Origin of the sequence: uncultured Allobosea sp., from assembly GCF_945957345.1 — a bacterium.
Classification (GTDB): Bacteria; Pseudomonadota; Alphaproteobacteria; order Rhizobiales; family Beijerinckiaceae; genus Allobosea.
The window spans coordinates 1-47500 of the sequence record NZ_CAMFKW010000040.1 but is presented as its reverse complement, the minus strand read 5'-3'; the positions used below and the strand labels follow the sequence as shown (position 1 = coordinate 47500).

At 63.6% G+C, this 47500-nt stretch carries 47 protein-coding genes (1 of these 47 cut by a window edge); 12 read left to right on the top strand and 35 right to left on the bottom strand.

All coding sequences use genetic code 11. The features are described from left to right. The 18 genes from Q0Q36_RS18515 to mobC form a co-directional block, all read right to left on the bottom strand. On the bottom strand, nucleotides 1-70 hold the start of the coding sequence (locus Q0Q36_RS18515; protein ID WP_293800190.1) for a recombinase family protein. 1628 nt of this gene lie to the left of the window's left edge; only the first 70 of its 1698 coding nucleotides appear in the window; its start codon is at nucleotides 68-70; its stop codon lies off the left edge, out of view. Nucleotides 71-438: 368 nt separating this feature from the next. After that, nucleotides 439-999: a hypothetical protein gene (locus Q0Q36_RS18510; protein ID WP_293800188.1), complete on the bottom strand. Its 561-nt coding sequence runs from the start codon at nucleotides 997-999 to the stop codon at nucleotides 439-441. Between the two features lie 28 nt (nucleotides 1000-1027). Then, nucleotides 1028-2953: a hypothetical protein gene (locus tag Q0Q36_RS18505; RefSeq protein WP_293800186.1), complete on the bottom strand. Its 1926-nt coding sequence runs from the start codon at nucleotides 2951-2953 to the stop codon at nucleotides 1028-1030. A gap of 149 nt (nucleotides 2954-3102) precedes the next feature. Next, complete coding sequence (locus tag Q0Q36_RS18500) at nucleotides 3103-3606, bottom strand: hypothetical protein (RefSeq protein WP_293800184.1); 504 nt, start codon at nucleotides 3604-3606, stop codon at nucleotides 3103-3105. A gap of 119 nt (nucleotides 3607-3725) precedes the next feature. After that, complete coding sequence (locus Q0Q36_RS18495) at nucleotides 3726-4583, bottom strand: hypothetical protein (RefSeq protein WP_293800182.1); 858 nt, start codon at nucleotides 4581-4583, stop codon at nucleotides 3726-3728. Between the two features lie 55 nt (nucleotides 4584-4638). Then, entirely contained in the window at nucleotides 4639-5844 is a 1206-nt protein-coding gene (locus tag Q0Q36_RS18490; RefSeq protein WP_293800180.1) for an AAA family ATPase, read from the bottom strand. An 8-nt stretch (nucleotides 5845-5852) separates the two neighbouring features. Continuing rightward, entirely contained in the window at nucleotides 5853-6824 is a 972-nt protein-coding gene (locus Q0Q36_RS18485) for a hypothetical protein (protein WP_293800178.1), read from the bottom strand. A 96-nt stretch (nucleotides 6825-6920) separates the two neighbouring features. After that, nucleotides 6921-7868, bottom strand: a complete 948-nt coding sequence (locus Q0Q36_RS18480) for a hypothetical protein (protein ID WP_293800176.1) — start codon at nucleotides 7866-7868, stop codon at nucleotides 6921-6923. A gap of 176 nt (nucleotides 7869-8044) precedes the next feature. After that, the gene (locus Q0Q36_RS18475; protein ID WP_293800174.1) at nucleotides 8045-8263 is read right to left on the bottom strand and encodes a helix-turn-helix domain-containing protein; all 219 of its coding nucleotides are present in this window, start codon (nucleotides 8261-8263) and stop codon (nucleotides 8045-8047) included. 334 nt (nucleotides 8264-8597) lie between these two features. Further along, nucleotides 8598-9494 carry a hypothetical protein gene (locus Q0Q36_RS18470; protein ID WP_293800172.1) on the bottom strand — a complete coding sequence of 299 codons (897 nt, stop codon included), beginning with the start codon at nucleotides 9492-9494 and terminating at the stop codon, nucleotides 8598-8600. Between the two features lie 151 nt (nucleotides 9495-9645). Next, nucleotides 9646-10644 carry a hypothetical protein gene (locus Q0Q36_RS18465; protein ID WP_293800170.1) on the bottom strand — a complete coding sequence of 333 codons (999 nt, stop codon included), beginning with the start codon at nucleotides 10642-10644 and terminating at the stop codon, nucleotides 9646-9648. A 124-nt stretch (nucleotides 10645-10768) separates the two neighbouring features. After that, nucleotides 10769-11689, bottom strand: a complete 921-nt coding sequence (locus tag Q0Q36_RS18460) for a hypothetical protein (protein WP_293800169.1) — start codon at nucleotides 11687-11689, stop codon at nucleotides 10769-10771. A 122-nt stretch (nucleotides 11690-11811) separates the two neighbouring features. Continuing rightward, on the bottom strand, nucleotides 11812-12813 hold the full coding sequence (locus Q0Q36_RS18455) for a hypothetical protein (RefSeq protein WP_293800167.1): 1002 nt from the start codon (nucleotides 12811-12813) through the stop codon (nucleotides 11812-11814). Between the two features lie 239 nt (nucleotides 12814-13052). Continuing rightward, nucleotides 13053-14459 carry a hypothetical protein gene (locus Q0Q36_RS18450; protein WP_293800165.1) on the bottom strand — a complete coding sequence of 469 codons (1407 nt, stop codon included), beginning with the start codon at nucleotides 14457-14459 and terminating at the stop codon, nucleotides 13053-13055. Nucleotides 14460-14469: 10 nt separating this feature from the next. Beyond that, a complete protein-coding gene (locus tag Q0Q36_RS18445; protein ID WP_293800163.1) occupies nucleotides 14470-14928 on the bottom strand; it encodes a hypothetical protein in 459 nt (152 codons plus the stop codon). 11 nt (nucleotides 14929-14939) lie between these two features. After that, nucleotides 14940-15281 carry a phage integrase N-terminal SAM-like domain-containing protein gene (locus tag Q0Q36_RS18440; RefSeq protein WP_293800161.1) on the bottom strand — a complete coding sequence of 114 codons (342 nt, stop codon included), beginning with the start codon at nucleotides 15279-15281 and terminating at the stop codon, nucleotides 14940-14942. 371 nt (nucleotides 15282-15652) lie between these two features. Continuing rightward, nucleotides 15653-17326 carry a hypothetical protein gene (locus Q0Q36_RS18435; RefSeq protein ID WP_293800159.1) on the bottom strand — a complete coding sequence of 558 codons (1674 nt, stop codon included), beginning with the start codon at nucleotides 17324-17326 and terminating at the stop codon, nucleotides 15653-15655. Then, entirely contained in the window at nucleotides 17326-17697 is a 372-nt protein-coding gene (mobC, locus tag Q0Q36_RS18430) for a plasmid mobilization relaxosome protein MobC (protein ID WP_293800158.1), read from the bottom strand. The genes Q0Q36_RS18435 and mobC overlap by 1 nt, the downstream gene beginning before the upstream one ends. A gap of 323 nt (nucleotides 17698-18020) precedes the next feature. Between mobC and Q0Q36_RS18425 the strand changes: the two genes are divergently transcribed. From Q0Q36_RS18425 to Q0Q36_RS18410, 4 genes are all read left to right on the top strand, one after another. After that, the gene (locus Q0Q36_RS18425; protein ID WP_293800156.1) at nucleotides 18021-18542 is read left to right on the top strand and encodes a hypothetical protein; all 522 of its coding nucleotides are present in this window, start codon (nucleotides 18021-18023) and stop codon (nucleotides 18540-18542) included. A 41-nt stretch (nucleotides 18543-18583) separates the two neighbouring features. Further along, complete coding sequence (locus tag Q0Q36_RS18420) at nucleotides 18584-19450, top strand: hypothetical protein (protein ID WP_293800154.1); 867 nt, start codon at nucleotides 18584-18586, stop codon at nucleotides 19448-19450. Nucleotide 19451: 1 nt separating this feature from the next. Further along, complete coding sequence (locus Q0Q36_RS18415; RefSeq protein WP_293800152.1) at nucleotides 19452-20336, top strand: hypothetical protein; 885 nt, start codon at nucleotides 19452-19454, stop codon at nucleotides 20334-20336. 121 nt (nucleotides 20337-20457) lie between these two features. Continuing rightward, nucleotides 20458-21987, top strand: coding sequence for a hypothetical protein (locus Q0Q36_RS18410; protein WP_293800150.1), 1530 nt, complete (start codon nucleotides 20458-20460; stop codon nucleotides 21985-21987). A gap of 161 nt (nucleotides 21988-22148) precedes the next feature. Here the strand turns inward: Q0Q36_RS18410 and hutH are convergent, their stop codons facing one another. The 9 genes from hutH to Q0Q36_RS18365 all read right to left on the bottom strand — a co-directional run bounded on the left by hutH (nucleotide 22149) and on the right by Q0Q36_RS18365 (nucleotide 31343). Further along, nucleotides 22149-23687 carry a histidine ammonia-lyase gene (gene hutH / locus Q0Q36_RS18405; protein WP_293800148.1) on the bottom strand — a complete coding sequence of 513 codons (1539 nt, stop codon included), beginning with the start codon at nucleotides 23685-23687 and terminating at the stop codon, nucleotides 22149-22151. Between the two features lie 182 nt (nucleotides 23688-23869). Continuing rightward, nucleotides 23870-24514: a UbiX family flavin prenyltransferase gene (locus tag Q0Q36_RS18400; protein WP_293800146.1), complete on the bottom strand. Its 645-nt coding sequence runs from the start codon at nucleotides 24512-24514 to the stop codon at nucleotides 23870-23872. 15 nt (nucleotides 24515-24529) lie between these two features. After that, nucleotides 24530-25537, bottom strand: a complete 1008-nt coding sequence (locus tag Q0Q36_RS18395; RefSeq protein ID WP_293800144.1) for an ABC transporter substrate-binding protein — start codon at nucleotides 25535-25537, stop codon at nucleotides 24530-24532. A 16-nt stretch (nucleotides 25538-25553) separates the two neighbouring features. Beyond that, nucleotides 25554-26342 (bottom strand): ABC transporter ATP-binding protein, encoded by a 789-nt coding sequence (locus Q0Q36_RS18390; RefSeq protein ID WP_293800142.1) that lies wholly within the window; start codon nucleotides 26340-26342, stop codon nucleotides 25554-25556. Continuing rightward, nucleotides 26339-27157 (bottom strand): ABC transporter permease, encoded by an 819-nt coding sequence (locus tag Q0Q36_RS18385; protein ID WP_293800140.1) that lies wholly within the window; start codon nucleotides 27155-27157, stop codon nucleotides 26339-26341. The genes Q0Q36_RS18390 and Q0Q36_RS18385 overlap by 4 nt, the downstream gene beginning before the upstream one ends. Continuing rightward, nucleotides 27154-28254 carry a histidinol-phosphate transaminase gene (locus Q0Q36_RS18380; protein ID WP_293800138.1) on the bottom strand — a complete coding sequence of 367 codons (1101 nt, stop codon included), beginning with the start codon at nucleotides 28252-28254 and terminating at the stop codon, nucleotides 27154-27156. The genes Q0Q36_RS18385 and Q0Q36_RS18380 overlap by 4 nt, the downstream gene beginning before the upstream one ends. Beyond that, nucleotides 28251-28931 carry an aspartate/glutamate racemase family protein gene (locus Q0Q36_RS18375; protein ID WP_293800136.1) on the bottom strand — a complete coding sequence of 227 codons (681 nt, stop codon included), beginning with the start codon at nucleotides 28929-28931 and terminating at the stop codon, nucleotides 28251-28253. The genes Q0Q36_RS18380 and Q0Q36_RS18375 overlap by 4 nt, the downstream gene beginning before the upstream one ends. A 38-nt stretch (nucleotides 28932-28969) precedes the next feature. Continuing rightward, nucleotides 28970-30007: a DUF4392 domain-containing protein gene (locus Q0Q36_RS18370; RefSeq protein ID WP_293800135.1), complete on the bottom strand. Its 1038-nt coding sequence runs from the start codon at nucleotides 30005-30007 to the stop codon at nucleotides 28970-28972. Then, a complete protein-coding gene (locus Q0Q36_RS18365; RefSeq protein WP_293800133.1) occupies nucleotides 29988-31343 on the bottom strand; it encodes a UbiD family decarboxylase in 1356 nt (451 codons plus the stop codon). Before Q0Q36_RS18365 ends, Q0Q36_RS18370 begins: the two co-directional genes overlap by 20 nt. A gap of 109 nt (nucleotides 31344-31452) precedes the next feature. Between Q0Q36_RS18365 and Q0Q36_RS18360 the strand changes: the two genes are divergently transcribed. After that, on the top strand, nucleotides 31453-32238 hold the full coding sequence (locus tag Q0Q36_RS18360; RefSeq protein ID WP_293800131.1) for an IclR family transcriptional regulator: 786 nt from the start codon (nucleotides 31453-31455) through the stop codon (nucleotides 32236-32238). A 105-nt stretch (nucleotides 32239-32343) separates the two neighbouring features. Here Q0Q36_RS18360 and Q0Q36_RS18355 read toward each other — a convergent pair whose 3' ends face one another. Continuing rightward, on the bottom strand, nucleotides 32344-33213 hold the full coding sequence (locus tag Q0Q36_RS18355) for an IclR family transcriptional regulator (RefSeq protein ID WP_293800129.1): 870 nt from the start codon (nucleotides 33211-33213) through the stop codon (nucleotides 32344-32346). Between the two features lie 162 nt (nucleotides 33214-33375). Here Q0Q36_RS18355 and Q0Q36_RS18350 point away from each other — a divergent pair, with 162 nt between their 5' ends. The 6 genes from Q0Q36_RS18350 to Q0Q36_RS18325 all read left to right on the top strand — a co-directional run bounded on the left by Q0Q36_RS18350 (nucleotide 33376) and on the right by Q0Q36_RS18325 (nucleotide 38666). After that, entirely contained in the window at nucleotides 33376-34371 is a 996-nt protein-coding gene (locus Q0Q36_RS18350) for an ABC transporter substrate-binding protein (protein ID WP_293800127.1), read from the top strand. 75 nt (nucleotides 34372-34446) lie between these two features. Continuing rightward, nucleotides 34447-35205 carry an ABC transporter ATP-binding protein gene (locus Q0Q36_RS18345; protein WP_293800125.1) on the top strand — a complete coding sequence of 253 codons (759 nt, stop codon included), beginning with the start codon at nucleotides 34447-34449 and terminating at the stop codon, nucleotides 35203-35205. Between the two features lie 2 nt (nucleotides 35206-35207). Continuing rightward, nucleotides 35208-35978, top strand: a complete 771-nt coding sequence (locus Q0Q36_RS18340) for an ABC transporter permease (protein ID WP_293800123.1) — start codon at nucleotides 35208-35210, stop codon at nucleotides 35976-35978. 69 nt (nucleotides 35979-36047) lie between these two features. Then, a complete protein-coding gene (locus Q0Q36_RS18335) occupies nucleotides 36048-37370 on the top strand; it encodes a UbiD family decarboxylase (protein ID WP_293800121.1) in 1323 nt (440 codons plus the stop codon). A gap of 15 nt (nucleotides 37371-37385) precedes the next feature. After that, nucleotides 37386-37997 (top strand): UbiX family flavin prenyltransferase, encoded by a 612-nt coding sequence (locus Q0Q36_RS18330; protein WP_293800120.1) that lies wholly within the window; start codon nucleotides 37386-37388, stop codon nucleotides 37995-37997. A 114-nt stretch (nucleotides 37998-38111) separates the two neighbouring features. Then, on the top strand, nucleotides 38112-38666 hold the full coding sequence (locus Q0Q36_RS18325; RefSeq protein ID WP_293800118.1) for a TIGR02444 family protein: 555 nt from the start codon (nucleotides 38112-38114) through the stop codon (nucleotides 38664-38666). Between the two features lie 229 nt (nucleotides 38667-38895). Here the strand turns inward: Q0Q36_RS18325 and Q0Q36_RS18320 are convergent, their stop codons facing one another. From Q0Q36_RS18320 to Q0Q36_RS18295, 6 genes are all read right to left on the bottom strand, one after another. Then, nucleotides 38896-39882, bottom strand: a complete 987-nt coding sequence (locus Q0Q36_RS18320; RefSeq protein ID WP_293800116.1) for a succinylglutamate desuccinylase/aspartoacylase family protein — start codon at nucleotides 39880-39882, stop codon at nucleotides 38896-38898. Nucleotides 39883-39893: 11 nt separating this feature from the next. Beyond that, entirely contained in the window at nucleotides 39894-41060 is a 1167-nt protein-coding gene (locus Q0Q36_RS18315) for an amidohydrolase family protein (protein WP_293800115.1), read from the bottom strand. A 50-nt stretch (nucleotides 41061-41110) separates the two neighbouring features. Continuing rightward, nucleotides 41111-42622, bottom strand: a complete 1512-nt coding sequence (locus tag Q0Q36_RS18310; RefSeq protein WP_293800114.1) for an ABC transporter substrate-binding protein — start codon at nucleotides 42620-42622, stop codon at nucleotides 41111-41113. Between the two features lie 62 nt (nucleotides 42623-42684). Next, nucleotides 42685-43596 carry a succinylglutamate desuccinylase/aspartoacylase family protein gene (locus tag Q0Q36_RS18305; RefSeq protein WP_293800112.1) on the bottom strand — a complete coding sequence of 304 codons (912 nt, stop codon included), beginning with the start codon at nucleotides 43594-43596 and terminating at the stop codon, nucleotides 42685-42687. Between the two features lie 84 nt (nucleotides 43597-43680). Beyond that, entirely contained in the window at nucleotides 43681-44643 is a 963-nt protein-coding gene (locus Q0Q36_RS18300; RefSeq protein ID WP_293800110.1) for an ABC transporter permease, read from the bottom strand. Nucleotides 44644-44651: 8 nt separating this feature from the next. Next, nucleotides 44652-45572 carry an ABC transporter permease gene (locus tag Q0Q36_RS18295; protein ID WP_293800108.1) on the bottom strand — a complete coding sequence of 307 codons (921 nt, stop codon included), beginning with the start codon at nucleotides 45570-45572 and terminating at the stop codon, nucleotides 44652-44654. 325 nt (nucleotides 45573-45897) lie between these two features. Here Q0Q36_RS18295 and Q0Q36_RS18290 point away from each other — a divergent pair, with 325 nt between their 5' ends. Continuing rightward, nucleotides 45898-46515 (top strand): XRE family transcriptional regulator, encoded by a 618-nt coding sequence (locus Q0Q36_RS18290; RefSeq protein WP_293800106.1) that lies wholly within the window; start codon nucleotides 45898-45900, stop codon nucleotides 46513-46515. Between the two features lie 364 nt (nucleotides 46516-46879). Here Q0Q36_RS18290 and Q0Q36_RS18285 read toward each other — a convergent pair whose 3' ends face one another. Further along, entirely contained in the window at nucleotides 46880-47005 is a 126-nt protein-coding gene (locus Q0Q36_RS18285; RefSeq protein WP_293800105.1) for an acyl-CoA dehydrogenase, read from the bottom strand. Between the last annotated feature and the right edge of the window lie 495 nt (nucleotides 47006-47500).

The window sequence follows — 47500 nt, the reverse complement described above, 5'->3', positions numbered from 1 at the left end:
ACTGGTCCTCGATCGAAGCCGCACGCTGAAGATCGGACGAGTAACGGGCGTAGATCGCGACGCGGGTCATTGGGACGCCTCCTGAACGGGGCCCATCATCACAGGCTCTCGGGGGTCGGGTGCTCAGAGTATCGATATCGTCTGCGTCGCCTTCAAGCCTTCTTTCCCTTCGGCCGCGAGCCGGTCCGTGAACCCTCTTTGCCTCTGTATCGCTCTCGCGCGATCTGACGGCCGACCAGCCGGGCCAGGCGGTGCACGGCGTCTTCTCCGATTTGCGAGGGCGCGGGCGAATGGCTGGTATCGGCCTTGTGAGACGACACAATGCCGCCCCCGGCAGGCTGGCCAGGGGCGGCATCGTCTTTTCCTGGTCTCGGCTTCCTGGCCATGGCCGCCTCCGGTGGGAGAGGCTGACCAATCTGACCACATTAAAGCTGATGGCTACCGGATTAATTCGGGGCGGGAAGAAATAGGCGCCTTTGCCGGGACGACCGGGTTGGCCGCAGGCTCGCCGGTCACCGGCAAGGCCGGACGCTTCGTGACGAAGCCCCAAGCGCGCCACATCGCCATGACGGCGGCGGTCTCTTGCTCTGGCGCGATCTGGAGCTTCAGCTCGCCGCCCTGCTGGGGAAAGATCCGCTGGGGGGCAAAGCCGATGACACGCCAGCCGGTCGCCGCGCGACGCAGCGTAACGATGCTGCCGTTCACGGAATAGCCGTAGGCGCGAGCGACCGGCCCCTTGAAGATATGGGTCGCGATGATGCCCTTGCGCATGCTGTTGGGCATCCGGATCCTGTCCAGCCTCTTCTCCGCCTCCTCGGCGAGGTTCCTGATCTCGGACGCCGTATGGGTCCACTTGCCAATGAGAGTGAGCGTCAGCTTCAGCAGGGCCTCGTCGTTGGATACCGCGACATTCGGGGTCTTCGTGGTCATGATCGTCTCTCCTCGCTTGTTTGGCTGCGGTGAGATCATCTGTGGAATGGTGCCGCGCCCGAACGCCACCGTAACAACTCGGGTGCGGCAAGTTTCGTCAGAACAGGAGGTTGGGAACTTCAGCAGCGGTGCTCGTGGCTTCATCGAGAGGCGCGCCTACGAGGTTCGACCGGCCGTCGCGGGAGTGCGACACGATCATTCCGCAGCTGTTGACCATCGCTTCCTCGCAGATCAGGCGGAGTTCGCGGCGAGCGTCCTCCAGGCTGCACCGGTCCTTGCACGCGATCGAGAGGGCAGTTTCGAAGACCAGCCAGCCGGCGTCGAGCGCGCGCCCGGCAACGCGGTCGATCTCCACGAGAACGAATTCCTGGGCCATCAGGCAGGTCACGATCATCTTGCCGGTCCGGACGAAATCTCCGATCGCGACCAGCCACTGGTACTCCAGCGTCCGTTCTCCCTCGTCGTGCCGGATTTTCGCGCCGTTGACGCGCCCGAGAACCGCGAGCATCAGCAGATCGAACGCCTCGATCTGGTACACCTCGCCAATCTGCCGGTCCCGGATACCATCGACGGACGTGTTGATGATCTCACGCCAATCGGCCTTGGCCGGGCGGTCCTTCGGCGAGTCGTTGATCCTGTTGAGCTTGCGCAGGTTGGAGGTCTGGCGCTTCGCCAGCTCGAGCGCCTTGAAGGCCACCTTGATCAAGTCGTAGAGGTAGGTATCGAGCTGCGTGGAAGAGGCTTCCTCGACGTTGTATCGCAACGCCGCGCAAGCGCGGAAAAGCGCGTCCGGGATCGCTGCCGTCCAGAAGCTGTTACGACAAAGCCAGAAAGCCCAGTGCCCATCGACCCACTCTTTAAGATCAGCGGGCATGCCCGGCCAATTGGTGCCATTCTTCTCCTGGAAGAGCGTGTATCCCGCCTGATGGGTGGTGTTGCCGCTCGCCGTGTCTTTGACGCGGTAGAACAGGTGGCGGATGAACATGCACAGCGAGAGCTCGTACAAGCTCATGCCTGACCGTCCCGTCATGAGCGGCGAATGTTCGATGATGATGTCGATGCCCTGTCCGCGCGCTTTCTCCAGCATGGCCTTCGCCGCGGGCGTAGCGCTGCTCGCGTGGGCACGCACGACCACCTCACCATCCACCACTCTTGCGTCATGGATTGCCTGCGCCTGCAGTTGATGACCGACGGGGATCAGAGCGGGTTTGACCTTCATCTGAGAGATTGCGGGCCTTCCATCTCCGATCTCCGCAGGTGGCACATCGTCCTTCTCTAGCGGTTGTTCGGTCTTGTCATGACCGGGGACGTTCTGCTTAGGCGGTACCGCGGGAGGCGTCGTCTGGACGAGGGTAACTTGGCCGTGTCGGGGAAGGACAAAGCCATCGATGAACATCCGCCCCACGACAATCGCGGTTGCGTAGGGGATGACCATGCATTCGAGCTCGGTAGCACCCGAATTCTTCGCCGCATCGACGAGCTCACCCCCGGCGAGGAGGACGTACTGCCCTTGTTCAGAGGGATGCTTGATCAGGATCGGGTACGGCCTCGGCCTGCGCGCGCCGACGGTGTTGGGTGCCAGGCCCAGATACTTGCTGCCGGAACGATCCGCCGCGGAAACCTCCGTCATCCGCAGCTTGACCAGCTCCTCCGCCATGATCCTGACGCCGGTCGCTACACCCTGATTGAGTGCGCAGTCGATCGCGTATTTGCTGACGAGCTTGGAATTGAGAACGCCGACCTCGCCGAAGACAGCGGGGTTGAGGTGAGCCTTGTTGAAGACCGCCAGCTCGCCAGTCCTGTGCATCTTCTTGCTGATGGTCTTCGGGCCGACCGAGGCGGTCGGCCCGAAGATGGCCGGGTTGAGCCTCGTGGCGTCCAGGATCGCCAGGGGCTGGGTCTTGAGCGTCTTGCGGTTGGCGAGGCCGGGCCGCGCCAAGATGGGCTTGTCGGAGATGGCCCGGTTGAACTTGGCGGTGTTGAAGGGCGGCAGCGTGCCGACCTTGGAGACTTTGTGCGACATTGCTATATTCCTTTCGGTTTCGACGTTCGATTGGTTCCGTCTGACCAAAAGGCTGCCTGAGTCGCGCTCTGCTGCCACCCCTATCGGACACGTTTTGTTCGGCTATTGATCTATTTCTGTTCCGACTCGTTAACAAATCGTTAACGCGATTACTTGATTGGGTTCCTACCCTGATAGATTTCACGGTCGACCATGACGGCACCGTCGGTGTCGCCGACGATGTATTGCTCACGCGTGATCCAGCCGCACTCGCTGTCGACGGCGGTAGCCGTCGCTGTCCCCTCTTTCGCGGGAATCAGCCGCGGCGTCGTCCCACGAGCCATAATCGGGATCTCTTCTGCCTGTAGATTGGCGACCTGGGCAACAAGCCCGATCACGATGACTGCGCGAGCGCCGCCGGTACAAGCACTCGCAGCCTCCGTTGCGCCGAAGACAGCGTAGTTGCCGTGATGCGTCCCGTCGATCACGACAACGAGGTCTTTGGAATCGCGCTTGAGGATGATATTGAGTTCTTGCCGCCCGCCCTCGGGCCTGAGCGGTAGAACGAGACCCTCGAAGCGATGGTGGGTATTGTAGTGGCCCACGCTCGATAGAAACCGAGCGTGCATTCCGAATTTGTCGCAAATGGAATAGGTCCGCGGAGCGGGCATCATGACCTCCTCTAAATGGCTATCCGGCGCGACTGCCGCGCCGGTCCTGCCGTGAAGGCCAAGGGATTGATCGCATCTCCTCCGGAAAGGCGACCGGAAGAACTCGGGTCGCGCGAAGAATATTATGGGACCGGGTATGTGAGCTGCCCGTAGCCCTGCCCACGTGATTTCCAGCTTTTGGCGGCCACGCGTCGAGGATTGACCACATGATCGTGGACGATCAGCTCGGCGATGCGCAGCAGGCGTTCGGCGTCCCGGCTTTTCGGGCGGAAGAAGTAGAACTCCTGCGCCTCGCTGGCACGCACCATCTCGCCGAATCCATACGCGGTTGCGCGCCTCAGCTCCTGAGGCGCGATCCCGAGCAGGTCGCAGTGTGCTCGACCGGCCGGACTCCGAAGCCAGGGATTGAGCGCGGCGTTGCGCATGCGGTGGTGCAAGCACTTGTCGAACTCGCGAACCGAGAGATCGGCCGGCAACCGGACCGCCAGGCAGCGCTCGGCGAGCATGACCGGCGAGCCGGGGAGCGGCTTGCCCTTCGGCAGGATGTGCTGCGCCATCCAGTTGTCGTAGCCGAGATCGGAGCACGGATAGCCGTCAGCGCTGGTGGTGAGCGAGCCATAGCGGTCGCTATTGAGCTCTCGGAAGCGGTCGCGCAGGTTGACCTGTGCGGTGACTGAGACCTTGTGCACCGCCATCTTCAGGCGGCGGGCGAGGCCGAGCAGGCCGGTCGCGATGGTCGGCATCCTGTGGTCCTCGCCGCAGCCGGCGGCGTAGATGAACACGAGCTTGCCCTGCTGGTAGGCCGTGCGAAAGCGCTCATTGGTGAAGGCGGTGTCGGCGAGCGGCAGGAGCGTCTTGCCGCCGATCCTCGGCCACTGCGTCGGGAACCATTGGGTAACGGCGCCGGCCGAGCCGGGCGGAAGGAGCGGGCTGCCGATCGGGCGCTTCGTGCGGGTGACGGGCGCTGTCTTGGTCTTCATGGCGTCTTGCCTTTCTGTCGTGTCGGGTTTCCCGGGGGCATTCCCGTTCTCACCCTCACTCCCGCTCCCCCTCGCCCTTTCGCTTCGGCCGCACGAACCCGATTGGCCTCCTCGCGCCCTCCATGCCGCCGAGCAGGATCGCCTCGGCGGCTCCGATATCAGCAGTGACGAGATAGCGGCGTCCGGCCTCGGCGGCGAAGCCGAGCGCCAGGGTGACGAGTCGGCGGATTCCGCGCGGATTGGTGGTCGCGAGCCGGGCCACGACCGCATCGTCAGGCGAAGCGAACGCATCGCCATGCACGGCGATGATCTCGGCGGCGATGCGGCTGGCGATCGCGCGCAGCATCGCGCCATCCGGCGGCGCGATCGTCACGACCAGGAATCTGTCCTGGATGTAGGACGGCAGGGCGTCGAGATCATTGGCAGTCGCGATGATCAGGCAGCGCGAGAGGTCGAACGGGATGCGCAGATACTCATCGACGAGAGCGCAGGCATTTTCCGGCTCGAGTACGGCGAGAAGGCTGTTGTAGGGCTTCTCGGTCGAATGGGTGACGAACTTGTCGATCTCGTCGAGGACGATCAGGGGATTGCCGGTCTCCCCTCCCAGCATCGCCTCGGTCACCACGCCCATGCGCGCGCCGCGCCAAGTCGGCGGGTGGCCGACGAAGAGCGCTTGGGCGTCGGAGTTGGTGGCGCAGGAATGGGCATGCTGCTCGACGCCGAGTGCGACGGCGAGCCTGCGGCTGAAATGGGTCTTGCCCAGGCCTGGCGGCCCGACAAGCAGGAGCGGCGGGATGGCGATGCCGGTGCCGGCCATGGCGGAGAGTGCCGCGGCCCGCTCGACCAGGGCGATCACCTCGACGAAGCCCGGGCATTCTTCGCGCAGCCGGGTGAGGCGATCGCGCGTGCCGTCATCGGCAACGACGAGACGGCGCAGCGGCTCCTCGTGGAGGAGCGCCCGAAGACGCTCGACCCGTCCCTGCTCGTCACTGGAGGCGGAGCTGGAAGGTCCGCTTTCATCGACCTCGTCACCGAGGCCGACAAGCCTGAGCTGCTTGAGAACGGAGGCTCGGTGGAAGACCGCGACCGTGGGCCCCGGCGCAGGAGCGGTCGCGGGCGGCTCATCGCGAGCCGGGGCGACCCGTTCTTCGAGGGCTTCGCTATCGGGACGCTGATCGCGCAGATGGCCGAGCAGCCTCTGCCGGTCCAGGTCGCGCAAGGTCGCGACGGCCTCGGCATCGTAGGCGGGAATCGTGGTCATCGCGCGCCTCACAGCTCGACGCCGCCGAGAACGGTCACGAAACGTCCGCCCTGTCGGGCAATGCGGCGGCCGACGCCGATCGCAATCTCGACCAGCGCACGCATCGCGTCGGGATCGGCAGCGCGTTCGGAGATGAGCCGCTCCACCTCCATCTTGGCGATCAGGTCGCCGGAGCTGCGCGCCGGCCAGAGTCCAATGCGGCAGAGACGGGCGTAGGCCAGGATGAGTGCGCCGCGCCGGGCGCCGTACCAGAAGGGAGAGGGTGGCTCGGCCTGCGACCAAGCCTCGATGCTCGAGAGCAGGGTCCTCGCCTCGTCGAGCAGGAGAGCGAGATCAGGCGGATCGTCGAACCAGGTTTCCAGCCCCAGTCCATGTTCGAGATGATAGACGTCGGGGCCGCTGCCATCGTCGGCGTCCGGCTGCGGCAGCACGGCGCCGCTGAAGCGCTGAGCAGCCTGTTCCATGCCGCGTGGCACGTGCGCGCCGATGACGAGGCGCGGATGGCTGTCGGCGAAGGAGCGCCGCAGAGCGCGCGCCATCAGCACCGGATCGTGAACGCCGTTGCCGGCGCGATATTGCTGGTCGCGTTCTTTCACGAGCATGGCCCGGGCGAAGTGGTCCTCGGCCGAGCCGGGCGGCACCAGCAGCATCGCGATCGCGCCGGCATGGGCGAGGACGGCGAGCGCATTGCCGATGTCGACCATGTGCTCCAGCGCCGCGGGATCGGCCTCGGCGAGGGTGAGGAAGCGCTCATATTGCTGCGCATGCACCAGCGCCCGTCCGCGCAGGTCGAGGATCGGCGGGAGCCGCTCGAGCAGCGCGGCATGGCGTTCGAGCTCGTCCGGCAGCTCCGGCAGGAGCCTGTCGAGCGCGGCGAGCTCGTCGATGACGGGCACGCTATCGGTTGTGAAGACGAGGTCGCGCAGGGACGGTGCGATATAGTCGGTCATGATCTGGATTGTCCTGAGGGGTCGGCTCATCCGCCCTTTCACCGTCTCCTCCTCGCCATGACGAAAGGCGCGCCCTTGTGAGGCGCACCCCTCCGATGACCTGGGATGGCTGCCGCAATCCGGCCGTCAGCCGATCTCGTCGATATTGAGGAACCGGTTGCTCTGGCCGGCCACCGTCTCGCCCTGACCGAAGGCGATTTCCCAGAGCGCGCCGAGCCGATCCGGGTCGGCGTCGCGGGCACGGACGAGATCGCGGGCCGCGATCTTGGTGGCGACATCCGCCGCGTTGCGGGCGGGCCAGAGCGCGATGCGGATCAACCTGGCATAGGCCAGGACGAGCCCGCCCTCGATCGTGGCGTCTTCCATCCCGGTCGGCCGGTCACCACGACGCAGATCGTCGATCAGCGCGAGGAGGTGATGGACGCCGTCGAGAAGATCAGCGAGATCGGGGGCAGCGGCGAAATACGCCTTCAGGCTGTCGGCCTGCTCGAGCGCCCAGGCGCGGGGGGCGCCGGGCTCGATCTCATCCCCCGGCTTCGGCTGGAGCGCCCCGACCCGTCGCGCCATGGTCTCGATCATCTCAGCGACCGCCTCAGTGGTGGTCGGCAGCGTCAGAGGCGCGGGGCGCCGCGGGAGATCGCCGACAGCACGACGCGCCAGCGCGATGTCCTCGCCATCGCCGTTCCGGCGGGCATGGCGCAGCAGGTCGCGACCGAACTGCTCGCGCGCCCAGGCATCGTCCTCGGAACGAGCAGGCAGCAGGAGCAGGGCGAGGTTCGAGGCATTGGTCAGGATCGACAGCGCGTTGGCGACATCGATCCAGCGCTCGACCTGCCCCTTCTCAAGGGCGAGGAGCAGGATCAGGCGCCGGACCTGTTCGGTATGAGCCTGCCCGCGACCACGGAGCGCGAGCAAGCCGGGCAACTGGTTGCGGAAGATGGCGAGGCTTTCGGTCGCGCTCGGCGCGATGGGGACGAGCCGCTCCAGGCCGGCGAGGTCGTCGATGACGTGATGCAGGGTCGTGTCGAGCGCGATGGTGCTGAGCAGCTCATCGCGGCGGATAGCGGTGTTCATGGTGTTTCCTTCGATTCACTTGGGGTGACGGCTTCCTTCCGTCGAATTCCTCCTCTCTCCTGATCTCGGTCTGCTCCCTGCCGGCCTTGGAACGCGAACAGGCAGCACCTGCGAAGGTGCTGCCTGTCATGGCCTGCGGGGGGCGGGCGTCTGTGGGGCGCCCCGGCCAGGCCGGCTTATTCCGTCGCGAACAATGCTGCGATGCGCACGCCGAGCCCGAGCGCGATGAGGCCTACCTCGTCGAGATGAGCATCGGCCGCTGTCGCCTCGATCGCCCCAATGCGACGTGCTGCAATGCCGGTCAGGCGGGCGAGGTCGTCGATCGACAGGCCACGTTCTTCGCGCAACCGCCGCAGGTTGCGGGCGAGCAGTTCCCTGGCTGACAATGGCTTCATGGGGTTTCCTTTCCGGTTGGATCGGAAGTTCCCTTTTCCTGCCGCCTCTCTCGGACTGATGGCATGCCGCCGATCAGCTCTTCGGCTTGCAGCCGGCGCGCGGAGATCATGGCCCAAGAGATGTTGAAGCAGATTCAGGCGACGACACCGGCTCGGCGAAGGCGAGGAACCTGATCCCGGCCAGCACCAGAGCCATGAACGTTGCGGTCATGGTCTTGAACCTGTCCTTGGGGGTCGGCCTGTCCGCCCTTTCACCTCCTTCCCGACGTCATGTTGAAAGGCGCGCTGGGTGGGCCCGCCCCTGCCATTGAGGATTGGGATTGGCTTGTGCCGATCAGGGGAGATCGGTGACCGTCCTGCCGAGGTCGACGGCCCATTCGACCGTCGCTCGCATGTGGTCGGGATCACGGCCGCGCGGCGCGATCAGGTCGAGGGCGGCCTGCTTGACGGCGAGGTCGCCCTCGTCGAGGGCCCGCCACACGCCGATGCGGGCGAGACGGCCATAGGCGAGAAGCTCTGCGCCCCTGATCGGATCGTCCAGGCGCGAAGGATCCGCGATCTTGCCCTGGAGACGCCGCCAGACATCGACTTGAGCCAGCAGCGTGCGCGCGCCGTCGAAGAGATCGGCGAGGTCGACCGGCGTCGCGAGCCAGAGCTGCAGCGACCGGGCCATCGCGACCGGATAGGCCGCGGGTTCGCTTGCCGTGGCGCTGAGGCAGTGCTGGGCCAAGACCTTCGGCAGCCTGGCCGGCCGCATGCCGTCCTCGCTGAGTGCGACGAAGTCACCGCCGCACATCCGGCTGACGCGATAGGCGATGTGAGGTTCGCCCGAACGGCGGGCCTGACGACGCAGGGCGCGGCGCAGATCGGCGCGTGCGCGATAATCCCCATCGCTGCGCGGCGCGATCAGCATCGTCGCAACATTGCCCGCATTGATCAGCATCGCCGAGGCCCCGACAGCATCGGATTTGAGGTCGTCGACCTTGACGATGCCGTCGCCGAGGGCCGTCAGCAGGCCTTCGATCTGCGCGGCATGGAAACGGGCTCGTGACCGGACCGGCAAGAGCGAGGGACGGTCGCGCCAGACCGAGGCACACCGCCGCAGACCGGATTGATCCTTGTCGCCGAGGAACTCGAGAGCCTCCAGCTCGTCGATAATGCCGACGAGCGGCGTTTTTGTTGCGCCCAGGCTCCAGGCCGTTGCGATGTCGGCTTCAATGGTGGACTTCACGAGATGCTCTTTCATGAGGGGTGATCTGCTCTCCGCAGCGCCCTTTCTCCTGTCCCTCTTCCCCATTTGCGCCGACCGAACGCGAAAGAGCGGCACCTCGCGGCACCGCCCCTTCCTTGGAACTCCTATGGCGAGGTCGCCTCGAGCTGGCCTAGACGATAGGGATCCAGTCCGGCTCGCGCACGACCGTCGCGGTGGGGCGCCAGCCATGGGCCGGCCAGGCGGCTTCCGTGAAGAGATGCCGGATGGCCGCCTGCATGTGCGAGGGATCGCCGCGGCTGGCGCGCGCGTTGATGACGGTGACGAGCCGCTCCTTCGCCTGCGCTTCCGGCGAATGCTTCAGCGCCGGCCAGGTCGCGATCTGCGCCGCTGCCAGATAGGCGAGGATGAGCGCGCCCTCGCAGGCCCAGCGCAGATCACGCACGCCATCCTCGGCCTGCCGTGCCAGGACCCGCAGCCTATCGGCGATCGCGAACATCTGCTCGACGCGAGCGAGACATGCCTCGAAGGACGGCTCCGCCTTCAGGAACAGGCCCCAGCGTGCGATCTCACGGGGAGTGAGCAGGACCTCCCCCGCCGCGGGCGGGGTGAGATCGACCAGATCGAAGTGCCTGATCGGCCAGCGCGCCAGACCCCGATCATCCTGGGACGGGGCTGCGGGTCCCGGCGGCACGATCAGCGGATCGATCGCATAGGCGGCGCGCTGCAGCCGGATGCGGATCGCGGTCGTGGCGTCGAGCATCGGCGCCTGGCCGCGCTCCGCATCGTCCCCATGGAGCACGTCGGCTTCCGCCAGCGCCATCTTGGCATGGGCGTCGTGAACGGTGTCGCAGGGCCAGATCGCGACGATCGCGCTGCACGAGAGCCCCGCGATGGCGAGCGCGACCCAGGCCCGGTTTTGCGGATCGGGGTGATGGCTGCCGATCAGCAACCTGCGGGCCTCATCGCCACAGCGCTTTGCGTCGATGGCGACAGCCTGAAGGTCAGGCGCGCTGCGCCGGAATGCGATCAGCTCCGACACCGAGGGGTCGTCGCCGATGCTTTCGGTGATCGCCATCAGAGGGTCGCGGATGGGCTCGGCCGGTCCGTCCTGGTCACCATTTGCATTGTCGTGCGGCGCAAGGGGGCCGCGTGAATCGTTCCTGGTCATGTCTTGCTCACTCATGTGGGTCGAAGCCCTGTCGGCTACGCCCTCGTCCGGCCCTTGGAATCGCGAAAGGGCACCGCGATCCGCGGCGCCCTCTCGGTATGTTCGGAGTCTGCTCCGGTCCGGATCAGAGTGGCTTGAACCGACCGGCCGTCTCCTGTTGCATGCGACGAAGCTCGCCGAGGCGATCGGCCATCGCACCGGCGAACATCACGATGTTCCGCAGGCGTGGTTCGACCAGGCGCTGGGCCAGTTCCTCGATCCGAGGCCGCGGGGTGACCTCACCGATCGTGACCGCGTCGATCAGGCAGGCCCGCGCGAGATCGGCCGCTGCCAGCAGGTTCGCGCCGTTGGAAGCGCGCTGCAGCCGATCGAGACGCTCGCGATCGAGATCGGCATCCTGCTCGATGGTTCTGGCGAAGCGATCGGCGTCGTCGAGCTGCAAGGCTGCACGCTCGACCAGGATCGCAGGTGAGGTTTGGTCGCGCAGAAAGGCCATGAGGCTGAGCCCCTGTTCCAGGCCGAGTGCGGTCGGGCGACCATCACGCGCGTCATCGGGCGCGGGCACGGTCGCCGCGTGAAACACGGTCTCGACCACGGCGGGTTCGCCGACGTCGCCATGCGCGAATGCCTTTCGTGCAGCCGCGATGAAGTCGGCATCGCTTCCGGCGGCCGTGATGATGTCGCTCAGCACGCGCCGACGCGCTGCGACGTCGCGCGGGAGACGCGGCGGCGCGAGCGCGACGGTGATCATCGCGGCATGGTTGAGCAGCAGGAGCGCGACCAGCATGTCGAAGAAGTACGCGACCTGTGCTCGTTCGGAGGTGCCGGCGAGAGCGAGGAAGCGGGTGATCTCGACGCCATGGCCGATGGAGCGCTCGGTCATCTCGCCGACTGGATGAGCCTCGGCGGCGAAGCTGGCGTAGCCCTTCTCCGCGCCCGCCGACAGCGACAGGCGCTCAGTGAAGGCGGCGAGGTCGTCGGTGACGCGTCGTAGCGGCAGCTCGAGCTCGATGTCGGCGAGCGAAGGCGTGGGAATGGTCTTCATGGTCAATCGTCCCGGTTCATAGGGGTGACAGCCACGTGGCTGCGTTGTCCTCTGGCCTCCCGGAATCGAGAGAGGCGCCCGATCCCGGACGCCTCCCTCATGCTCTTGTCGTCGGCCTCCGGTCAGACGAGCTCGTTCCAGTCGAAGACGAGCCGGTCGCGGGCATCGACCGGCAGCGTCTTGATCCACGCCGCCTCGGCCGTGACATGGCGGACAGCCGACTGCATGGCGGGAGGATCGCCGGCTTCGCCGCGCAGATTGACCAGCGCGACCACCTGCTTCTTGATCTCGAGCGCTTTCCGGTTGTGGACCGGCCAGATCATCACCTGGCAGGCGGCGAGATAGCCCATCAGGCGCGCGCCCTCGGCGGCGGTCATGAGTTCGCTGGCGTTGCCGGACCCGCGCTCGGCGAGCGTGAGCAGCCGGTCGCAGGTCTCGAACATCCGGCGCGCCCGCAGCAGCAGATGCTCGAGGTTGGGAGCGGCCCTGGCGAAGCCGGCCCATTCCACGATCTGGTGGTCGGCGAAGGCGGGCGGCCCGCCGCGCTTCGGCAGATGCGCGACGAGGTCGAAGCGTTCGAGCGGCCAGTTCGCCAGCCCGCGATCGTCGGCCTTCGGCGCCGCCGGCGCCGGGGGCAACATCAGCTCGGGCACGGCGAAGGCGCCGCGCTTCCAGCGGATCCGGCGGGCATGCTGCGGGTCGATCTGACTGTCGAAGTCCGCTTCGCGCTTGTGGAAGAGCGCGCCGGTCTTTTCCGCGAGGGCGAGCTTCGCCTCCGCCTGGTCGAGATCGTCGGCCGGGCAGAGCGCGACGAGCGCGACGAAGCTGAGGCTCATGATCTCGAGCCCGCCGCACACGGCTTCGTAGAGATCATCGCCCGATTCCCGCGCCAGCCAGACCCGGAACTCTTCACTGTCCAGGTTCTTGGCATTCCGCGCGGCATTCTTGAGATCGAGCGGCTGGCGCCTGAACGCCGTGAGCTCGGCGACGCTGGGATCGTCGCTGCCCGCGATCTCCATCGCCACCACGATCGGGTCGCGCAGCGCGTTGCCGGTCTGCTCATCCACCGTCCGGTTGGCACGCGGGGCGAGCGAGCGCCCTTCGTCCTGGTTCTTGTTGGTCATGTCCTGGAACTTTCAGTTGGGGTTACGACCATCTGGCCGCGTTTCCCCTCCGTTCCCCGGAATCCAGAAAGGGCCCCGTGCGGGAGCCCCTTATTCAGGCACGGCTGCCGACGATTTGGGCAGGTCAATCCTTCACACTGACGATGTTGCGCCGCAATATACGACCATGCCCGTTGGGCGTTTCCTCCCAGACTTCACCCCGCCGGGTTCGTCCCGGCGGGGTCTTTCGTTTGGATGCCCTACGCGGCCCGAGGCAGCCTCAGGCCGCGCCCCTGGAGCCAGCGCTCGATCGCGTCGAGCTGGCGGTGCCGATCCTGCTCGGCCAAGCTGAGTCCGGCCCGGAGCATGGTGATGCGCCGCAGCGCCGCCGGCCGCGTCAGCCACGGCACCTCCTCCCCGGGCTCGAGGCGATGGCCCTGCCAGGCTGCACCCTTCTCGCGTTCGGACGCCGAGAGAACCTCGGGAGCCTCGAGCCAGGCCCAGCGGTTGGCGAAGGCCTTGAGCCGGACATCGCCGAGACAGTCCCGGCCGAGCCGAACGCGCTGGTCCCAGGCGACCTCGTGCCAGCGCCGCGAGGTCATCGCGTCCTCGCGGCTGATGAAGCCGCCGCTATACAGGTTGGCGTCCGGCCAGGGGCTGGGCTCCTTGCCGGAGAAGCGGCCTGCGAGAGCGACCGCGAGGTTGTCGCGGAAGCGCGCATGGCCCCGGATCCGTGCCAGGCGCACATGGCACTGCGCCACTGATGGTATCTCGCCACGAGCGGCGTGGGCCACCATCTCCCAGGGCAACAGGATCGGCTGCGCATTGGTCTTGACCAGCCGGATCGGGCGCTCGCCTTTGGCGAACAGGAGCTCGCCGAGCTGTTCCGGCGTGGCATCGAGATAGCCCGGATCGATCGAGAGATCAGCGACGGCCCAGGACGCGCCGTTGCCCGGCACCTGCATGACGCCGCCGGCCGGGATCATGCCGCCGAAGAGCCCGAGGCCGATGGGCTCGGGTCGAGCGAGCAGCCCGGCCGGGCCGCTCTTGTGGGCATTGGCCAACATCGCCGCGACGATGGCCGGCGCGCGCTCGCGCAGCACTCTGAACAGCGCGATGGTGGCCTGGACGTCATTCAGCGCGTCATGCGCATCGGCCTCGTCGAGGACGATGCCGTTGGCGCGGCAGACCGGCCCCAGCCGCAGCGTCGGCTTGCCCTCCGGAGTTATGGGTATGGTGACGACGTCGGGCGCGAGCATCGTGAGGGCGCGCAGCATGATCAGCACGTCGGCGCGCTGATAGCCCGGCATCGAGGTCGGATAGGGCGGGAGCAACGTCTGGAAAAACCCGTGCCGCAGCACCTCCTCGTCATAGGCGATGGTGTTGAAGCCGAGGATCGTCGCGGGCGACGCCTCCGCGATGACACCGGCGATCGCCCGCATCAGTTCGAGCTGCGACAGTGGTTCGGCCTCGATCCTGTCGGGATCGAGGCCGGTGACGACGAGCGCGTCCGGGCTTGGCACCACATGGGCGGGAAGCCGCGCCCGCAGCACGGTCTCGCGCGAGGGCACGAGATCGTCACCGGTCGCCACGAAGGCCGCCTGCAGCGGCACGTTCCAGGCCGGGGCCAGGCCGGAGGTTTCCAGGTCGTAGAACAGGAAGCTCATCGCCGCGCCCTCAGTGCCGGCCCGGGGAGCCAGGCTCCAGCGGCACCTTGATCAGGCTGATGCCGAGCTCGCGCGCGTCCTGCTGCATCGCGGCTTCGATCATCGCGGACGTGCGAGACCGCCGGATCTCGTCCCCGTCGAGAACCATGGCCTCATAGACCATGATCTTGCGCTCGAAATGCGCCTCCTCGCGCGCCGGCGCCTCGGCCAGCATGAAGGCGAAGAAGCGCGCGGCCGCTCGCGCCCCTTCCGCCAGCTGCAATCCGGTCAGGCCGTCCTGCTCCGGATAGGTCCGCTCCGGCTGCTGTTCCAGCAGGAGGGCATGCGTCATGGCCTCCTGCCACAGGAGGTAGAACCTCGCGGGCTCGTCCGCGCTCATCCGGTAGCTGCGCTGGTAGCGCTTGAGATCCGCGTCCGTCGGGCGCGCCTCGTCCCGGGCGGTGTCATCCGCCCCATTCTTCCTCGTCATCGAAAATCCGCTCAGGCTCGCATGACCCGGAACGGCTCTCTCGGCTCAATTCCCGGGGGTTCCCGAAACTGGGTTCCGGGACTCGGCTGTCTTTTATCTAGTTCATCTACGCAGGTGGGTGGCGCTCGTCGAAGGCGTAAATTGGCCCCTATGCTCGCGCCGAGCGAAGCCAGACGCAGCTGGTAGCGGCGCAGATCCTCCGGGCCGGCCCGATCCGGCGGCACGCCGAGGAAGGCCGTGAACTCACGGACCTGCCGGATATAATCGCGCTGCGTGTGCTCGCCGAACTGGCGGATGGTCATGTCCTCGATCATCCGCTGACGCCGCGGAGTGACGGTGACGGAATCGATCATGGAAACCTCCGAAGATCAGGAGGAAACGACCCCGAAATCCTCGGATGCTGCGCCTCACAGTCTAAATCTCAGCGATGACCGCGCCGCAGCGCACTCCCGCGAGAACGGGTTAGTCCCGTGGCGCACCGATCCCGTCGCCTTCACAACGAGGACTCTGACCAGCTTGGACTGAGCCTGATGTCCTCGCGCTGATTTATAAGGGAAATTTCCGCCATACTGTCTTAAGTCGGGTGGACGACCCGCACGCGGAAAATAGGAGGAAGATATCAGCCTGATATTCAACGGATGCGATCCGGATGATCTGGCTGATACAAAAAGACAATACAGACGACGGGCGCCGCGATCAAGCGGCGAGGGCGGTTGGCAGCTGCCTACCGCTCGATATCTCGGCCCCGTGGTCTCTGTCGCGCGGTAGGTCGAGCCCGTGGATGTTGCCCGGTGCCGATCGGACCCTGTCCTCCGGGGCTATGTGGGAGCCTGTTCAGGGCGGCGCGCCGTCGGGCCTGATCCTCCTGTTGCGCCTGCTGGCGCAGCCGCTGGAAGTTCTGCTGCTGAAGCAAGAGGTCGGCCTGCGCCCGGCGTTGAAGGTTGGCTTGCTCGGCTCGCATGCGTGCCTTCCTCGCGAGATCCTGTTGCTCGGCGATCCGCCTGGCGACGGCACGCTCGCGGAAGAAGCGCTGGCTCTCCTCCCGAACCGCCTGGGCCATCTCGGACCGCTCCACGATCGCTGCCTGATCGGCGGCGATGCGCAGGCGCTTCGCGCTCGCGTAGCTTGGGATGGTAGCCACGGCGATGCCGGCCGCGGCGAGCGCGGGGATCAGGCCGGCGCCGGTCGCGAGCACGCCAACCGCGACCATGTAGAATACGGCCTTCCGGATCTCGCGGCCTGCGAAGAGTTTTGCGGCGATGAACCCGCGGTTGACGCGGGCCCTCCGGATGCGATCGCGCTGGCGGTACCGGCCTCGAACCTTCATCTGACGAGCCCGCAAGTCATCACGTTCTTCCGCCGACAGACGGGCAGCGAGGCGGGCTCGTCCCTTCCCGGCCTTGATTGCCTCCTCACGTTCGCCATCGGCCTCCATCTCGGCGACCAGCCTGTCGTATTCTGTGAGCACGGCTTCGGCGCTGCGCTGCGGAGCGTCGTTTCGAAGCCGCGCCTTCACGTCGTCCATGGCGGGCAGTTCACCCATGCTCGCGCCGACCGCAACCTCCCGGATGCGCGGCCCGTCGCCGTTCACCCGCAGGCGATTGAGATAGCGCGTCAGGCTGGTCGATTTCAGTGTCTCGCTGTCGATGAGCTGAACGATCGGTACGCCGGCGATACGCTTGTCTCCGGCCGCGAGGCGGAACCCGGCACCTTCGAGTTCCTCGCGCAGAAGCGCGAGATCGCCCCCAGCCTGTCGCCAGGCATACAGGACGCGCGCATTGATCAGTTCGGAATCGACGCCGAGCCGCTTATCCTGCCGGACTTCGGCCTTCGACTGGCGCAGGCCCTTCTCGGCCACAGGTCCCTGAGCCGCAAGCTCGGCGAGGTCATCCCGCCCACGCTCGCGCAGCAACTCGACGGTCCGATCCACCCTCGTGCTCGGCTGAAGCGCTTCGCCGAGCTCGATTTCGAGACGGCGGGCGAGCATCTCGTCGCGATCTCCGGACCGCCAGAAGCGCAGAGCCTTGCCGTCAACTTCCGAAGCCATCGAGAAGGCGACGTGGAAGTGGTGTGCGCGGTCACCCTTCTGGTGTTCTACGACCAGACGGGCGCTGCCTTCGGGGATACCGTATTCGGCCTCGATCGTGCGGAGAACCTGCTCGATCTCGTCGGAGCTGAGTCTTCGCTCCGGCGAGACTACGATGTGCACGATGTCCCGCTTCATGCGGCGAATCCGGCGGGCAGGGGCGGCCAGCACGCGCAGCGCCAGCGTCACGTCCTCGGGAACATCCCTACTGAGGTCCGAACGCACGAGGACGCATTCGTTCGAGCCTCGTCCGGTATCCGTCAGATGCCGGCCGAGCCCGCCGAGCCGGCGCGGTATCGTCTCGATATACATCAGGCATCGTCCTCGATGTGCAGCAGGTCCAGGATGCGCGTGATCAGCGCCTCCAGTGCCGCCCGCATCATCGCGACATCCGCCGCGATCTGCGCGGTGCTAGGATTGCCGTTCGCGGCTCGCGCGATCTGGTTGAGGTTGCGGCCCTGGGCCTTGAGTTCCTCCAGGATGGCGTCGAGCTGGACGGCGTTCGCCGCAGCGCGCCGAACCTTCGGTGCCCGCATCTGCGAATCCACGGCCTTCAGCACCAAGGCCCGGACCCAGATGCCGACCGGCATGCCGACGACCTCGGCCACGGTCGTCAGCTTGGTGTGCGTGGGCTCATCGACCCGGAACGCGACCAGGTGGGGGAAGCGGTTCTTCTCGCTCATCTCGATCTCCGATCTCGGCGAAGCCGGCGCCGAAGGGCGCACCCGGCTCTGCTGGGTTAGGGGTTCCACAGGGGGCGGTGCCCCCTTGGCAAGGAAGTCGTGTTGCTGGTTTCCAGTTAACACGGGCCGGACTTGCCCCTTTTATGAAATCAAATCAGATCATGATCAAATTGTAATTCAAGTATATGCGATAGTATCGCGATACGTATCAGGTCGTATCTTGGTATTAACAGATACGTATCTGTTCAATGCAATTACATGAGAATTACAATTACCAATGAATACGAATCTATGAGAACGTTAAAAGGCTGAAAGAGGGCATCATGTCTGACGAGAACGACGCGCCTGAGCCTCGAACCATGGATGCGATCCGGGCCGCCTTGGCCAAGGAGGCGCGTGCCGTGGCCGACAGCCGGACCTTTAAGCCGGCTTATGTCTGGCAGGTCGTCGCTTCGGCGCTGCAGGAGATCGAGGTGCTCGTCGTGGCGAGCAAGGGGCGCGGGAAGGGCGCGACCAAGGCTGCCTATGACGACATCGCCGTGAAGCTGCGAGCAGCGTCCTGCTTCGACGAGCTTTCGGGGGAGTCGGTCCGGCAGTACCGGTCGCGCCTCTTAAGCGGCAAGTACGACGTCAGGCTGGCCGCTCTCGGCTTCCGTCGGGTCGGCAGCCGCATCGTGGCCATTACGGACCTGCCGAAGGCCGGCGACGCGGCCCAGAACAATGTGCCGGTGGCGAGCGGCGAGCCGCTCGCGCCCCTCATCGGGCGGACGGTGCCGGAGCGAACCGTTTCGCGCTCTCAGCCTGACGACACCTCGGATGACGCAGCGCCGAAGCGGCTGCGGTGACGTCTCCTTCTCTCATCAACCAGCCGCCGAGGAGAACCTTCATGTCGAGCAATACCAGCAAGAAGCCGCCGCTGCCGGCGGTCGATCAAGAGACGGCCCGCGTGCCCTCCAATCAGGAGCTTCTCCAGCAGAGCCGCGGCACGGTCTTCGCCAAGGTCGTCGCGCTCGTGTTGGAAAACAAGGGCGGAGTCGGCAAGAGCCGGATCGCCGAGATCCTCTACTATACCCTGACCGACGGCGAGGACGCGTCGAAGAAGGTCCTGGTCGGGGAGACCGACAGCGCCAACCGCACCATGAAAATGGTTGGGGCCTCCGAGTTCATCGATCTCAACCAGGTCGAGTGGACCGGCCAGCTCGAATATATCGGCGAGCGGATCGCGACGGGCGAGTTCGATCACGCGGTGATCGATTGCGGTGCACGCGACGAGACCGCGATGCGGGCCTTCCTGCCCGAGTACGCCCGCGTCCTCGCCGGAATGGGCATCCGGCTCGTCGTGGTCCGGCCGCTCACGCTGTCGACCTTCGTGCAGAACAACGCCTACCGCTTCGTGACGAAGGTCAAGACCGACGACATGGCGGTGATCGCGGTCCGGAATGCCGGTCAGGGCCGCACGGGCCAGTTCGGGCATTGGCTCGCGAAGCGGGCGCGAGCCGAGATGCTGTCCTGCGGCGTGATCGAGATCGAGATGCAGGACGCTGGCCCGCGCTGGTCGGACGAGGCGGTCGGTTATGGCCTGACCTTCGCCGACATCGCGTTCGGGCGCTTCGGCAAGATCGTGGATGAAGAGGATCGGCAGGACGCCGTCGGCGTGTTCGAGCGCCCGATTCAGCTGTTCATCGCCCGATGGCTGCGGGCTCAGGCCCAGTCCTTCGGTGACGCGCTGAACGCCGCGACCGGGAGGGCGTGACGTGGCCAAAGAGGACCTCGATCGGCGGATCCGCGAACTCGAGGAGAGCGTTCCCGCCTGGGATCGTATCTCCGAGCCGGACGATGCCGATCGCGGCCGCCTTGAAAGGCTGGCCTTGCGCCTCTGGCGCGCGGGGCTGCCGCATGTGCTGCTGGGGGCAACGCTGGCGGTGGGAGCCATCGGCCTCTTGCCGGTGGCCGGCTACAATCTCGTCAATGCCGCTGATGCGCGGCTGGCGCGGGTGGTTCGAGCGCATTTGCCCGATGCGGACCGGATGGCTCAGGATGACTTGCTCGCCGGCGCCGCCGTCGGTGCGCAGGCGCTGAGCCTCGTCGCCGAGGTGGTGCGCAATCCCGTTCCGGACAACACGCTGTCGTGGCTGGGCCGGCTCAGCTTCGACACTCCCGCTCTGGTTCGGGGCGACCGCGTCGCGGCGCTGAAGGACATGGTCCGCCTGCTGGGCGATCTGCCGGCGGCTGAGCGCCTGGCGCGCCTCGACTGGCTGGTCACGCTGGCGGCTGAGACAACGAATCCGCATTCGGGCCTGGCCCATGGTCTGGAGGCCTTGTCGCGTCTGCCGCTCGATCTGCGCAAGCAGCTCCTCGCCAGCGATGCCGCGACGCTGAACTCCATCATCGGTGCGCTGCGGGATCGCGGCGCGGCCGGTCTGACGCTGGCGAGCCTCGCCAAGGCTCTCGCCGCCGAGAAGGACGATCTCGATCGCGAGGTCGCGCGCCGGCGTGCGGTGCTCGACGCCGTCAAGGCACGCCATGCCGCGGTCGCGGCGATCGGCGCGACCTGTGCCGACCCCTGGCGACGCTTCGAGACCTGTACCGCGGCTGTGCTGCCGGCGCCGGCCGCTCGATTGGACAAACCCCGGCCATGACCGCGCCGGGCCTCTCACTCTCTCATAGGAAAGGACAGACCATGGACATCGATACCTTCCCCGCCATCTGGCGCGCCATCTACGGCGCTTCCGACCCCGTCCATCAGGGGAGGGCCGTGTCGTGAGTTCGGATGACAGCATCGCGCTGACCGACGCCGATCTCCTCGTCGCCATCGCCGAGGAGCATTGCGATCTCTGCCGGAGTGGGGCGAGGGGCTATGCGACGATCGCCGCCGGCATCGGCAAGCGGACGCTCACCCTGCGCAGCAGCACCTTCCTGTCGACGCTGCGGCTGATGTTCCGCCAGCTCCAGGGTCGCGTGCCGCCCGCCAGCGCGGTGAAGAATGCCATCACCGCGCTGGAGGACCAGGCGTCGGAGCGGCGCGAGGAGCGCGTCTTCCTGCGGACCGGGCGGTACGAGAGCAGTGTCTATATCGATCTCGGCGACGACAGCTACCAGGCCGTCAAGGTCGATCCGACCGGCTGGAGCATCGTCGGCGACCTGCCGGTCCGCTTCACGCGCGGGGCGACCATGATGTCGCTGCCGCGGCCCCAGTCCGGCGGGACCGTCTCGCTCCTGCGGCCGTTCTTCAACCTCGCGAGCCCCGGCGAGTTCCAGCTGCTGGTGACCTGGTGCGTCGCAGCGCTGATGCCGGACGGGCCGTATCCGGTGATCGCCCTTGCGGGCGAGCAGGGGACCGGCAAGACCTCGTTCGCCCGGGCCGTGCACGATCTGGTCGATCCGAGCCGCTTGCCGCTGCGGGCGCTGCCGCGCAGCGAGCGCGATCTCTACATCTCGACCGCGAACACGCATGTCCTGAGCTTCGACAACATCTCCGTGATCTCCGACTGGCTCTCGGACGCCTTCTGCAAGATCGCGACCGGGGGCGGGTTCAGCACCCGCGCACTCTTCACGGACGAGGGCGAGGTCGTGTTCGAGGCGGTCCGGCCGCTGCTGCTGAATGGCATCGAGGAGGTCGTGCAGCGGCCTGATCTCGCCGACCGTGCCATCGTGTTCAACCTACCGGTGATCGACCCTGCCTCTCGGGTCGACCCCCAGCAGCTCGACGAGCAGTTCCGCCTCCAGCGGCCGGTGATGTTCGGTGTCCTGCTCGATCTGCTGGCCTTGGCGCTCGCGCGCCTGCCCGAGGTCAAGCCCGAACGCTTGCCGCGGATGGCGGGGTTCGCCCGCATCGGCATCGCGATCGAGAGCGTGTTCGGCCCGCCCGGCTGCTTCACGCAAGCCTACGACGCCAACCGGGCCGCGAGCTCGGATCTCCTGCTGCATGGCGATCCGATCGCCGCCGCCATCGTGAAGCTGATGAGCAATCGCCTGGCCTGGCAGGGGACCGCGACCGACCTCGCCAAACTCCTCGGGACCCGCATGGTCCCGCCGAAGGTTCTCGACCCCGCCGCCCTTGCTGGAAAGCTGCGCCGCCTCGCGCCGGTCCTGCGCGCCCGCGGCATCGACATCGCCTTCGATCGTGCCTCCGCCAAGGGGCGCACCCGGACTATCGCCATGACCCGCGTGGTCCAGGCTGTCGGCGCCCCGCTCGCCCCGTCCGCTCTGTCCGTACTGTCCGATGCGACCTCTTCTGCGGACGGCACGGACAGCGCGGACGGCAACGGCGGAAGGAGGTCGAGCTGTTGATCGGCTCCGATAAGCGATCCTCGGAAATCGGCTTCGCTGCATGGCTCGGCCCGGCTGCAGTCCGGCACTTGACCATTAGCTACACTAGCCCGGTCGAGTTAGAAAAGAGGTGGGATTGACCTAACGGACTGTCCTCAGAACCTGCAGCAGGCCACAAAGAGCTAAACGGCCGCCAGTGTGGGCAACAGACCCGTTGATACACTTGTGGTGAGCGTTCCCCCCGCCACGAGCTGAGCGGCGGCGGCAAGATCGGAAGCCATATAGCGGTCGTCTTCCAACGCGGGAACAACACTGCGCAGGCAGGAGACCGCTTTCTGCAACTCGGGGCTGGTGGTCAGGGGGCTTCGCAGTTCCACGCCCTGTGCGCCGGCCAACGCCTCGATACCGATGATATAGAATAGATTCTCGGTCATCTGCAGCAAACGTCGCGCAGCATGACAAGCCATGGATACGTGATCTTCCTGGTTGGCCGAGGTGGGCGTTGAGTCGACCGATGCGGGATGCGACATCTGCTTGTTCTCGCTCATCAGCGCCGCTGAGGTCACTTCGGCGATCATCAAGCCCGAATTCAGGCCCGGATTGCGAGCGAGGAACGGCGGCAGGCCGTAGGATAGAGCAGGATCAACCAGGAGCGCGATGCGGCGCTGAGCGATTGCCCCGATCTCGCAGACGGCGATCGCGATCTGATCGCTGGCGAAGGCGACAGGCTCGGCATGGAAATTGCCGCCAGATACGACGCTGCCGTCGGACAGAGCCAGCGGATTGTCGGTGACGGCGTTCGCCTCGATTTCCAGTGTGCGGCCGACTTGGCGCAAAAGGTCGAGGCAAGCCCCGCCCACCTGCGGCTGACAACGAATGCAATAGGGATCCTGCACCCGCTCGTCGCCATCGATATGGCTCTGCCGAATGACGGAGCCCTCAAGCAGGCCACGGAGCGTGGCGGCCGTGTCGATCTGCCCCTTATGGCCGCGGAGCGTGTGGATTTCTTCGGTGAAGGGAGCGGACGAGCCCATGGCGGCATCGGTGGACAGCGCACCGGTAATCAAAGCCGCCTGTGCGGCGCGGTGGGCTCGAAAAAGGCCAGCCAGTGCGAGTGCCGTCGAAGCCTGGGTCCCGTTGATGAGCGCCAGCCCTTCCTTCGCGGCAAGCACCAGCGGGGTCAGTCCGGCGCGTTGCAGCGCTTCACGGCCGGATAGGCATTCGCCTTGGAGAAAGGCCTGGCCCTCTCCCATCATCACGGCGGCAAGATGGGCGAGCGGCGCCAGATCCCCCGATGCGCCGACCGAGCCTTTCTCGGGGATCAGGGGCGTAACGCCCTTTTCAAGCATGGCCTCGATCAGGCGAACGACTTCCACGCGGGTGCCGGAAGCGCCGCGTCCCAGCGAAATGAGTTTCAGCGCCATGATGAGACGGACGACATCTTCCGGCAGCGGCGCGCCGACGCCGCAGCAATGCGACAGGATGAGATTGCGCTGGAGATCGGCAGTATCGGCTGCGTCGATCTTGATCGAGGCCAGCTTGCCGAAGCCTGTGTTGATACCGTAGACCGGCTCGTTGCCGGCAGCGATGGCCGCGATGCGTGCGGCGGCCTTTTCGATGCGCGCGTCGAAGCTGGTATCGAGGACAGCATTCTCGCCGTTCCAATAGATCGCAGCCAAATCGGCCAGCGTAACGGAACCGGGGCGAAGCGTGATGGTCATTGGGGATTTCCTCTGGAAGTGTTCTGAGCGCGGCGTGGCTTGCATTGGTCCAGGCCCGGTCGCGTCCTGACCGCAGGGAGTTGCCCGCAGGCTCTCCATGGCCATGGGGTAGCTGTGCTTTGTGTATATTATAGAAATTGGTGTTGATTCTCGGAGTTCTAATCGAATTTAGCCAAGTTATCTCATGGATCCGCGGGTTGCTTTTCTGTTTGCCGTTCGGTATCTGCGGATGAGGTGGGCTTTTTGCTCATCGTTATTGTTTCGCCCCATCGCTTCAACCTGACGGGTTCAACGCCGAACAAATCCAGCGCCCGCCCGACGCTATGATTCACGATGTCGTCGAGCGTGCTCGGCTTAGTATAGAACGCCGGCACCGGGGGCATGATCACCGCCCCCATTTCAGTGACCTGCGTCATGCTGCGCAGGTGACCGAGGTGGAGCGGTGTCTCCCGCACCATGAGAACCAATCGACGCCTTTCCTTGAGGACGACGTCGGCCGCTCGGGAAAGAAGGCCGGCGGTGACGCCGGTCGCGATCTCCGACAGACTTCGGATGGAGCAAGGCGCGACCAACATTCCCAGCGTCAGGAAGGAGCCGCTGGAAATGCTGGCTGCGATGTCGTCGGGCTTGTGTACGACGTCGGCGAGTGCCCGCAGGTCAGCCACCTTCATCTCCAGTTCCTGCGCTAGCGTGATCTGGGCCGAACGAGTCACGATGAGGTGGGTTTCGATGTCCGTTTTCCGGAGCATTTCAAGCGCACGCACGCCGTAGATCGCGCCTGAAGCGCCGCTTATGGCAACAATCAATCTGCGGGGGGCCGGCTTCACTCCGCTTTCCTCCGCTTACTTGATAAAGTCGTTGGTGTAATAGGTCGTCACGTCGGTAATGCCGGTCGTCAGGCCGCCGAACTCTTTCATCAGCGCCTGGGTCGCTTTCCAGCGGCTCTCCACGGACAAGCCGACGATACCGTCCTTGTCTCCTTCGGCACGCAGCAGCGCGGCAGTCGCTTTCAGCTTCTCCACTTCGACGCCGACATTGATGTTCGGCGCACGCATCTTGAGAGAGGCGATGGCTTCCTCGGGGTTCCGCAGCGCGTAATCATAGGCCCGCAGGCTGGCCTTCACGAAAGCTCGCACCACCTCCGGCGATTTCTCGATGGTGCTGGCATGCGCGACGATGCTGTCCCCCATCGTGTCGATGCCGAACGAAGCGTAGGTGAAGTATTTCAAGCCCCCGCCTGCGGTCGCCGACAAGCTGAGATAGCTGTCGTTCGGGAAACCGGTGATGGCCTCAGTGCGTTTCGCCAGGAAGGTCTGGTTGCGCGTGCCGCCGTCCGAGGCAATGATCCGCACATCGGACGCAGGCACGCCATTCTTCGCCAGAAGAGCGTACAGCATGGTGGTGGTCATATCGCCCTGCAGGGTCGCCACCTTTTTACCCTTGAGGTCCGCTGGCTGGTTGATGCCGTATTCCTGCCAGCTGATTAGAGCGTTCGGGCTGATCTGATAGACCTGCGCGACCGTCTTGATCGGCATGCCCTGGGCGACGCCCAACATCAGCGAGGGCGGATCGACAATCGCGAACGTATCCTGCTGACTTGCGACAAGCTGCATGGACGAGGTCATGCCGCGTCCCTCCAGCACGTCAACGTCCAGCCCTTCCTGCTTGTAGAAGCCCTTGTCGACGCCGAGCAGATAGGGAGATCGGTGGCCATTGTAGGTGAAGGCCAGACGGACCGTCACCTTCTTGAGATTCTCTGCCTGAGAAGGCGTGATCCCGAGTTCGGCCGATGCTGCGACGGTCAGTCCGCCGACAGCTGCCTGCATCGCTGTCCTGCGCGTGATCTTCATCTTTCCCACTCCCTTGTCATTCAGGATCGTAGACTTTCAGGACCCCGTGCTTCTCGAAGACGTGGCGCACCTGCGCCACGAGACTGACGAAGCGAGGGGTTTCCATGGTCGCCGGCCGCCTCGGATGCGGCAGATGTGTTTCTATGATTTCGGCGATGCGCCCCGGCCGCGGAGACATGACCACGACCCGGTCGGCAAGAAGGACCGCCTCTTGAATGTCATGGGTGATGAAGATCACGCTTTTGCGCGTCTTCAGCCATATCTGATGGAGTTCTATGACCATCTGCTCGCGCGTCAGGGCATCGAGGGCGCCGAAGGGCTCGTCCATCAGGAGCAGCGGCGGCTCGTGGATCAGCGCGCGGCAGATCGAGACACGCTGGCGCATTCCGCCTGACAGCTCGTAGGGATATTTCTTCTCGAACCCTTCGAGGCCGACCATCTTCAGCAGTTCGCGGGCGCGCGTTTCGTAAGCCCGCCTGTCGAGGCCGCGCATTTCCGGCTGAATGAGAATGTTGTCCAGCACGTTGCGCCAGTCGAGCAGGACGTCGGTTTGAAAGACGATTCCGAGATCCGTCACGGGTTGCGTGACGCGCTCACCCTTGACGCTGATCGAGCCGGAACTCGGGAAGGCCAGTCCCGAGGCCATCGACATGAGTGTGCTTTTGCCGCATCCGCTCGGGCCGACGATGGAGATGAACTCGCCGTCGCCCACCTCGAGGTTGAAATCGCGCAACGCTTCGATCGGGCCGCTGGCGGTGCCGTAGGACTTGTTGACGTGCTTGAAATCGAGCGTGGCGGTCATCATGCGCGCTCCTGACCGGTCGTCCGATGCGAGATGTGCCATGGCAGCAGGAGGCGCTCTGCGAGATCCACGACGGCAAAGAGGAGGACGCCGAGAATGCTGAGTACGACGACGATAGCGAACGATAGGACGACGTCGAGCGTGCCGTTTGCCACGATGAGCTGATAACCCAGCCCGCTGTCGGCCGCGACGAATTCGCCGACGACAGCACCCACCACGGCCAGCGTGCTGGCAACCTTGAGGCCCGCGAATATATGGGGCAACGCGGCGGGCAGCTGGAAGTTGAAGAAGATGCGCCGCCGCGGCGCTCCCATCGAGCGGGCCAGCCAGATGACTTCCTTCGGCGTGGACTTAAAGCCGATCAGCGCGTCGATCAGGATCGGGAAGAAGCAGATCAGGAAGGCGATGAGTACCTTCGGGAGCAATCCGAAGCCGAACCAGACCACGAATAAGGGTGCGATGGCGACTTTCGGAACCGTCTGAGATGCGACGAGGATTGGATAGAGCGCTCGCTCAAGCGATCGGAACTGGGCCAGAATGGCAGCCAGCGGAATGCTGATCACAATGGCAAGACCGAAACCGATGACCACCTCGTTCATCGTCACGGCCGTGTGCATCAGGAGCGCGCGGTAGTCGCTGATGATCCGCGTGACGATCATCGAGGGCGGCGGAAGCAGGTAGGCGGGAACTTTGCCGATCCGGACGCCGACCTCCCAAGCCAGGAGCAGCGCTACGGCGAGGATGAGACTGTCGAAGGACGAAAGCCATCGCCAACGAAAGCGCGCGGTATCAACACTATGTGGCACCGTTGCGGTCATCGGATCGTCTCCAGTGCAGCGATCAGCTTGAGATTATCCTTTCGGCCCCGCAGCGAGACGCGCAGCATGTTATGCTGTTCGAGGCCACGGAAAGACCCGGCATCCGCGACCACGATCCCCTTGCGGGCCAGCCGATCGGTCACCTCGGAGGCGTTTCGATCGCCCAGGTCTAGGAGCAGCATGTTGGCGTTGCTGCCGCAGATCGAAATCTGCGGAAAGGCCGCGAGCCTTTCCCTGAAATGGGCCGCCTCTTCGCTAAAGAACGCCTTGCAGGACGGCAGGAATGTCTCATCGGCAAGGGCTGCCGTGGCCGCATGCATGGCTGCGGCAGCCATGTTGAACGGTGGCCTGCCGATTTCGGCGACCTCGACCAGCCGCGCATCCGCCACCGCATAGCCGATACGCAGGCCCGCGAGGCCGAAATACTTGGAGAAGGTACGCATAACACAGAGATTTGGCAGGGTATTGCAAAGCGGTATGGCGCCTTGCTCCATCGGATAGATCAAAGCCTCATCGACGACAAAGATCGTCGCGGGATATGCTTTGGCAAGCCGCTCGATCTCAGCGTTCGCAACAGTCGCCCCGGTCGGGTTGTTTGGCGTGCAGATGAAGGCCAAGGCAACTCCGCCGGCGGCGAGAGCTTGTTCCATCCTGTCGACGGCGATGCGTTGTGGGATTTCGCTCTCGACGCCGACAACCTCGCAGCCTCTCAATCGCGCTTCCAATTCGTACCGTGGAAATGTCGGAATATGGACGAGAACCTTGTCGCCCTCGCTCGTCCACGCCTGCAGAACCAATTTGATGACGTCGTCGAGGCCGGCACCGAAGAAGAAGTTTTCCGCCGGAACATTGTGTCGCCGCGCGAGCGCCGAACGCAGGATGCCGAATTTCAGGTCGGGATAGAAATTGGTCGCAGCCAGCGCACGTTCGGCCGCGGCGATGGCCCCGACGGGAGATCCGAGAGGATTCACATTGAGCGAGAAGTCGACGATCTCCTGAGGAGCGAGGCCGTACCGGCCCGCGATCATCTCCGGGGACGACTCGGCTTCGTAGAGGCGCATGGAGGCCATACGTGCACTTTGGACGTTGATGGTCATTGTGCGAGGATCCTGCCAAATCCGGAGCGGCGCGCCGGTTCGCCGAGAGCACGAAGGATCGCCCAAAGCGTGACCTGGTTGCTGCTGAGGACCGGTTTGCCGAGGTCGCGCTCCAAGGTTTCGACGACTTCCAGCGCACGAAGATCAGTGCAGCTCAGGAACACCGCCTCGCTGTCGGGAGTATCGGCTTTCCGTGCCAGGGCGGCGATTTCTTCGGGAGGAACTTCCCGGATCGCCGCGCCGGAAAGCCCGAGCCCGACGAGAGAGGTCACCTGGATACCGTGGCCCTCGAAGAAGTCGCGCTCGACCTTGTTGACCGAGTCCAGATAGGGGGTCGCGAGCGCCGCCTTGCGGATACCGAGATGTTGGAAAGCGTCGATGATCGCCCGGGACGTCGCGACGACCGGACAATTGCCGATCGAAGCGATGAGATCGACCTGTTTGCGCAGGCCTTCTTCCCCATCGACGAAGCTCCCGCTCGTGCAGGCGAAGGCAATCAGGTCAGGGGATAGGTGGGAGAGGAGCGTCGCCGCATGTTCAACCCCTTGGTTCATCAGGCGCAACCCCTCCAGCGTCGTCGCCGAAAGGGGGATGCGCGTAGCATGGAAGGTGATCCCCTCCGGTGCCGCCCAGGCGAAATCCGGCTCCACGACAGCGTTGACGGAGGGTACGATCAACCCCACGCGACGTCCGTGAGCGCGCATCGGCCTTCTGGTTACTTGGTCTGCCACGAGCTCTGGTATCCGCTGATGTTTGCGCCTTCGCGCTGGCTCAGATCGACGATCGACCGCAACAGATCGACCAGTGATGCATTGGTGTGCGCGTCCGTGCCGTCGACATACAGGCGCAGCTGGCCTCCGACGGGATCGATGCCGCCGGCTTGGACACACGCTTCGATCAGTCGCTTTTCGTGCTGGCCGTCATGGAAGGCGTCGCTGTTGTCGGTCAGCGCGGCGAGACAGGCCGCGACCCCGTAAGCGCCCCAGTTTGAGATATTGGCGACGACCGTGACGTCCGCAGGCTGCTGCGCCGCAATGACGACACCGTTCGGCACGTCCGATGCGACGATATCGGCGACCGCGCCCATGCCGAGCTCATTGCCGAGATCGCCGATTCCGATCGTGGGAATGCCGGCCTTTCTCGCCTCCGCGTACAAGATATCGGTTTTGGCGGTGAACGAAGAAACCTCGAAACCGCCGCCGCCGTGATATTCGCCATCCTTGCCGGCGCCCGGGCGTTCGACAGCGATGAGCGCCTTGGGCCTGTGCTGGTCCAGAAGGTCACGCGCGGCCCGGCGGGCCTCGTCCTCGTTCACGGGGAAGCCCGACAACCCATAGCGGTGCCGGCCCGAATCGAGCCTGCCGGGTTCGGCAGGGATCAAGCCGGCGGTCGAGAAACACGCCCTCATGCAAGGAACGATCGAATCCTCCGATACGCCGATCGGCACAGCCCCCAGCCCCATGGACAAGGCGCGCGCTAGCACCGCAGCTCCGATCGGGCCGTCCGTCTCCGGCAAGCCATAATCCCGCATGATGAAGCCGCTGAGGATCAGAACCCTGTCGCCGCGCGAGACGTTCTGCTGTAGCAGGCGGGCCGCCGCCAGAGTAATCGAGCCGCCGGCCAGCTCCCGCGCCCTCGCATAGAGGAGAGGGAGCGGAAGCCCTTTCAGGATCGTCCAGTTGGAAATTGGAGCCGTCACGAGATGGTCGACGGCATCGCCAATGCGCTCGGGACTAATGGCTGGAGTCTGCACCGATGTAATCCTCTAGCTTGATGTCCGCTTCTCCGGGGAAGCGGCGGCGTTCAAAAAGCTGCTTCATCGAAAGTGGCGCGGTGGCGTCGATGCCGACCTTGCCGCGATGGACCTCACGCACATCCTCGCGCGTGTAGCTTGGTATTCGCGGGACGACGTAGATTCCGGTTTCCGGCGTGCATCGTGTCTGGATGGCCCACAGCACATCGGCGGCATTGAAGGGGTCGACATCCTTGTCGACCACGACCACGACTTTCGTCCATGAATAACCGCCCAGGGCGGCAAGCATCGCGTTGCGGGCCTGGTCTTCGTTCTGCTTGTCGATCGATATCACGCACCCGAAGACATATCCGGGCGTTGCGATATCCCTGATCTTCGGAACGAAGGCCGAAACCTTCTTGTAGATCTCGGCCTGGATCGGCACTCCGACCAGATTGAGATCTTCGGTGCCGCCGGCCAGGATCGCATGATAGATGGCGTTCCGGCGGCGCGTGATGGCCTTCACCTTGAAGACGTGGTTCTTCATCACCGGCACATAGCCGTCCGTGAACTCGCCGAAGGGACCCTCGTCTTCGCGGACACCAGCAATGACCTCGCCCTCGATGATAAGCTCTGCATCAGCCGGCACGTCGACCGGAATGGTCTTGCACCGCACGACGCGGAGGGGCTTGCCTTGCCAGGCGCCCGCAACCTCCAGCTCGTCCGCTTCATAGGGAACTTTGGACGCGGCCGAGAACATCAGGCCGGGCGGTGCGCCGATCACAATGGCGCAGGGGAGGTTCTGTCCCATCTCCTCGGCTTCCGCGTGGTAGCGCCCCAGATGCTGTGGCGGCATCATGCGGACGCGCAGCTTGTCGCCTCCCGCGAGCTGGCACCTGTTCCATGACGCATTGTAAGCGCCGGTCACGGGATGAGGTGCGATCAGCACTCCCGCAGTGATGTAGGCACCCCCGTCATGCTCCGAATAGACGATCTGGGGCAGGTCGCGCGCGACATCGATATCCTGCGTCTTGACGATTTCCTGAACAGGAGCCGTCTCGACGCGGTCGACCGGAAGGCCCTTGGCTTCCAGCGACACCATCGTGCGTAGAAGATCTCCCTGGGCCAGGCCGAGCGATTCCGCGACGGTCCGGCGGAATCCAAAGACGTTGGTGATGACCGGGAGATCGCTGCCTTTCACATCGGTGAAGAGCAGCGGGCGGTTCGGCCCCCGCTGCATGTGGCGCATGACCGCTGTCAGTTCATGACGGGGGTCGACTTGGCGGGCGACGGTCGCCACCTCGCCGCGTTCACGCAATGCCTCGACCAATTGCCGGAAGGATTCGAAAGCCGCCATGCCGAACTCGTCTTGCTATGTGCGTTGGCTATTGACCAACAGTGTTGGTTTCGATAATTAGTCCTTCACGCATCGTTTGATGTCAAGAGGCAGACAGGAGGAAATCGACGTGAACGACTCAGTCGCTTCGCCCGCGAAAGGGGGCCGAAAGATCCTGGCGGTCAGCCATCTCGCTGAAATCCTGCGCTGCGTGTCGCGCTCCAAGACACCGATCGGCGTGAACGAGCTGTCGCGGCGCGTCGGCCTCGACAAAAGCTCCGTCTCGCGGCTCGTTACCTCCCTGGAGGAGGAGCGGCTGCTTCAGCGCGGCCAGGATGGCAGCATTCGGCTGGGCACGGGGCTTCTCGTCATCGTGGCGCCGCTGATGCACGATCTCGGCCTCTCCACTTGGGTGCGCCCGAGCCTCGAGGCCTTAGCCAAGCGGACGGGAGAAACCGTCAATCTCAGCATCTGGAGCGGAGACGAAGCGGTCAGCGTCGTGCAGGCGCTCGGCCCGAACGCCATCACCCATTTCGCCTCGCCCGGGCAGGCAAATCCGGCTCATTGCACGGCGTCGGGAAAGGTCTTGCTCGCTTTTGAATCCGGCGACGTGATCGATCGAATTCTGACCGATTCGCTCCGAAGCTACACGGAGAGCACGGTGACCGATCCCGCCATTCTCCGGCAGCAGCTTCGCCAGATCCGCGGTTGCGGGTATGCCGTCAATGTCGGCGAGTTCTCGATCGACGTGTGCGCTATCGGCGCTGCCGTGTTCAATATGGACGGAAGCGTCGTCGGCTCGTTGACGGTCACAGTGCCTGCGTACAGATTCGACGCAACCCGACAAGCAAGCATCCTCGCCGAGACCCTGGCGGTCGCGCGCGACCTGTCGGAGCAATTTGGTTATCGACGTTAGATCAGTTCCACAATTCTCCGATGCGCGGAACTGATCCAGCTCCTTGTTTTCCGCGCTGTCTTCAGACGAACCGGCGTCCGCATCGCTCGAAAATGCTTTGGATATTCAGTCCCGGCGCCGCGATACGCGGCGCGCGGTCTCGACGACCATGGCGATCAAATCCTCCTGCCGCTCCTGCGTGAATCGGTAGCTCGGCACGGTCACCGTGATGCTCCCGACGACCTTGCCCTGAGCGTCGTGGCTAACTGCGGAAATCGCGCTGATCTCACTGTCGAGCTCTCCGAAATTGAGCGCATAGCCGCGCTGGCGCGAAGTCGCCAATTCCAGCCGCAAGGCGGCGGGATCGGTGATTGTCCGCTCGTTGAAACGCTCCAGCGCGCCGGCGCAATGGGCCTCGATGACGTCCTCCGGTTCATGGGCGAGCAAGATCTTGCCGCAGGCCGTGCAATGGCCGGGATCGCGACGTCCTGGCTCGGAGAAGATCCGAACAGCACCGGGTCCGGGAACCTGCTCGATCGTCACGGCCTCGCGGCCGTCCCACATATTGTAACTCGCCGTCTCGCCCGACCGTACTGCCAAGTCCTCGAGGGCCGGCCGGACCAGATCCTTGATGTGCAACTCAGCCAGCACGGGAGCGGCGAGCAGGACTAGGCCGGGCCCGAGCTTGATCCGGGCCGAGGCTGTGTCGCGCTCAACCAAGCGCGCCGCCACCAAAGTCGCGACTAGCCGTGAGATCGAACTTTTGTGCAATCCGATCCGTCGCGCGATCTCGTTGATGCCGAGCGGCTCCGGAGAGCCCGACAGGCAATGGAGAATTGCGATCGCGTGCTCGACGGCGCCGACTGTGCCGCTCCTTGTTTCGATCCGAGACGTCGCGGGATTTTCTATCAAAGCGCACTCCCGATCTCGCTTGACGTGATCAGCCAAGGCATGACAATCTCGTATTATGCAACGATGTTGCGTCATACGCAACATAAACTTTCCGAGAGGGCTGTGAGGTGCGTCTGTTCATTCGAAGCGTGCCGAGTAGATCCGTGACGAACTGGCTGGCGCGCCGGCCCAAAGATGATTGCGGCGCCGAACTGGAAGGCGACCGAGGCAGCACCTGACAAGTTGTGAAAAAATGGGGAGGATTTGATGCACAAGCTTGGAATTCTGACTGCATCCCTGGCTGCCATGCTTGGTTTCGGAGGCTTGACTGTCGAAGCGCAAGCACAGGCGCCGACGATGAAAAAGATCACCTTCCTCACCAACTACGTTTACAACGGCCGCCATGCGCCATTCTTCGTCGGGCGCGACAAGGGCTTCTACAAGGAAGCAGGCTTCGACATCGACATTACGCCAGCGACAGGCAGCGGCTTCGTCATCACGGCGGTTGACAGCGGGAAAGCCGACTATGGCATGGCCGAGATCGGTCCCGTTGTTCAGGCGATCGCCAAGGGAGCAAAGCTCAAGGCCTTCATGGTCTATACTGACGTCACGACCAGCGGCCTGGCCTCGCTGACGCCGTTCAAGACCCCAGAATCGATCACGGGGAAGCGAATCGCAGCTTCGCAGACTGACAGCGCCCGAGTCATCCTGCCGATCATTTTCGACGAGAAGAAGCTCGACGCTTCCAAACTCGACTGGCAGGCCGCTGATCCCGGCGTCTATTTCTCGCTGCTGCTGAGCAATCGTGCTGACCTGTTCACCGCCAGCTCTGACGGCGACATGCCGGCTTTGAGCAAGGTCGCGGCAGCACAGGGCAAGACGGTCGAATTCACCAGCTTCGTCGACTGGGGCTACGACGTGTTCGGTTACGTCCTCGTCGCGGCCACGCCGAATCTCGAAAAGAACCTCGACGAAGCCAAGCGCTTCGCTGCCGCGACACGCAAAGCGGTCGAATACGCAATCAAGAATCCGGACGAGACTGCTGACATCATGGTCAAGGCCAACCCGGCGATGAACCGCGAGACCGTGCTGGCTCAGTGGACGGGAGCGATCAGATCGATGCAGACCCCCTACACCGCCGAACACGGTTATGGGGTGGCCGACGATAAGCGCATTCTGCGCACGATCGATCTTGTGAAGAAGGCATTGAAGCTCGACGCGTCGCTGAAACCCGACGACTTGTTCGCAATCAAGGGTAAGTAATCCGCCCCGGCCGCTGCGGCGAGCCCGGCGGCCGGACGATATCCTCAGCCTGGCGATCGTCGTTAGGAATCCTTTATGTCTGCCTCGCTCATCGTCGAAAATCTATCGAAGACATTCGGTTCGACCCTGGCGATCGATCAGGCTTCGTTCTCCGTCCCCGAGAACAGCTTCGTCTCGATTGTCGGCCCCAGCGGTTGCGGCAAGTCCACCTTGCTGCGCATCGCCGCCGGGCTTGTGCGTGCCAGCAGTGGCCGTATCAATCTGCGCGGGCAGGAGGTCACCGGTCCAATCCGCGATGTCGGCATGGTGTTTCAGGCACCCGTCCTGCTGCCTTGGCGCACGACCCTGGACAACATCCTCTTCGTTGCCGAAATGGGCGGCTTACGCGCCGCCGACTATGAAGGGCGCGCCCGCGAACTGATGGCGCTCGCCGGCCTCTCCGGCTTCGAAGAGAGCCGCCCCTTCGAGTTGTCAGGCGGTATGCAGCAGCGCGCCGCGATCTGCAGGGCAATGCTGCTCAAGCCCTCGCTGATCCTGATGGACGAGCCGTTCGGCGCGCTCGACGTCATCACCCGCGAGCGCATGGGTTTTGCCTTGCAGACGCTTTGGGAGGAGAGCCGCAACACCGTGCTTTTCGTTACCCACAGCATCACCGAGGCCGTGCTGCTTTCCGACATTGTCGTGGTGATGTCGCCGCGGCCGGGGCGCATCCACGACATCGTCGAAATCGACCTGCCGCGCTCGCGCACCACGGCGACCTTGCGCGATCCTCGCTTCGTCGCCTTCGCCGCCCGTGTGCGCGAGGGCATCGAGGCCGGCGAGACGGAGTACTGACGATGGCCGACACGTCCTCTTTGCTGGCGCGTTTTCGTCCGCTTCTTTTCCTCGCTGCGCTGCTGCTTTTCTGGGAGATCGGCGTGCCGTTGCTCGGCATCCCCGGGTATGTCTTGCCGCTGCCGTCGGCGATCGCTACCCGCTTCATGGAGACCGCGTCGATCCAGTTGCAAGGGCTCGCGGTGACCGGAATGACCACGCTCGTCGGCCTCGCGCTGGCGCTGGTCTTCGGCGTGCTGCTGGCACTGGCCGTCATTTATGTGCCGGTGCTGCGTTCGCTCGTGATGCCGTTGCTCGCCGCCTTCAACTCGATTCCGAAGATCGCGGTGGCGCCGCTCTTCGTGATCTGGTTCGGCCTCGGCGTCGAATCCAAGATCATCCTCGCCTTCCTGCTGGCGTTGTTCCCGGTCTTCGTGAATTCGTTGACCGGGCTCGGCGAGATCGAAGCCGACGTCATCGACTTGTCGACGCTGGCCGGAGGCAGCCGCTGGCGCATCTTCACCAAGGTGCGCCTGATGAATGCCGTGCCTTACATCACCGACGCGCTCAAGGTTGCCTTCCCGCTGGCGCTCGTCGGCTCGATCGTCGGCGAGTTCATCGGCGGCAACAGCGGCATCGGCCATCTCATACTGTTCGGCCAGTTCAACATGGATACCCCGCTCGTCTTCGCCGCGCTGGTCTCGATCACTGTCTTCACCACGCTCGGCATCGGGGCGGTCTCGCTGTTCGAGCGCATGGCCTTGACCTGGCGCCCGTCGCAACGCCGACGCTGACGCCACGGAGCGCCTGACGGCGTTCCGGCGCAGGGCCGGTATACCCACGATATCGATAAGGAAATACCGATGCGGAACTACATCGCGCGCCTCAAGGAACGAGGGGACTTGCTGGTGGTGGACAAGGAGGTCGACCCCTTCCACGAACTCGCGGCGGTGACTTATGCTGCGCAGAAGCGCTGGGGCAAGCCGATCCTGTTCAACAAGGTCAAGGGCACCCGCTTCCCGGTCGTCACCAATGTCTACGGCGCCCGCGAACGGCTGGCTGAACTCATCGGCATCGACGCGGCCGATTTCTGCCGGCAGTGGAGCAATCTCGCCAATCTCGGCAGTGGCGCCGGCGGGTCCGCCTTTGTGCCGGCGCAGGATGAGGATCTGATCGAGTGCAAGCTCTCCGAACTGCCGCTGATCACCTATTCGGACCGTGACGCGGCCCCTTACTTCACCTCCGCGATGTTCATCGCCAAAGACCCCGAGACCGGCGTCGGTAACCTGTCCTATCACCGCTCGATGTTCGTGAGCGACGAGGAACTGCGCTGCCGGTTAGCGCCTCGTCACCACCTGACGATCTATCACGAGAAGGCCGAGAAGATGGGTAAGCCGCTTGAGGCGGCGATGTTGATCGGCGCGCCGTCGACCTCGTTCCTGACAGCAGCGGCTCCCTTGCCTTACGATGTCGATGAACTTGAGGTTGCGGCCCGCCTCAAGGGCAGCCCGATCGCGATGCGGAAATGCAAGCATATCGATCTCGAAGTGCCTGCCGATACCGAGATCGTCATCGAGGGCCGCTTCCTGCCGAACGAGCGCCGGCCCGAGGGGCCGTTCGGAGAGTTCATGGGCTATTACGTCCCCGAAGGCCAGAACGCGGTGTTCGAGGTGCTGGGCGTGACCGTCCGCAAGGACGCCGTCTTCCACTCGATCCTGTGCGGCTCGGCCGAGGAGGTGCTGACGCTGGAGCTCTCGGTCTCTGCCAACATCTACCAGCGCCTCAGCGCCGCTTTGCCTGGCATTCTCGACGTCACCTGCCAGCCCTTCGTCAACCATGCCATCGTAAAGGTCGACACGCAGTTCGAGGGCCACGCCCGCCAGGTCATGCTGGCGACGATCGGCGCCGAGCCGATCTGGGCCAAGATCATCACCGTCGTTGATCCCGATGTGAACATCTACGACATGGATGATGTGATGTGGGCTACGCTGACGCGCTGCCGCCCTGACAAGGACATGCTGATCATCCCGGAGACGCCGTCCTTCTATCGCGATGAGCAGAAGGACCACTGGGGCCGCCTCCTGATTGACGCGACCAAGCCCTTCCACCGCAAGCCGGAATTCGAACGCAAGAAAATCCGCCTCGCCGACCAGATCAACCTGTCCGACTGGTTCGACAACGCCTGAGGGCAACGCAAACCCATGAGCGATCACGATACGCCCGCGCGCATTATCGTCGGCATCAGCGGCGCCTCTGGCGCCGTCTATGGCGTGCGGGCGCTCGAATTGCTGGCGGCGGCAGGGGTCGAGACGCATCTCGTCGTCACCCGCTCGGCCCATCTGACGCTGTCGCAGGAGCTCGGTATGAGCCCTGCGGCGCTGGCCGAGAAGGCGAATGTCGTGCACAACGTTCAGGATATCGGTGCGACGATCTCCAGCGGCTCGTTCCATACACTGGGCATGTTGATCGCTCCTTGCTCTATCCGCACCATGTCGGAGATCGCGACCGGCGTGACCTCGACTTTAATCAGCCGGGCAGCCGATGTCGTGCTCAAGGAGCGTCGCAAACTGGTGCTGATGGTGCGAGAGACCCCACTGCATCTCGGGCATCTGCGGACGATGACCAGCCTCGCCGAGATGGGCGCGATTATCATGCCACCCGTGCCGGCCTTCTATGCTCTGCCGGAAACGATCGCCGATATGGTGGACCACACCGTTGGCCGTTCGCTCGACCTATTCGGCATCGACAGCCGCGCGGTTCGCCGCTGGGCCGGCATGCCCACCGTACGTAGGGCAACTACCGAATCTCGCTAAGTGCAACCGCGATCATGATACCGTCTCTCTGCCGCCAACCCGAATACTGCCGGTGCATAGTGCGGTGAGTGGATCGGCTCCATCTCTACATTGCCTCGTAACGCGGAGACGGAGATGAACCGGCTCGATCTTGATGGCCCCCTCTGGCGTTTCGCTCTGGAGTTTTATGCGTTGCCGGGTGTCGCCGAAGCCTGCCTGACCTTGCAGGACGAAGCGCAGATCGATGTGATTCAGCTCCTGACTGCAATCTACGCTGACCTCATTTTACGGCAGCCGCTGTCATCGAAGGATCTCCCCGAGCTAGATAGGCAAACGGCTGAATGGCGGGGCGCGACCGTCCTGCCTCTGCGCGACATCCGGCGCTTCCTCAAGCCCGAGAGAGACGGGTTTCCGGAAGAGCGACATCTCCTCCGGGAAAAGGTCAAAGCTGCGGAGCTGCTTGCTGAGCAAATCCAGCTCGCGATGACCGAGCGCTGGCTGAGCCGACGTGAACCGGGGCCAGGGCTTCCGGCGCGGGAGGTGTTCGCCTTGTTAATGCAGGAGGATGTCTCCGGACAGCCGAGGAACGAGCGGGTGATCGACGTCGCGATCTCGACGTTGGAGATTGCGATGGCACCCCTCCATCGAAAAGCCCCGGCGGCGCATCGCATGCCCGGGACTTCGGTTTGAAGGCCGGGTTAGGAAAATGCCAATCTTGTCGGGGCAGGGGCCGCCGACATCTCTTAAAAGCTTCAATTCCGGGTGCGGAAGGCGCTCAGACCGTCTTCGGTCGACGCGTCCGGCCCATCCTCACGATCGGCCGAGTGTCGATCCTGACAGATGAGGGGGATGGCGGTGCCGCCAGTCGGCACCGCCATCCCCCTCATCGATAAAGGTGCTTATTTCGAACCGCGGAGCCTCATGGTTCATTCCCGGTTCGATAGGCAATGTAGGCGATCTTGTCCCCGGTACCCGCAGCCTGATTTCCCTGAAGCGGGAAAGCGATGATAATGCCGTCGTGCGGGGCGACGATACGCTCCAGCTCGGTGCCCCAGCAATCGCGCAGGGTCGCGACCGTTTCGCCCTGTTTCACCGATTGGCCGCACTCTAGGCCGAAGAAGCAGTATCCGCCGCGGGTCGCGCCGATGGACCGATAGGTCCGAACCTCTGTGAAGGGGCGGGGAACCTCGATCGGTTCGTGCTGATCCGACAGCATGTCGAGATGACGGAGCACATTGCGCACGCCGGCGACGCCGGTCGCGATCGAAACAGGGTCGAAGCGGCGGGAGAACACGAATTCAGGGGTGATCGTCGGCTTGCCTTGCTGCAAGCAATAACCCGATAAAGTGCCGGAGTAGGCCGTGTTCGCCAGCACCACCGGATAGCCGAAGGCCTTTGCGAGGTCGACGGAGCGCTGCCGTGTCTCGGCGTTGCCCTCCTCGCCAACGATCGTAAAGTAAAGCGATGGCGGATTGCAGGAATGGCAGTCGATGACGACGTCCGCGCGATCGAGAAGCTCGCGCGTGATCACGCGCGCGACCTGATGCGACAGCGTTCCTCCGGCACTGCCGGGGAACACCCTGTTCATATCCTGGGCGTCCTGAGGCGTGAAGCGGCTTGAGGCGAGGAACGCCCATGGATTGACCTGCGGCGCCAGAACCAGCGTGCCGGCGAGCTGGGCCGGGTCGACTTCGTCCTTGAGGCGGCGGCAGATTTCCACCGTCGCGATCTCGATCCCGTGCAGGCCGCCTTCAACCAGGACGGTCGGTCCCGGTCTGAGGCCATGAACGACGGCGATCGGAATGGTGACTTCGCGTCCGTCCATCGCCACGGCGATCGGAAGTTCGCCTATGGCCACCTGGCCGGGCGCGGCCTTGGCGGTACCGAAGCTGATTGAAGACTGCACGGGAGCGCTAATCACATACCTGCCTTGTTGCTGAACTCGATCTTGCCCGCCTTCATCACGAAGGTGACGTTGCGGAGGTTGCTCATGTTGGAGAGGGGGTCTCCGTCGACCGCGATGATGTCGGCCCATTTGCCGGCTTCGAGACTACCGGTCTTGGCGGCGAGGCCGCAGAGCTCGGCGCCCTTGATCGTGCAAGCCTGGATCGCTTCCATCGGGCTCCAGCCGGCTTCCAGAAGCGCCACCGCCTCCGTATCCATGCGGCCATGGTTCGTGTCGGTACCGACCGCGACCTTGACGCCGTGCTGCTTGGCCCATTTGCGCACCTTCAAGCCATTGGCATGGGCTGCATTGGCTTTGGCCTTGTAGTAGGCGGGAGCGTCCGGGCTTTCCATCGCGACCATGCCGACGCCGGTGGTGAAGACCAGCCAGGTCGGGGAGCCGGCAACCAGTTTGACGTCATCTTCGGTGTAGAGGATGCCGTGCTCCACCGAGTGAACCCCAGCCTCGATGCAGACCTTCAAGGCCGGGCCGCCATGGAGATGCGCGGCCACGGTACGTCCATTCCGGCGGGCTTCATCGATACATGCCCGGATCTCGTCGTCGGAAAACTCCTGCGAGTCCGGCAGAGAGCCCTTTGTCGACATGCCGCCGCTGGCCATGATCTTGATCAGATCGACACCTTGCTTGAGTTGTTCGCGTACAGCCTTGCGCATGTCTGAAACGCCATCCGTCTCACGGCCGAGGAAATGGGCGTGGCCGCCCGTGCGGATCAGCGGGTGGCCGGATATCAGCAGGCGCGGCCCCTGGATCAGCCCGGCATCGATGCAGCGTTTTGCCTCGACATCGATGAAATACTTCTCGCCGACGTCGCGCATCGTGGTGATGCCGGCCTTCAAGATCTCTCTGGCGTTCCAGACGGCCTTCATGGCGAGATAAGGCAGGGGTTCGGCGCATTGTGCCGCCTCGTCGCCGGGGTCGACGATCAGGTGTTCATGACAGTCGATCAATCCGGGAAGGACGGTGCGATCGGAAAGATCTACACGTTCGGAGCCCGCAGGCACATCACTCGCATTGATGATGGCCTTGATCTTGTCGCCTTCAACGACGATCGCTTTGCCCTTCTGCGGCGCAGATCCGGTTGCGTCGACGAGCGAGCCGCACACGATATACTTTGTCATTTCTTTCCTCCGAATTTGAAAATTTAAGCTGACATGCCGGTGAGGGGCATTCAGGGTTTGAGCTTCACCGTATCGACGATGATGTATTCATCGAGACGGGGAGAAAAATTTGTCACTTTTGATCCAAGACCGATCAGTTGGGGTTCATAGTAAAGAGGCAGTGCTCCGCCAAAATTCTTGTGTTCAAGGCTTTGGCCTTTCCGGAATAATTCCGCGGCTTTTGCGTCGTCGAGTTCTGACGAGGCCGCCTCGATGATTTGGTCCATTTCAGGATTTGAATATTTGTTGATGTCTATCGAGGATTGGAACAGCGTTCCCCAATGCTTTTGCGGATTGATCGTGAAGTCGGTCTGGCCGATGAAAGCAAGGTCGTATGCCGCTTCATTGTACTTCGCCATGTAGGACGAGAACGCGAGCGTTTCGACCTCGACATTGACACCGATGGCTTGCAGCATTCCGGCGATAGCCTCGGTAACCTGCTTGTCCATCGAGTAGCGTCCGACGGGGCCGCCGATTTTGAGGACTTGACCCTTGTAACCGGACTCGGCGAGCAAGGCCTTGGCCTTACCAGGATCATAGGCATACACCGGCAGGTCGGCGGCATATCCAATCGTTCCGGGCGGTGAAATCGAGTTGGCAGCCTTGGTTGTCCCGCCCAGCAGGTTGTCGACGATGCCCTGCCGGTCGATCGCCAGCGATAGTGCCTCGCGGAACTTCCGATCCTGCATCAGTGGGTTGCGGAAATTCATCACTAGGTAATCGACGCGCAGGGTCGGTGTATAAACGACCTGCAGATTCTTGTTGGCCTTGAGGGCGGGGAGCTTGTCCGGCGGCAGATTGTCTGCGATCTGCACCTCGTTCGCCTCCAGCGCGGCCAGTCGGGTCGAGGTTTCCGGCATGATGCGAAATGTGATCTTGTCGGCCTCGCCGGGCTTTCCCCAGTAATTGTGGTTTTTCTCGATGACGACTTGGCCGCTGGGCACGTAGGAGACGATCTTGTATGGCCCCGTGCCAATCGGCTTCTTCTCGAAGTCGGGCGATTGGGCGGCTTTCGGCGCTACGATTGGAACCTGTGCCAACACGTTGAGCAGGCCGCGCGTCGGCCTCGCGGTCTTCAGCAACAGCGTATAGGGGCCGGTAACTTCGACCGACGTAATGTCGCGCGTCCATAATTTGAGGTTGGTGACGAACTTGTTGTCTTGGATACTATTGATCGTGTAGGCGACCGCCTCCGCGTTGAACGGCTCGCCGTTCTGGAATTTGATGCCCTCCCGCAGTTTGATTTCCAGTTCGGTCGGCGTTTTCTGCGCCCACGACTCGGCAAGGATCGGTTCGATCACGACGTTTCCATCTTTCTCGGCCCGAAAGAACATGGGCTCGAACACATGGGCGTTGATCGAATAGCCTTGCGCGACCCAGGTTTTGCGCGGATCGAGCGTCGTCGGATCGGCGCCCGCCGCGACAGACAGGTCAAATGCGACTGCCGACCCAGGACTGAGAAAAGTGGACGACAAGAGCAGGCCGGAAACCAGCCCTAGTGCATGAATAGACTTGGATAGCATTGTATTTTCCCCTTTTTGCTGAGATCTCCCGACGCGCTCGATGCTTTGATCGTTCGAGCGCGTTACAGTCCTTCGCGACGTTCGACGGGAATGGCTTCCGCACAGATCTCACCGGCATGCGTCGGATAAAACCGGCAGCGGAGCGCCGCGATGTAGGAGTCGGGGTAGGGATTATCGATCTGCTCGACGGTCTCGCCGAACAGATCGACCAGGCGGCCGATCGGTGCGCCTTGCGGAAGGATGTCCCCCACCTTGCAGGCGGGCACGAACAACCCGCCTTCCCGGTTGTGAACGAAGCTCCCGCCGCTGATGATCGTATATTGCTTTTGGACGGGCGCCTCGCCGGACAACACCCCGACGGCCTGCATGAAGCCGTGGATCGAGGTCAGGTAATCTTGCAGATGTTGCTCGGTGAACGTGCCGCCTCCGCATTCGACGGTCACTGACGGGATGTTGCGGCGCAGCGCCTCTGCGGTCACCGTCCCTCCGGCCTCCCGCGCATCTGGCGTGCGCCAGATTGTGTCCACGCCGATGCGCTTCGCCAAATCCTTGGAGCGTTGCGCCACCTCGCCGCCGTCGTCCTTGTAGATAGCGTAGAACGGCACTTCCGCGCCGATGCCGCCGCTGTGCAGGTCGATCAGATAATCGGCATGCGCCTCGAGCTGCTCGCCGATCACCGCCGCCAGTTGGAAACTGTGGCTGCCGCCCAAGCTACCGGGAAAGATACGATTGAGGTTTTGCCCGTCGATCGACGAAACCCGGGACCGGAAATTGAACGACGCCGGATTGGCAACCGGCACGCCGATGATCGTGCCGTTCAGCACATTCGGATCGAGGGATCGCATGAATTCGATGATCGAGGCGGCGCCGCCGTATTCCTCGCCGTGAATGCAGCCTTCGAGCCAGACGGTCGGGCCGTCCTTGACGCCGCTCGCGATGAAGACGGGCAGGCGGATCGGAGATCCGTCGGCCATGCACCCGACGCGTAGTTCTCCCCGTGTAAGCGTTCCCGGTTTCGCCGATGCCGTTCCGACAACGATTGCCATTTCGGTTTCCTCCTAGTTTTGTTGGTTGCCGGCGCCGGCAAAGGGCGGCACCAGCGGGGCTTCCTGAGTGTTCGGAGCGTAGGGACGTGCCGGGAACAGCCGGAAACGGCGCCTGCTGCCGGGGCGGGCGGATGAGCGCATGGTGGGATCGAGCAGATCGCGCAACCCATCGCCGATGATGTTGAAGCTCAGGGCGGCCAGCATGATCGCGACGCCGGGGAACACGGCCAGCCACCACGCGTCCCGAACGTATTCGCGGCCGTCTGCGAGCATCGTGCCCCAGGTCGGAATGCGGTTCGGGACACCAAGGCCGAGGAAGCTGAGCGATGATTCCGCGATGATGAGGGCGGCGACCTGGAACGAGGCCACGACCAGGAAGGACGACATCACGTTCGGCAGGATGTAGCGGAAGATGATCCGGTGGTTGGGGGCGCCCAATACACGTGCAGCCTGAATGAATTCAAGTGACCGTAGTTGAAGCACGTCGCCCCGAACGACTTTCGCATAGTTGATCCAACTCGTCAGAGCGAGGACGATGATGACGTTGAAGATGCTCGGCCCGAGAATGGTGACCAGCGCCAATGCCAGCAGCAGGAACGGGAAGGCCAACTGCATGTCGGTGAACCGCATGATTGCGGAGTCAACCAGGCCGCCATAGTAGCCGGACAGGAGCCCGAGCAGGAGGCCGACGCTGCCGCCGAAGGCAACCGCGACGATTCCGACCAGCAACGATATCCGGGAGCCGTAGATGAGGCGGCTGAAGACGTCGCGGCCGAGATGGTCCGTTCCCGCGATGTGCGTAACGCCCTTGGCGTCGACCCAGAAGGGGGGCTTCAGGCGATTGAAGATATTCTGGATCTCGATGTTTCCGGGCGCGATCAGCGGCGCGAAGACCGCCGCGAGAACGAGCAGTGACAGGACGAGGAGCGCGAACGCGAACATCGGACGCAGACGGAGGAAAAGAACGAAATTCATCATTCGCCTCAATCGTAGCTGACGCGCGGGTCGAGCATCACGTAGATGATGTCAACGATCAGATTAGTGATGACGAATATCAGCGCCGATATGACGATCATCGTCTGAACGACAGGGTAGTCGCGTGCACCGATCGAGTTGACCAGAAGATTTCCTGCTCCAGGCCACCCAAATACTGTCTCTGTAATGATCGCGCCGCCGAGCAGATTTCCTATCTGTAGTCCTAGAACGGTCACCACCGGCGCAAGTGCATTGCGCAACGCATGCCGCATCACGATCACCTTCTCCGACAGGCCTTTGGCGCGCGCTGTGCGGACATAGTCCTGCCGGATCACTTCCAGCATGCTGGAGCGCATGATCCTGGCGACCAGTGCTACTTGCGCAGCAGCCAATGTCACCGCGGGTAGGACGAGATGGAGAAAGCCGCCGCGGCCGGATGTCGGCAGCCAGCGCAACTGCACGGAAAACGTCAATATCAGCATGATACCAAGCCAGAAGACCGGTACCGACTGCCCGATCAGCGCAAGACCGGAGAGGAGATTGTCTATCCAGCTACCTTTGCGGACGGCCGCAACAGCGCCAAACGGGACGGAAATGCCGATGGTGATCAACAGGGCTGCAACAGCCAGCTGAAACGTGGCTGGTAGATAGCCGAGTACAAGCGACAGAGCAGGGGTCTGGCTCCGATAGGAGACGCCGAAGTCGCCGGTGAGGATCTGCTTTACGTATATGCCGAACTGAATCCAGACCGGTTGATCGACGCCCAGCGCGATCCGCACTCGTGCAATCTCATCGGGCGTCGCTAGGTCCGACAGCATCATCACGGCCGGATCTCCGGGGACGATCCTGAGGATCAGAAACGAGATGACGAGCGCGCCGACGAGCACAATCACGCTCTGAACGATGCGGCGCAGAACATATGAGAGCATTGGTCAAAGCCTACGCAGGGCCGGCTCAGCGGCTGCCGGATGAATGAGGCGGTTCGCGGCTCATCGGACATCTCCTTGTCTCCTCAGAAACGTTCGATATAGTGAGGCTATCGGCCTCATGGTTTTGACGTCAAGAAAAAAGATACCCATTGCGGCAAAAAAATTTAATATAATGATCGTTTTTGTGAACGCGGGATTGGCGCGGCGTGCTTGGCACCTTAGGATTTTGGCTGACATTCGGGGCGCTGGGCTGCAGCGGGCTGCGTCTTTGTGCGATCCTCGCTAGGCGTCCCGGCACCCACGAAGATAGAAAGGTGCATCGCTCATGAACTTGGCCACATGGACTGCTATCTCGGGGAGTGCGGAGCGCCCCGATCATGTCGGTGCGGTTATTCGACGACTGCGGCTGGAGCGCAAAATGTCGTTGAAGGAGCTCTCGCGCGCATCAGGCGTCTCGTCCGGCATGCTGAGCCAAATCGAGCGGAATCTTGCAAATCCCTCCTTGAAGATTCTGACGAAGATACAGGTTGCACTTGAGACGAATGCAGCTGCTCTTTTCCCTGGAAACGCTGGCAATGTAATGACTGAGCGAAAGGACCCTCTTTTCGTGAAGCGTAATCATCAGCGTCCTTTCTGTGGGTTGGGCTATCTAACCAAAGAGTTGCTCTCCACAGGAACGACACAGCACTTAGAGATGATGCTTTTGCACATCCCTCCGAAGGGATCTTCGGGCGATAGCCCCCTTACATCCCTGTCTGAAAAGGGCGGCTTCGTCCTCGAGGGCACGATCACAATGAGCGTAGATGGAGAAGAGGCTGTTCTAGGAGAAGGCGATAGCTTTGCCTTCGACGGCCGTCGACCCCATGCCTTCCGTAACGATACAGATGCCAGCGCCAAGGTCTTGTGGATTATCAGTAATTTTCCAATGCAGCGTCACCTTTGACCATTTTTTTACTGGCGCGACGGACGATTTCCAGATCTGTTTTTTTGCGCCCGTAGGCGATTACGCCTCCTTTCGAATTGGTTCAGAGCTGATCGTGCCGGGCGTATGCGTGGCTGAAAGGAAGCCCGCTTTATCTTCGGTTTCGCTTCTGCTTGGATAACCGAGGAGTAAGATTTCAGATCACAGCTGATATGCCGGGCCGGCGCCGGACAGGATCACTGCGAGTTGGCAATGATCCTCGAAGCCGACTGGCGCATCAGGGCACTGAGTCGGCCCACGATCGTTTGATCGGGAGCCGGTCAGTGTGTCGATTTACGCTACGTCGCCTATCGTCGCCGTCACCCGGCAGCGCCGAGGCGCAGGTCTACGGGCACCAAGTCGCATCGAAATGGACCGAGCGGTCATCGAAGCGAGTGAGGAAGGCCTGGGTGTCGGGGGGAACGACGGCCTTGGTGCAATCCTCGCCAGCGAAGGCGACGATCGTGTCCATGGAGTCCCAGAACGTGATCTCGACGAACTCGACCTCGCCGGTGTCGAGCGTGCGCCGCAGGAAATAGGTCCCCTTGTATCCCGCGATGCGATGCAGCGCGGGAAGGGTCTCGGTCGTCAGGAGCTTCCCGCTCGAGCAGGCCGAGCCTCGCCCTTAAAATATTTCGGCCGCCCGCTCATGCGTAGCGGGTCAATGCGGATGGTCGAGCCCGCGATGTCATCATCGGCTTCTATGCCGTGATCAATGAAACCCAGGCCGCTCCCTCGGGTTGGAAGAGAAAAGGGTTTCAAATCGCCACCGCTAACGAGTGTTGGCATCGGTAGTTGCGTGCCCCCGCAACCAATAAGAGTGAAAGCCCCATCTCCCCAGGAGGTGGGGTTTTCGTTTGTTCAGAGCTGATCGCGAGGATCCGCGCCAGATCGCCTGAAGCTCCAGCCAGACTGTCCGTCGTCAGATGATTTGAGACTGTTTCGGCGTCTCAGGAACGGAGGTTCT

Coding starts and splice junctions, on each gene's coding strand:
- Q0Q36_RS18300 (WP_293800110.1), bottom strand. CDS start 44,643: ATGAATTTCGTTCTTTTCCTCCGTCTGCGTCCGATGTTCGCGTTCGCG.
- Q0Q36_RS18490 (WP_293800180.1), bottom strand. CDS start 5,844: ATGACCACGATTCCCGCCTACGATGCCGAGGCCGTCGCGACCTTGCGC.
- Q0Q36_RS18295 (WP_293800108.1), bottom strand. CDS start 45,572: ATGCTCTCATATGTTCTGCGCCGCATCGTTCAGAGCGTGATTGTGCTC.
- Q0Q36_RS18425 (WP_293800156.1), top strand. CDS start 18,021: ATGTCTGACGAGAACGACGCGCCTGAGCCTCGAACCATGGATGCGATC.
- Q0Q36_RS18285 (WP_293800105.1), bottom strand. CDS start 47,005: ATGGACACGATCGTCGCCTTCGCTGGCGAGGATTGCACCAAGGCCGTC.
- Q0Q36_RS18345 (WP_293800125.1), top strand. CDS start 34,447: ATGTCTGCCTCGCTCATCGTCGAAAATCTATCGAAGACATTCGGTTCG.
- Q0Q36_RS18465 (WP_293800170.1), bottom strand. CDS start 10,644: ATGACCAGGAACGATTCACGCGGCCCCCTTGCGCCGCACGACAATGCA.
- Q0Q36_RS18495 (WP_293800182.1), bottom strand. CDS start 4,583: ATGAAGACCAAGACAGCGCCCGTCACCCGCACGAAGCGCCCGATCGGC.
- Q0Q36_RS18480 (WP_293800176.1), bottom strand. CDS start 7,868: ATGAACACCGCTATCCGCCGCGATGAGCTGCTCAGCACCATCGCGCTC.
- Q0Q36_RS18505 (WP_293800186.1), bottom strand. CDS start 2,953: ATGTCGCACAAAGTCTCCAAGGTCGGCACGCTGCCGCCCTTCAACACC.
- hutH (WP_293800148.1), bottom strand. CDS start 23,687: ATGACCATCACGCTTCGCCCCGGTTCCGTTACGCTGGCCGATTTGGCT.
- Q0Q36_RS18305 (WP_293800112.1), bottom strand. CDS start 43,596: ATGGCCGACGGATCTCCGATCCGCCTGCCCGTCTTCATCGCGAGCGGC.
- Q0Q36_RS18475 (WP_293800174.1), bottom strand. CDS start 8,263: ATGAAGCCATTGTCAGCCAGGGAACTGCTCGCCCGCAACCTGCGGCGG.
- Q0Q36_RS18485 (WP_293800178.1), bottom strand. CDS start 6,824: ATGAGCCGACCCCTCAGGACAATCCAGATCATGACCGACTATATCGCA.
- Q0Q36_RS18455 (WP_293800167.1), bottom strand. CDS start 12,813: ATGACCAACAAGAACCAGGACGAAGGGCGCTCGCTCGCCCCGCGTGCC.
- Q0Q36_RS18460 (WP_293800169.1), bottom strand. CDS start 11,689: ATGAAGACCATTCCCACGCCTTCGCTCGCCGACATCGAGCTCGAGCTG.
- Q0Q36_RS18385 (WP_293800140.1), bottom strand. CDS start 27,157: ATGACCGCAACGGTGCCACATAGTGTTGATACCGCGCGCTTTCGTTGG.
- Q0Q36_RS18440 (WP_293800161.1), bottom strand. CDS start 15,281: ATGATCGATTCCGTCACCGTCACTCCGCGGCGTCAGCGGATGATCGAG.
- Q0Q36_RS18330 (WP_293800120.1), top strand. CDS start 37,386: ATGAGCGATCACGATACGCCCGCGCGCATTATCGTCGGCATCAGCGGC.
- Q0Q36_RS18420 (WP_293800154.1), top strand. CDS start 18,584: ATGTCGAGCAATACCAGCAAGAAGCCGCCGCTGCCGGCGGTCGATCAA.
- Q0Q36_RS18290 (WP_293800106.1), top strand. CDS start 45,898: ATGAACTTGGCCACATGGACTGCTATCTCGGGGAGTGCGGAGCGCCCC.
- Q0Q36_RS18365 (WP_293800133.1), bottom strand. CDS start 31,343: ATGGCGGCTTTCGAATCCTTCCGGCAATTGGTCGAGGCATTGCGTGAA.
- Q0Q36_RS18445 (WP_293800163.1), bottom strand. CDS start 14,928: ATGACGAGGAAGAATGGGGCGGATGACACCGCCCGGGACGAGGCGCGC.
- Q0Q36_RS18350 (WP_293800127.1), top strand. CDS start 33,376: ATGCACAAGCTTGGAATTCTGACTGCATCCCTGGCTGCCATGCTTGGT.
- mobC (WP_293800158.1), bottom strand. CDS start 17,697: ATGAGCGAGAAGAACCGCTTCCCCCACCTGGTCGCGTTCCGGGTCGAT.
- Q0Q36_RS18390 (WP_293800142.1), bottom strand. CDS start 26,342: ATGATGACCGCCACGCTCGATTTCAAGCACGTCAACAAGTCCTACGGC.
- Q0Q36_RS18315 (WP_293800115.1), bottom strand. CDS start 41,060: ATGACAAAGTATATCGTGTGCGGCTCGCTCGTCGACGCAACCGGATCT.
- Q0Q36_RS18355 (WP_293800129.1), bottom strand. CDS start 33,213: ATGTTGCGTATGACGCAACATCGTTGCATAATACGAGATTGTCATGCC.
- Q0Q36_RS18310 (WP_293800114.1), bottom strand. CDS start 42,622: ATGCTATCCAAGTCTATTCATGCACTAGGGCTGGTTTCCGGCCTGCTC.
- Q0Q36_RS18395 (WP_293800144.1), bottom strand. CDS start 25,537: ATGAAGATCACGCGCAGGACAGCGATGCAGGCAGCTGTCGGCGGACTG.
- Q0Q36_RS18325 (WP_293800118.1), top strand. CDS start 38,112: ATGAACCGGCTCGATCTTGATGGCCCCCTCTGGCGTTTCGCTCTGGAG.
- Q0Q36_RS18340 (WP_293800123.1), top strand. CDS start 35,208: ATGGCCGACACGTCCTCTTTGCTGGCGCGTTTTCGTCCGCTTCTTTTC.
- Q0Q36_RS18380 (WP_293800138.1), bottom strand. CDS start 28,254: ATGACCATCAACGTCCAAAGTGCACGTATGGCCTCCATGCGCCTCTAC.
- Q0Q36_RS18435 (WP_293800159.1), bottom strand. CDS start 17,326: ATGTATATCGAGACGATACCGCGCCGGCTCGGCGGGCTCGGCCGGCAT.
- Q0Q36_RS18500 (WP_293800184.1), bottom strand. CDS start 3,606: ATGATGCCCGCTCCGCGGACCTATTCCATTTGCGACAAATTCGGAATG.
- Q0Q36_RS18450 (WP_293800165.1), bottom strand. CDS start 14,459: ATGAGCTTCCTGTTCTACGACCTGGAAACCTCCGGCCTGGCCCCGGCC.
- Q0Q36_RS18335 (WP_293800121.1), top strand. CDS start 36,048: ATGCGGAACTACATCGCGCGCCTCAAGGAACGAGGGGACTTGCTGGTG.